Source organism: Verrucosispora sp. SN26_14.1 (assembly GCF_004307965.1).
Classification (GTDB): Bacteria; Actinomycetota; Actinomycetes; order Mycobacteriales; family Micromonosporaceae; genus Micromonospora.
Map to the genome: position 1 here is coordinate 1 of NZ_SISL01000012.1, position 44,877 is coordinate 44,877.

The 44,877-nt window shown below is 71.0% G+C and carries 37 protein-coding genes, 1 tRNA gene and 1 pseudogene; 17 read left to right on the forward strand and 22 right to left on the reverse strand.

From position 1 onward, the window contains the following. From EYA84_RS02585 to EYA84_RS02595, 3 genes are all read left to right on the forward strand, one after another. Positions 1 to 954: class E sortase (locus EYA84_RS02585; RefSeq protein ID WP_236145566.1), on the forward strand; the 954-nt coding region annotated here is incomplete at its 5' end. A 2-nt stretch (positions 955 to 956) separates the two neighbouring features. Beyond that, a complete protein-coding gene (locus EYA84_RS02590) occupies positions 957 to 1,256 on the forward strand; it encodes a hypothetical protein (RefSeq protein ID WP_131051373.1) in 300 nt (99 codons plus the stop codon). A gap of 5 nt (positions 1,257 to 1,261) precedes the next feature. Then, positions 1,262 to 1,912 carry an aminodeoxychorismate/anthranilate synthase component II gene (locus tag EYA84_RS02595; RefSeq protein ID WP_131051374.1) on the forward strand — a complete coding sequence of 217 codons (651 nt, stop codon included), beginning with the start codon at positions 1,262 to 1,264 and terminating at the stop codon, positions 1,910 to 1,912. Between the two features lie 135 nt (positions 1,913 to 2,047). Here EYA84_RS02595 and EYA84_RS02600 read toward each other — a convergent pair whose 3' ends face one another. Genes EYA84_RS02600 through EYA84_RS02635 form a run of 8 tightly spaced genes read right to left on the reverse strand, consistent with a single transcriptional unit; the run spans position 2,048 to position 11,779 of the window. Next, positions 2,048 to 2,740 carry a vancomycin high temperature exclusion protein gene (locus EYA84_RS02600; RefSeq protein WP_131051375.1) on the reverse strand — a complete coding sequence of 231 codons (693 nt, stop codon included), beginning with the start codon at positions 2,738 to 2,740 and terminating at the stop codon, positions 2,048 to 2,050. Beyond that, the gene (gene pknB, locus EYA84_RS02605) at positions 2,737 to 4,593 is read right to left on the reverse strand and encodes a Stk1 family PASTA domain-containing Ser/Thr kinase (RefSeq protein WP_131051376.1); all 1,857 of its coding nucleotides are present in this window, start codon (positions 4,591 to 4,593) and stop codon (positions 2,737 to 2,739) included. Before pknB ends, EYA84_RS02600 begins: the two co-directional genes overlap by 4 nt. Beyond that, entirely contained in the window at positions 4,590 to 6,005 is a 1,416-nt protein-coding gene (locus EYA84_RS02610) for a serine/threonine-protein kinase (protein ID WP_131051377.1), read from the reverse strand. The genes pknB and EYA84_RS02610 overlap by 4 nt, the downstream gene beginning before the upstream one ends. Position 6,006: 1 nt before the next feature. Then, positions 6,007 to 7,512 carry a penicillin-binding protein 2 gene (locus EYA84_RS02615; RefSeq protein ID WP_131051378.1) on the reverse strand — a complete coding sequence of 502 codons (1,506 nt, stop codon included), beginning with the start codon at positions 7,510 to 7,512 and terminating at the stop codon, positions 6,007 to 6,009. Further along, positions 7,509 to 8,999, reverse strand: a complete 1,491-nt coding sequence (locus tag EYA84_RS02620; RefSeq protein WP_131051379.1) for an FtsW/RodA/SpoVE family cell cycle protein — start codon at positions 8,997 to 8,999, stop codon at positions 7,509 to 7,511. The genes EYA84_RS02615 and EYA84_RS02620 overlap by 4 nt, the downstream gene beginning before the upstream one ends. A 27-nt stretch (positions 9,000 to 9,026) precedes the next feature. Then, positions 9,027 to 10,493, reverse strand: a complete 1,467-nt coding sequence (locus EYA84_RS02625; protein ID WP_131051380.1) for a PP2C family serine/threonine-protein phosphatase — start codon at positions 10,491 to 10,493, stop codon at positions 9,027 to 9,029. Continuing rightward, positions 10,490 to 10,978 (reverse strand): FHA domain-containing protein, encoded by a 489-nt coding sequence (locus EYA84_RS02630; protein WP_111242783.1) that lies wholly within the window; start codon positions 10,976 to 10,978, stop codon positions 10,490 to 10,492. The genes EYA84_RS02625 and EYA84_RS02630 overlap by 4 nt, the downstream gene beginning before the upstream one ends. A 6-nt stretch (positions 10,979 to 10,984) precedes the next feature. After that, complete coding sequence (locus EYA84_RS02635; protein WP_131051381.1) at positions 10,985 to 11,779, reverse strand: DUF3662 and FHA domain-containing protein; 795 nt, start codon at positions 11,777 to 11,779, stop codon at positions 10,985 to 10,987. Between the two features lie 227 nt (positions 11,780 to 12,006). Between EYA84_RS02635 and EYA84_RS02640 the strand changes: the two genes are divergently transcribed. The 3 genes from EYA84_RS02640 (at position 12,007) to EYA84_RS02650 (ending at position 14,067) form a co-directional block, all read left to right on the forward strand. Next, positions 12,007 to 12,092, forward strand: a tRNA-Leu gene (locus EYA84_RS02640). A 65-nt stretch (positions 12,093 to 12,157) separates the two neighbouring features. Further along, positions 12,158 to 13,273 carry an NAD-dependent epimerase/dehydratase family protein gene (locus tag EYA84_RS02645; RefSeq protein WP_176092219.1) on the forward strand — a complete coding sequence of 372 codons (1,116 nt, stop codon included), beginning with the start codon at positions 12,158 to 12,160 and terminating at the stop codon, positions 13,271 to 13,273. Further along, positions 13,270 to 14,067: a WecB/TagA/CpsF family glycosyltransferase gene (locus EYA84_RS02650; protein ID WP_131051383.1), complete on the forward strand. Its 798-nt coding sequence runs from the start codon at positions 13,270 to 13,272 to the stop codon at positions 14,065 to 14,067. Before EYA84_RS02645 ends, EYA84_RS02650 begins: the two co-directional genes overlap by 4 nt. Before the next feature lie 64 nt (positions 14,068 to 14,131). Here EYA84_RS02650 and EYA84_RS02655 read toward each other — a convergent pair whose 3' ends face one another. Continuing rightward, complete coding sequence (locus tag EYA84_RS02655) at positions 14,132 to 16,006, reverse strand: S8 family serine peptidase (RefSeq protein WP_131051384.1); 1,875 nt, start codon at positions 16,004 to 16,006, stop codon at positions 14,132 to 14,134. Between the two features lie 220 nt (positions 16,007 to 16,226). On the opposite strand from EYA84_RS02655, the gene EYA84_RS02660 reads away from it, so the two are divergent. Further along, positions 16,227 to 16,829, forward strand: a complete 603-nt coding sequence (locus EYA84_RS02660; protein WP_131051385.1) for a hypothetical protein — start codon at positions 16,227 to 16,229, stop codon at positions 16,827 to 16,829. Here EYA84_RS02660 and EYA84_RS02665 read toward each other — a convergent pair. From EYA84_RS02665 to EYA84_RS02675, 3 genes are all read right to left on the reverse strand, one after another. Beyond that, positions 16,797 to 17,195, reverse strand: coding sequence for a hypothetical protein (locus tag EYA84_RS02665; protein WP_131051386.1), 399 nt, complete (start codon positions 17,193 to 17,195; stop codon positions 16,797 to 16,799). The two genes, EYA84_RS02660 and EYA84_RS02665, sit on opposite strands and share 33 nt — an antisense overlap. Before the next feature lie 191 nt (positions 17,196 to 17,386). Further along, positions 17,387 to 17,608: a DUF397 domain-containing protein gene (locus EYA84_RS02670; protein ID WP_131051387.1), complete on the reverse strand. Its 222-nt coding sequence runs from the start codon at positions 17,606 to 17,608 to the stop codon at positions 17,387 to 17,389. Next, positions 17,578 to 18,459, reverse strand: a complete 882-nt coding sequence (locus EYA84_RS02675; protein ID WP_131051388.1) for a helix-turn-helix transcriptional regulator — start codon at positions 18,457 to 18,459, stop codon at positions 17,578 to 17,580. Before EYA84_RS02675 ends, EYA84_RS02670 begins: the two co-directional genes overlap by 31 nt. A 566-nt stretch (positions 18,460 to 19,025) precedes the next feature. On the opposite strand from EYA84_RS02675, the gene EYA84_RS02680 reads away from it, so the two are divergent. Continuing rightward, positions 19,026 to 19,316, forward strand: coding sequence for a hypothetical protein (locus EYA84_RS02680; RefSeq protein ID WP_131051389.1), 291 nt, complete (start codon positions 19,026 to 19,028; stop codon positions 19,314 to 19,316). Between the two features lie 101 nt (positions 19,317 to 19,417). Beyond that, positions 19,418 to 19,858: a hypothetical protein gene (locus EYA84_RS02685; RefSeq protein ID WP_131051390.1), complete on the forward strand. Its 441-nt coding sequence runs from the start codon at positions 19,418 to 19,420 to the stop codon at positions 19,856 to 19,858. A gap of 7 nt (positions 19,859 to 19,865) precedes the next feature. Here the strand turns inward: EYA84_RS02685 and EYA84_RS02690 are convergent, their stop codons facing one another. Together EYA84_RS02690 and EYA84_RS02695 are read right to left on the reverse strand one after the other, a co-directional pair. Then, a complete protein-coding gene (locus EYA84_RS02690) occupies positions 19,866 to 20,657 on the reverse strand; it encodes a PASTA domain-containing protein (RefSeq protein WP_131051391.1) in 792 nt (263 codons plus the stop codon). 105 nt (positions 20,658 to 20,762) lie between these two features. Beyond that, entirely contained in the window at positions 20,763 to 21,437 is a 675-nt protein-coding gene (locus EYA84_RS02695; RefSeq protein ID WP_131051392.1) for a PASTA domain-containing protein, read from the reverse strand. Between the two features lie 121 nt (positions 21,438 to 21,558). Here EYA84_RS02695 and EYA84_RS02700 point away from each other — a divergent pair, with 121 nt between their 5' ends. After that, positions 21,559 to 23,034, forward strand: a complete 1,476-nt coding sequence (locus tag EYA84_RS02700) for a hypothetical protein (protein WP_131051393.1) — start codon at positions 21,559 to 21,561, stop codon at positions 23,032 to 23,034. Between the two features lie 42 nt (positions 23,035 to 23,076). Here EYA84_RS02700 and EYA84_RS02705 read toward each other — a convergent pair whose 3' ends face one another. Together EYA84_RS02705 and EYA84_RS02710 are read right to left on the reverse strand one after the other, a co-directional pair. Continuing rightward, positions 23,077 to 24,555, reverse strand: coding sequence for a glutamate--cysteine ligase (locus EYA84_RS02705; RefSeq protein WP_131051394.1), 1,479 nt, complete (start codon positions 24,553 to 24,555; stop codon positions 23,077 to 23,079). A 306-nt stretch (positions 24,556 to 24,861) separates the two neighbouring features. Beyond that, entirely contained in the window at positions 24,862 to 25,443 is a 582-nt protein-coding gene (locus EYA84_RS02710) for a YceI family protein (RefSeq protein ID WP_131051395.1), read from the reverse strand. Positions 25,444 to 25,546: 103 nt separating this feature from the next. On the opposite strand from EYA84_RS02710, the gene EYA84_RS02715 reads away from it, so the two are divergent. Then, entirely contained in the window at positions 25,547 to 26,071 is a 525-nt protein-coding gene (locus tag EYA84_RS02715; protein ID WP_131051396.1) for a MarR family winged helix-turn-helix transcriptional regulator, read from the forward strand. 336 nt (positions 26,072 to 26,407) lie between these two features. Here the strand turns inward: EYA84_RS02715 and EYA84_RS02720 are convergent. Continuing rightward, positions 26,408 to 28,867: pseudogene (locus EYA84_RS02720) on the reverse strand (ATP-binding protein); the annotation flags it as partial. A gap of 153 nt (positions 28,868 to 29,020) precedes the next feature. Between EYA84_RS02720 and EYA84_RS02725 the strand changes: the two are divergent. Further along, the gene (locus EYA84_RS02725; protein ID WP_131051398.1) at positions 29,021 to 30,307 is read left to right on the forward strand and encodes a hypothetical protein; all 1,287 of its coding nucleotides are present in this window, start codon (positions 29,021 to 29,023) and stop codon (positions 30,305 to 30,307) included. A gap of 8 nt (positions 30,308 to 30,315) precedes the next feature. On the opposite strand, the gene EYA84_RS02730 is transcribed toward EYA84_RS02725, so the two are convergent. From EYA84_RS02730 to EYA84_RS02750, 5 genes are all read right to left on the reverse strand, one after another. Beyond that, positions 30,316 to 31,470, reverse strand: a complete 1,155-nt coding sequence (locus tag EYA84_RS02730; RefSeq protein ID WP_131051399.1) for an acyl-CoA dehydrogenase family protein — start codon at positions 31,468 to 31,470, stop codon at positions 30,316 to 30,318. An 83-nt stretch (positions 31,471 to 31,553) separates the two neighbouring features. Beyond that, positions 31,554 to 33,086 (reverse strand): acyl-CoA carboxylase subunit beta, encoded by a 1,533-nt coding sequence (locus EYA84_RS02735; RefSeq protein ID WP_131051400.1) that lies wholly within the window; start codon positions 33,084 to 33,086, stop codon positions 31,554 to 31,556. 125 nt (positions 33,087 to 33,211) lie between these two features. Continuing rightward, the gene (locus EYA84_RS02740; protein ID WP_131051401.1) at positions 33,212 to 34,033 is read right to left on the reverse strand and encodes an amino acid ABC transporter ATP-binding protein; all 822 of its coding nucleotides are present in this window, start codon (positions 34,031 to 34,033) and stop codon (positions 33,212 to 33,214) included. Between the two features lie 5 nt (positions 34,034 to 34,038). Then, positions 34,039 to 34,833: an amino acid ABC transporter permease gene (locus EYA84_RS02745; protein ID WP_131051402.1), complete on the reverse strand. Its 795-nt coding sequence runs from the start codon at positions 34,831 to 34,833 to the stop codon at positions 34,039 to 34,041. Continuing rightward, the gene (locus EYA84_RS02750; RefSeq protein ID WP_236145567.1) at positions 34,830 to 35,582 is read right to left on the reverse strand and encodes a basic amino acid ABC transporter substrate-binding protein; all 753 of its coding nucleotides are present in this window, start codon (positions 35,580 to 35,582) and stop codon (positions 34,830 to 34,832) included. The genes EYA84_RS02745 and EYA84_RS02750 overlap by 4 nt, the downstream gene beginning before the upstream one ends. A 511-nt stretch (positions 35,583 to 36,093) precedes the next feature. Here EYA84_RS02750 and EYA84_RS02755 point away from each other — a divergent pair. The 5 genes from EYA84_RS02755 to EYA84_RS02775 form a co-directional block, all read left to right on the forward strand. Beyond that, positions 36,094 to 39,054 (forward strand): amino acid adenylation domain-containing protein, encoded by a 2,961-nt coding sequence (locus EYA84_RS02755; RefSeq protein WP_161594889.1) that lies wholly within the window; start codon positions 36,094 to 36,096, stop codon positions 39,052 to 39,054. Positions 39,055 to 39,082: 28 nt separating this feature from the next. After that, complete coding sequence (locus tag EYA84_RS02760) at positions 39,083 to 40,636, forward strand: B12-binding domain-containing radical SAM protein (RefSeq protein ID WP_131051405.1); 1,554 nt, start codon at positions 39,083 to 39,085, stop codon at positions 40,634 to 40,636. Positions 40,637 to 40,650: 14 nt separating this feature from the next. Then, positions 40,651 to 42,249: a B12-binding domain-containing radical SAM protein gene (locus EYA84_RS02765; protein ID WP_131051406.1), complete on the forward strand. Its 1,599-nt coding sequence runs from the start codon at positions 40,651 to 40,653 to the stop codon at positions 42,247 to 42,249. Continuing rightward, complete coding sequence (locus EYA84_RS02770) at positions 42,236 to 43,489, forward strand: MFS transporter (RefSeq protein WP_131051407.1); 1,254 nt, start codon at positions 42,236 to 42,238, stop codon at positions 43,487 to 43,489. Before EYA84_RS02765 ends, EYA84_RS02770 begins: the two co-directional genes overlap by 14 nt. Before the next feature lie 66 nt (positions 43,490 to 43,555). Continuing rightward, positions 43,556 to 44,877: GNAT family N-acetyltransferase (locus EYA84_RS02775; protein WP_131051408.1), on the forward strand; the 1,322-nt coding region annotated here is incomplete at its 3' end.

The following is a 44,877-nucleotide window of genomic DNA, read 5'->3' on the forward strand; positions in this document are numbered from 1 at the left end:
CGCCCGGACGGCGGGCGACCGGCCGACCCGGGCGCCACCGCCCTCATCCCGGCGATCACCGGCACCCGGCCGAGCACCCCGCCCGCGATGGACTCCACCGCCCTGATGGGAGCCGTACCCCGGCCGCCGAAGACCGACGACCCGGCTGACGGTGCCGACAAGGGGGCCGAGGCACCCAAGCCGCGACGCGGCGACCGGGTGGTGCAGCTCCGGCCGCACCAGACCGACGAGGGCTACAAGAGCGTCTACTCCGAGCTGACCCGGCCGTCCGCGTGGTCCCGGGTCCGCACCAGTCTGCGCTTCAGCGGCGAACTGCTGATCACGTTCGGCCTGGTGGTGCTCCTCTTCGCCGGATACGAGATCTGGGGCAAGTCGGCGATCGTCGACGCGCACCAGGGCGAGCTGAGCCAGCAGCTCGCGCAGGCGTGGGGGCCCGAGGGCGACCCGACGGTGGCTCCCTCGGCCAGCGCCTCGGCGTCCGCGTCCCCGAAACCGCCGGTCAACGGCAAGCCGATCGCCGGGCTCTACATTCCGAAGTTCGAGAAGGAGTGGATCGTCGTCGAGGGTGTCCGCCAGGAGGACATCCGGTACGCGCCGGGCCACTACCCGGACAGCGCCCTGCCCGGTCAGGTCGGCAACTTCTCCGTGGCCGGGCACCGCAACCGGGCCACCTTCTGGCGACTGGACGAGCTGCGCGACGGTGACGCCATCGTGGTCGAGGGCCGCGACGACTGGTACGTCTACCAGGTCACCGAGAACCACATCGTGAAGCCGTCCCAGGTGGAGGTGGTCGCGCCCGTGCCGGGGCGGCCGGGGGTCCGGCCGTCCAAACGGATGCTGACGCTGACCACCTGCAACCCCAAGTTCGACAACTACGAGCGGTTGATCGTCCACGCCGAGTTGACCCGTACGCAGCCGAAGGCCGAGGGGCGCCCGGCGGAGCTGGGAGCCTGACCATGTACGCCTGGATCTGGCGCAAGCTGCCCTTCGGGGTGCCCGGCAAACTCGTCGGCAGTCTGCTGCTCGCCACCACCGCGGTGGCGCTGCTCTGGTACGTGGTGTTCCCCTGGGCCGGGCCACACCTCCCGTTCACCGGAGAGGACGTCCAGGTGACCCAGCAGGACGACGGTCCCGGGGTACCCGGCGGTGACGTGGTGCCCGGTGGGGACCCCTCCGACGCCCCGCCGGGCGACGAGCACGACCTGCCGTACGACACCGACCGGAACAACACCCCGCCGCCGGACGAAGACGAGTGAGGCCGATGCGCGTCCTGGTGATCGACAACTACGACTCGTTCGTCTTCAACCTGGTGCAGTATCTCGGCCAGCTCGGCGTCGAGTGCGAGGTACGGCGCAACGACGAGATGGACGTGGCGGAGGTGGGACGGGTCGGTGCCGACGGCATCCTGCTCTCACCGGGACCGGGCAGCCCCGACCGGGCCGGCATCTGCCTCGCCGTGATCCGCCGGTACGCGGGCGAGATTCCGATCTTCGGCGTCTGCCTCGGTCACCAGGCGATCGGCGAGGCGTACGGCGCCACCGTCGCCCGCGCACCCGAACTGCTGCACGGCAAGACCTCGGAGGTACGCCACGACTCGGTCGGCGTACTCGCCGGTCTGCCCGACCCGTTCACGGCGACCCGCTACCACTCGCTCGCCGTCCTGCCCGAGACGCTGCCGGAGGAGCTGGAGGTCACCGGCCGGACGGAGTCCGGCGTGGTGATGGCGATGCGGCACCGGACGCTGCCCGTCGAGGGTGTGCAGTTCCACCCGGAGTCGGTGCTCACCGAGGGCGGCCACCTGATGCTGGCGAACTGGCTGGCCGGCTGCGGCTACCGGGAGGCGCTGGACCGTGCCCCCGCGCTGGCCGCCGAGGTCGACACCCGCCGCCGCGCCGCCTTCGCCACCACCTGACGCCGAGCCGCCGCCTGACGCCGGTCCGTCACCGGTACAGCGAAGCGGTCACCGACCGGCGGCCTCCGCCGTGCCGGGTGGCCCAGCGCCCGGATCGGCCGAAGCGGCCACCCGCCCGTCGGATCACCGGAGCGGTCATCGACGCAGCGCGTCCGTGACGCTCGGGTCGGCGGGCGAGCTGACCGCAGGCGGTCGGTGGCGAACCGCGTCCAGGACCGCCTTGCCGCTGGCCAGGTAGTCACGGGCCGCCTTCTGCGCCAGCAGGCTCGATCCGCAGCCGGTGCAGCGGGCGGTGACCCCGTCGGTGTCGATGCCGAGATGTCGGCAGAGCGTCACGGCCCGGTCCAGGTGGTAGGACTGCGTGACGATCAGGGCCCGCTCGATTCCGTAGACGTCCCGTGCCCGCAGGCAGGTGTCGTACGTGTCCAGGCCGTGCGGATCCGTGACGACGCGCTGCGGGTCGACACCGAGCGGCCCGGTCAGGTGCGCGGCCATCGCCGCCGGCTCGTCCCCGGACGTCCCGCCACCGTCACCCGACACCAGCACCACCCGGGCCCGCCCGCTGTGTACCAGCTCGGCGGCGGTCTCCAGGCGTCCGGCGAGCCGGATGCCGGGTCGCTGCCCGTTCTCGGTCACCGCCGTGCCCAGGACGATCACCACGTCGACGCTCGGCGCGTCGGCCTCGGTGTGGACGTGTCCGCGCGCGGACGCCGTCGTCCAGAACCACGGCACGCTCACCAGCAGCAGCGCGACCGCGAGGAGCACGGCGACCCGGATCACGCGGCGTCGCCACCGCACCGGGACACCGGCCGGGGCCGGGTCGGTCACTCGCCGGGGAACCGGAACGGCGGGAAGCCCGGACTCGGCATGACCTGACCGCCACCACCGCTGCCGCCACCGTTACCGCTGCCGCCACCACCGTCGTCCTCGTCGGGGGGCGGGGTGCTCGGAGACCCGGTCGGCGGCGTCGGCGTCGGCGGGTCCGGGTCCTCCACCTCCTCCTCGACGGAGATCGTGATCGTCACCCTGCTGCCCTTGGTGCGCTGGGTGTTGGCGTTCGGGTTCTGGTCGAGCACCCGTCCGGCCTGGTCCGCAGGCACCTCACGACCGAGCTCGACCCGGACCTCGAAGCCCGCGTCCCGCAGCCTCTTGCGCGCCTCGTCCTCGGTGAGGTTCGCGACGTCCGGCACCCGGACCACGTTGCCCTTGGAGACGGTGAGAGTGACCTTGCTCCCCTCCTCCACCCGCTCGCCCACGCCCGGATCGATCGCCAACACCTGGCCCTCGGGCGCGGCGTTGTTGTCCTCCTTGACGTCCACGTCGAGCTTCAGTTCCTTGAGCTGCTGCTCGGCGAACTCCTGGGTGCCACCGACCACGGCCGGGATGGTCACCACGGGCTTCCCGTCGCAGATCTGCACGGTCACCGTGCTGTTCGGCTGCACTCGCTCGCCGGCGGCCGGGGTCTGGCTGACCACGGCGCCCTTCTTGCAGTCCGAGGAGAGGACGGGGTCGCCGAGCGCCGCGGTGAGGCCGTTCTGCTCGATCTGGGCGAATGCGTCCTGCTGCGTGAGTCCGGTGAGGGTGGGCACCGGAGTGTCCTCGTCATCACGCTGGTTCAGCAGCAGCGCGGCGACCAGCGCGATCACCGCGAGCACGCCGAGCGCGGCGAACATGGCGATCAGCCAGGACGAGGCGCGCCGCTGGCGCGGATCGCCGACCCGGGCGGGGATCTGCCGCGTCTGGGTGGCACCACCTGCCCCACCCGACGAGTAGCCCGAGGACGGGGCCATGGCGACGGTCTCGTCCTCGCGCATCACCGGCGTCGCCATCACGGGACGACCGGCCGCCGCCCGAAGCATGTCGGCACGCATCTCGCCGGCGCTCTGGTAACGGTTGAGCGGGTTCTTGGAGAGCGCCTTGAGCACGATCGCGTCGACCGCCGGGTTGACGTCCGGGTTCAGGTCGCTCGGCGTCGGCGGGGTCTCCCGGACGTGTTGGTACGCGACGCTGACCGGACTGTCGCCGACGAACGGCGGGTGGCCGCAGACCAGCTCGAAGAGGACGCAGCCGGCCGCGTACACGTCGGAGCGGGCGTCCACGGCCTCGCCGCGCGCCTGCTCCGGGGAGAGGTACTGCGCGGTGCCGATGACCGCGCTGGTCTGCGTCATCGTGGTGGCACCGCTGGCCAGAGCCCGGGCGATGCCGAAGTCCATCACCTTGACCTGGCCGGTCTGGGTGAGCATCACGTTGCCGGGCTTGATGTCGCGGTGGATGATGCCGTGCCGGTGGCTGAAGTCCAGCGCCGCACAGATGTCGGCGGAGATCTCCAGCGCCCGCCGGGGCTGTAGCCGGCCCTCGGCGCCGAGCACCTCCTTGAGGGTGCGCCCGTTGACGAACTCCATCACGATGAACGGAAGGGTCTCGCCGGTCGGCGCCTGTTCCTCACCCGTGTCGTAGACCGCGACGATGGCCGGGTGGTTGAGCGAGGCGGCGTTCTGCGCCTCCCGACGGAACCGCATCTGGAAGGTGGCGTCCCGGGCCAGGTCGGTCCGGAGCATCTTGATCGCCACGTCCCGGCCGAGCCTCAGGTCGCGACCACGATGCACCTCGGCCATGCCGCCATAACCGAGCAGCTCGCCGACCTGGTACCTGCCACCGAGCAGGCGGGCCTGCGCTGTCATCGCGTCCGTCGTCCTTCGCTCGTCGTCGTCTCGTGGCTGCCTCCACGGGGCTGATCCAGTCGACGGTACGCCGTACCGGCCGGATCGTCTCGCCCGTCGAACCCACGCACGACGGACGACACCGTTTGCACAGAGACCCCGACCGGCAGGTCGGCGCTGTTCTTCAGTCGCACCTTGTAGGAAATCACGCCGGAACAGAGCAGGACCAGCACGCCCAGCATCACCGCCAGGAACAGCACTCCGGAACGCGACCGTCCGGGCGCCTGCTGTGGTGGAGCGGGTCGGAGCTGGTAGCCGGGCGGCGGGGTGGCGGCGGCACGCTGATAGTTGTTGGGTGGTGGCATCGGTCGGCCAGCCGGCATCGCCGGGACGGCCGGAGCGACGGTCGTGGGACGGAGCGGTTGCGCCGCCGGGGGACGGGCCGCCATCGGCGGCCGGTGGTTCACAGCCGGTGGGCGGCCGGGAGGTGTCGAGTGCGGTGCCGCCGGAGGACGCGGCGGCTGCGGCGTCGGCACCTGGGCGCGCCCCGGAGCCGGTGAGGCGGGAGCGGCCGAGATCGGGTTTGCCTTCTGCCCACCCGCCCGCGCCTGCTGGGACAGTGCCGTCTTGAGCTGCCGGGCCACCCCGGCCAGCGCGGCGGCGCTCTGCCAGCGGTCCTTCGGGTCCTTCGCCATGGCCCGCTCCACCAGGGCGCAGACCTGCGGCGGGATGTCGGACGGCAACTGTCGCGGGGTCTCCCGCACGTGTCGCATGGCGATGTCGAGCGGGTTGTCGCCCTCGAAGGGACGGCGTCCGGCGAGACACTGGTAGGCGACGACGCCGAGGGCGTACACGTCCGAGGCGGGGGTGGCGACCTGACCGGTGGCCTGCTCGGGCGAGATGTACGAGGCGGTGCCGAGCACCGAACCGGCGGCGGTGAGCTGGCCGACGAGTTCCGAGCGGGCGATGCCGAAGTCGGTCAGCACCAGCGTGCCGTTCGGCCGGACCAGCAGGTTGCCGGGCTTCACGTCCCGGTGCACGATCCCCTTGAGGTGGGCCGCGTGCAGCGCGTCGGCGGCCTGCGCCACCAACGCCATCGTCCGGGCCGGGGTGAGTCGACCGACCCGGCTCAGCGTGGCGGAGAGCGGGTCGCCCTCCACGTACTCCATGACCAGGAAGGCGATCTGCTGGTCGTTGCCGAAGTCGTAGACGTCGACCACACCCGGATGGTTGATCGTCGCCATGGTGCGAGCCTCGCCACGGAACCGCTCGGCGAAACCGGGCTCGTCCATCAACGCCGGGAGCAGGCTCTTCACTGCGACCGTACGGCCGAGCACCTGGTCCAGGCCGCGCCAGACGTCGCCCATGCCGCCGCTGGCGATGCGCTCGTCGAGACGGTAACGGTTACCGAGCTGAACTCCCGGACTGAGCATGTCAACGCCCCCCACGGTCGGCGATGACGGCGCGCATGATCTGCCCGGAGATCCGGGCCGCCTCTGCGCTGCCGCCGCTGCCGGCCTCTTCGAGCAGCACGCAGACCGCCGAGACCGGTTCCCCGTTGGAGTCGATGGCGAAACCGATGAACCAGCCGTGGTCGGGCCGGTCCGGCGCCGACTGGGCGGTGCCCGTCTTGCCGCCCACGGTGTAGCCGTTGATCTGTGCCGAGCGGGCGGTGCCGTTCTCGACCACGCTGACCATCATGTCCCGCAGGTCGGCGGCGACCTCACGGCTGACCGGCCGGCGCAGTTCACGCGGCTGGGCGGGGTCGTAGACGGTGGTGCGGTCCGGCCCGAGGAGCTGGCGTACCAGGTAGGGCCGCATCTGGCTGCCCTGGTTGGCGACCGCCGCGGCGATCAACGCCCCCTCCAGGGGGCTCATCCGCACGTCGCGCTGCCCGATGGAGGACTGGGCCAGCGCCGCCGGGTCGGCCCCGCCGTCGGGGTTCAGCATGTCGCCGGTACGGCTGGCCGCCACCGACTGGCCGCCCTCGCCGAGCCGGCCGACGGTCAGGTCCTCCTGCTCGAAGCCGAACTGCCGGGCCTTCTCCTTGATCACGTCCGGGCCGAGCTGCACACCGAGCTTGGCGAAGCCGGTGTTGCAGGAGTCGGTGACCGCCTTCATCAGCGTGACCTGCGACTGCGGGCAGATCGACGGCACCGCGTTGGTGATCGCCTCGCCGGAGGTGGGCGGGGTGTAGCTGGGGCCGGCCGGGATGTTCGTGTCCTTGCCGATCCCGTTCTCCAGCGCGGCGGCGGCCACCACCATCTTGAACGTGGAGCCCGGCGGCAGCACCTCGGCCAGCGCGCGGTTGCGCAGCGGACGCTGCGGGTCCTGCTCCAGCTCGTTGTACGCCTTGGTCGCCTCGCTGGTGTTGTGGCTGGCCAGCGGGTTCGGGTCGAAGCTGGGCATGGAGACCAGTGCCTGCACCGCCCCGGTCTTCGGGTCGATGGCGATCGCCGCGCCCTTCTTCACCCCCCGGTTGTTGTTGCGCAACTGGTCGTACGCGACGTCCTGGGCCCCCTTGGAGAGGGTGAGCAGCACGTTTCCGCCGGCGGTGCGGTCGCCGGTGAACATGTCCTTGATCCGGTTGGCAATGAGCTGGTCGCTGGTGCCGGCGAGGAAGTCGTTCTCGGAGCGCTCGATCCCGGTGTCGCCGAGGTTGACCGGCTTGTAGCCGAGCACGTGGGCGTACTTCGCCCCGCCCGGATAGGTCCGCAGGAACCTCAGCTCGCCCTCGGTCTCCTTGCTGACCGCCAGTGCGGTGCCGCCCGCCTCGATGTTGCCGCGACGGCGCTCGTACTCGGCGACCTGGACCCGGCCGTTGTAGTCGCTGGTGCGGTACTCGTCGGCCTTGTACGCCTGGATCCAGTTCAGGTTCGCGAAGAGCAGGGCGAACAGGACGATGACGACGACGCCGACCCGGCGCAGGGGTGCGTTCACGGCTTGATCACCTCCGTGGGGGCACCGTGCAGTTGCTCGGGCGGCCCGCCGGACGGACGGTTCACCTTGCCACCGACCCCGGTCACCGGGCGCCGCCCGGCGTCGGAGACCCGCAGCAGCACCGCGACGAGCAGCCAGTTCGCCATCAGCGAGGAGCCACCGGCGGAGAGGAAGGGAGTGGTCTGACCGGTGAGCGGGATCAGCCCGCTGATACCGCCGACGATCACGAAGACCTGGAGCGCGAGGGTGAAGGCCAGGCCACCGGCGAGCAGCTTGCCGAAGGAGTCACGGACCGCGATGGCGGCCCGCAGGCCGCGCTCCACGATCAGCAGATAGATCACCAGCAGCGCGGAGAGACCGAACAGGCCGATCTCCTCGCCGAGGCCGGCGAAGATGAAGTCGTTCTGCACCTCCGGCAGCAGCAGCGGCTGGCCGCCGCCCGGTCCGGCGCCGAACATCCCGCCGGTGCCGAGCGCGAGCAGCCCCTGCACCAACTGGTAGCCGGAGTCGTACGGCTCGGCGAACGGGTCGAGCCAGATCTCGGCCCGGACGTAGAAGTTCGCGAACGGTCCACCGACCAGTTCCCCGAGCACGTACGCGAGGTAGGCGCCGCCGAAGAAGAGGACCAGACCGATGAGCAGCCAACTGACCCGTTCGGTGGCGATGTACACCGTCGCCACGAACATGCCGAAGTAGAGCAGCGAGGTGCCCAGATCCTTCTCGAAGATCAGGACGAGCAGGCTGATCACCCAGACCACGAGCACCGGGCCGAGGTCACGGCCGCGCGGGAAGTCGATGCCGAGGAACCGGTGGCTGGCCAGCGAGAGCACCTCGCGCTTGCGGACCAGGTAGTAGGCGAAGAAGACCAGCAGGGCGAGCTTCGCGAACTCGCCGGGCTGGATGGAGAAGCTGCCGACGCGTACCCAGAGCTTGGCACCGTTGATCTCGGAGATGCTGGCCGGCAGCACGGCCGGCAGCATGACCAGCACGATGCCGGCCAGGCCCAGCGTGTACGCGTACCGGGAGATCGAACGGTGGTCGCGCATCAGGGCCAGCAGCCCGGCGGCGAGGATCACCGAGACCAGCGTCCAGGCCAACTGCCGCCCGCCGGTGCCGGCGAAGGTGGCCATGTCGACCCGGTCCTCGGGAGCCGACCGGGCCAGGTCCAGCCGGTGCAGGAAGCCGACCCCGAGCCCGTTGAGCAGGGCCACCGCCGGCAGCAGGGCCGGGTCGGCGAAGGGCGCCAGGAACCGGATCACCAGGTGCAGGCCGAGGAACACCGCCGTGAGCGCGGCGGCCGGCACCCAGAAGGTCGGGGTGACCGTGTCGAGCACGTTCGCCTCGACCATCGCCCCGTACGCCGCGACCAGGGCCATCGCCAGCAACAGCAGCGACAGCTCGGCGTTGCGTCGGGACCGGGCCTGGCGTACGCCGGAACGCTCGCCCGCGTTGGCGGGCGAGGTTGCCGGAGTGGCCGCTGCGGTCACGATCGTCCTCGGTTCGGGTGCCGGTGCCTACTCGGGCGACCGGCAGGCCGCCGGGTCGACGGTGGGCGAGAAGGTGTCGGGCGTGGCGTCGGGCGTACCGGTGGGCAGGGCCGCCGCCCCGTTGTCGGACGGCCGCACCGGTGGGGTCGCGGAGCCGCCCGTGGCGGAGACCGACGCGCTGCGGACCGGGCTCGGTGAGCCGCTCGGCGCATCCGGTGCCGTCGAGGGTTCGCCCGCGTCGGGGGTCGGGGGCGGGGGCGTCGCGGGCGGGCAGATCGGCTTGAGGTTGACGTTGGTGGGGCTGTCCACCGTCAACTCGGCCAGTCGGCGTTCCGCGTCCGGCTCGCTCTTGGCCGGGATGCCCTGCTTGACCTGCTCCTGTGCCGCGAGGGTGAGATCGTCGAGCTGGGCGCTGCTCTCGGAGTGGACCGTGGAGAGGTCCATCCCGGCGATCTGGCCCTGGATGCCACGGAACACGGCCACCTGACCGTCCTGCGTGGCGCCGACGTAGTACTGCCGCTGGGTGTAGGTGTACCCGCCGTAGAGACTGCCGGCGAGGATCACCGCCAGGGCGGTCGTCATCGCCAGCGCGCGCAGCGGTCGCCGACGGGGCTCCGGCTCGTCGTCGCCGTTGCCGGCGGGCTCCTCCGGCACGGGCGGGCGGGGGGCGGAGAGCGCCGAGGCCCGGGCGGCCGGGGTGGAGACGTCGGCCGAGGTAGCCATGCCACGGTCGCGGGCGGCAGCGCCGCCGACGATCGGTGCCGCCTCGACGATGTCCCGGTCGGTGGCGTCCGCGATGATCACGGTGATGTTGTCCGGACCGCCGCCGCGCAGGGCGAGCTGAACGAGTCGCTCGACACACTGCTGCGGGTCGGTGTACTCGCGCATGGTCTCGCCGATGGTCTCCGCACTGACCACGCCGGAGAGTCCGTCGGAGCAGATCAGGTAGCGGTCACCGGTGAGCACCTGGCGCACGGAGTACTCGGGGTCGATGTCCCGGCCGTCCAGGGCCCGGGTGAGCAGCGAGCGCTGGGGGTGGCTGCTCGCCTCCTCCGGGCTGATCCGGCCTTCGTCGACGAGCATCTGGACGTAGGTGTCGTCCTTGGTGATCTGCGCGAACTCGCCGTCACGAAGGAGATAGGCCCGCGAGTCACCGATGTGGACCATGCCCAGCTTGCTGCCGGAGAAGAGGGTCGCGGTGAGCGTGGTGCCCATCCCCTCCAGCTGTGGGTTGGCTTCCACGGTGTCGCGGAGCTGCTGGTTGGCGGTGCCCACGGCGGAACGCAACGCGTCGACCAGGGCGTCACCGGGGACGTCCTCGTCGAGCGGCGCCATGGCACCGATGACGATGTTGCTGGCGACGTCACCGGCGGCCATGCCGCCCATGCCGTCGGCGACGGCGAGTAGCCGCGGTCCGGCGTAGACGGAATCCTGGTTACCGTCACGGATCAGACCGCGGTCGCTGTGGGCCGCATAGCGCAGGGTCAGAGTCATGGCCGTAATTCGAGAGAGGTGCGGCCGATCCGGATCGGCACGCCGAGGGGGACGGGGGTCGGTCCGGTGACCTTAGCGCGATCGAGGTACGTCCCGTTAGTCGAGCCGAGATCCTCGACGAACCACTGCCCGTCACGCGGTACGAGCCGGGCGTGTCGCGCGGAGGCGTAGTCGTCGGTGATGACGAGGGTGGAGTCCTCGGCCCGACCGATGGTTATCTGTGCCTCGCCCAACGTGATCCGGGTGCCGGCCAGTTGCCCCGCGGTCACCACCAGTTGGTGTGCCGCCCGTCCCCGCTTGACCTTCGCCGGCTTCGCCGTCGCCTGACCGGTCGACGCGCCGACCGCTCGGGGTGCGGCCACGAGCCGACCTGAGCGGGCCCCCGCGAACAGGTCCCGACGGATGACGCCGACCACCGTGAACACGAAGATCCACAGCAGGACGAGGAATCCGAACCGGGCGACGGTGATGACGAGTTCCGGCAAGGCGGGTCAGCCGTCCACGCGGAAGGTCAGGGTGGTCGTACCGAGCTGGATCATGTCGCCGGGGTTCAGCGCCACGGCGGAGACCCGCTGGCCGTTGACCATCGTGCCGTTGGTCGAGCCGAGATCGGTCAGCACGACCTGGCCGCCGTCGAAGTCCAGCCGGGCGTGTCGCCGGGAGATGCCGACGTCGGGCAGACGCAGGTTGGCCTGGTCGCCCCGACCGATCACGGTCGAGCCCATCTGGAGCGGGTAGGTGCGGCCGTCACCGGAGACCAGCCGGACGTTGCGGCCACCACCGTGCCCCTGCGGGGGTCCGTAGCCGCCACCCTGGTCGTACGAGGGGTAGCCGGGCGGACCGGCGTCGTACCCGCCGCCGGGCGCCGAGACCGGGGCGACCTCGCCACCGGTGTAGACCTCGGCGGTGACCCGGAACATGCCGGTGTCCAGCCCTTCACCGCGCTCGATCTCGACGATCACGTCGCCGTAGACCGTCCAGGCCTGCTCGCCGATGAACTCCGCCTGCGACTGGGCCAACTCCTGGGCCAGCGCGGCGGCGTACGGCGCCAGCCGACTGTGGTCGTACGGCGAGAGATCGATCACGTAGCGGTTCGGCACCAAGGTGCGCCCACCGGCCAGGATGGCCTTGTGCGCCTCGGCCTCCCGCTGCATGGCGTTGAGGATCTCCACGGGGTGCACGACCCCCTTGAAGACCTTGGCGAAGGCCCCCTCTACCAGGCCTTCCAGACGCTTCTCGAAGCGTTGCAGCACGCTCACCGGCTCCTCCTCGGGTCCCGAGGACATGATGGTATCCGTCCAGAGCGCACGCAGCTCACACGCCGCTCGGCCAGCAGGCCACGGCCCGTTCGGACGGCCTCGAATCGTCGTGCTACTCTTTCGTCCGCCACGAACGGTAACCGCTGGAAGCAGCGAATGCCATTCGCGGTCACGACCGAGGGTCACGTAGCATTGCCGAGGTCCGCCGGAGACGGTGGAGCTGGCACGGGCTACGCTGCCCGAAGTCATGCCACGGGGAAGTGGCGGAATGGCAGACGCGCACGGTTCAGGTCCGTGTGCCCGAAAGGGCGTGGGGGTTCAACTCCCCCCTTCCCCACCACAGACGAGGGCTCCGCGGCGACGCGGGGCCCTCGCTCCGTATCGAGGCGTACGAAACGTCACGCTATGCTCCGATGGTTTCTGCCTCCGACGCACCAGGAGTGGCATGTGAGTGTCGCATTCGTGACCGGTTCGGGCGGGCTGATCGGCTCCGAGGCGGTCCGGCACTTCGCCGGCCTCGGTCTCGACGTCGTCGGCATCGACAACGACATGCGGCAGGAGTTCTTCGGCGAGGAGGCGTCCACCGCCTGGAACGTCCGCCGGCTGACCGACGAGCTGGGTGAGCGGTATTCGCACCACAGCATCGACATCCGCGACCGCAGCGCGCTCGGCGCGCTGTTCAAGCGGTACGGCCGGGACGTCGCCGTGGTGATCCACACGGCCGCGCAGCCCTCGCACGACTGGGCCGTGCGCGACCCGTTCACCGACTTCGACGTGAACGCCGCCGGCACCCTGAACGTCCTGCAGAGCGTCCGCGAGCACTGCGTGGAGGCACCGGTCATCCACTGCTCCACGAACAAGGTCTACGGCGACCGGCCGAACAGCCTGCCGCTGGTCGAGCAGGAGACCCGCTGGGAGATCGAGCCGGGCCACCCGTACGAGCAGGGCATCCGCGAGGACATGTCGATCGACGCCTGCCTGCACTCCATCTTCGGCGCCTCCAAGGTCGCCGCGGACGTGATGGTGCAGGAGTACGGCCGCTACTTCGACATGCGGACCGCCTGCTTCCGGGGCGGGACGCTGACCGGCCCGGCCCACTCGGCGACCGAGCTGCACGGCTTCCTGGCGTACGTGATGCGCTGCAACCTGGAGCGCCGGACGTACAAGATCTACGGCTACCAGGGCAAGCAGGTGCGGGACGCGATCCACAGCTCGGACGTGGTCTCCGCGTTCGAGGCGTTCTTCCGCGACCCGCGCTCGGCGGCGGTGTACAACCTCGGCGGCGGCCGGCACTCGAACACCTCCATGCGGGAGGCGTTCACCGAGGCCGAGCGGATCACCGGGCAAGAGATGATCTCGGAGTACGTCGAGGCCAACCGGGTCGGCGACCACAAGTGGTGGATCGGCTCCAACGAGGCGTTCCAGGCCGACTACCCGGACTGGAAGCAGGTCTACGACGTACCCATGATCATGCGTGAGATCTACGAGGCCAACGTGGACAAGTGGGTGCCCGGAGCATGACCAAGAAGAACGTCCTCGGCGTCCTCGTCGACGCCACGACCTACGCCGAGGCGACCGAGCGGGTGGTGGCCGCCGCGCAGGAACGCCGCCCGATGGCGTTGACCGCGCTGGCCGTGCACGGCGTGATGACCGGCGTACTGGACCCGCCGCACAACGCGCGACTCAACTCGTTCGACGTGGTGACCCCGGACGGCCAGCCGGTGCGCTGGGCGCTCAACCTGCTGCACGGCGCCGGCCTCACCGACCGGGTGTACGGGCCACTGCTGACCCTGCACGTGCTCTCCCGCTTCGCCGACGAGGGCCTGCCGGTCTACCTGTACGGCTCGACCGACGAGACGCTGGCCCGGCTGATCCCGGAGCTGGAGCGGATGTTCCCGGCGTTGAAGATCGCCGGGGTGGAGGCGTCGAAGTTCCGCCCCGTGCAGCCGGGCGAGGACGTCGAGATCGCCGACCGGATCCGGGCCAGCGGCGCCCGGCTCGTCCTGGTCGGCCTCGGCTGCCCCCGCCAGGAGGTCTTCACGTACGCGATGCGTCCGCTGCTGGACATGCCGATGATGGCGGTCGGCGCGGCCTTCGACTATCACGCCGGGCTGCTGCGTCAGCCGCCGCCGTGGATGCAGCGGGCCGGGCTGGAGTGGTTCTGGCGGCTCTGGCTGGAGCCGAAGCGGCTCTGGCGTCGCTACGTGATACTCAACCCGGCCTACCTCGGCCGGCTGTTCGCGCAGAAGACCGGGTTGTGGAAGGCCCGGCCGCCGGCTCCGGCCACCGAGCGTCCGCGCACGTTCGCGGTCTGACCACGGCGTCGAACGACCACCGGGCCCCTGGCCTGATGCCGGGGGCCCGATGCCGTCGCGGACGTCAGAGGGTCAGCGTCCAGGTGTTCACGTAGCCGGTGTCTCCGCTGTAGACGTCCCGCACCTGGAGTCGCCAGGTGCCGTTCGCCGCCTCGCTGGAGAGGTTCACCGTGTAGGTGGCGATCACGTTGTCCGCGCCGTCGAGGATGCTGCTGTTCTTCAGGCGGTAGGACGAGCCGTCCGGGGCGAGCAGGTCGACGACCAGGTCACCACGGTAGGTGTGCACGATGTTCACCGCGACGGTCGAGTTCGACGCGGCGTTCCGGTTGCAGCCCGCGATCGTGATCGAGCTGGTCACCGCCGATCCGGCGTCCGGGATCGCCACGTCGGTCCCGTTGCTGCCCGTGCAGCCGCCGCTGCCGCTGCCGGTCACCGTCAGCGAGAACGTCGCGGTCCTGCTGCCGGAGGCGGCGCTGCCGGTCACCGTCACCGGGTACGTGCCGGCGGGAGTACCGGCCGAGGTGGTGACGGTCAGCGTCGACGACCCGCCGGAGGTGACGGTGGCCGGGCTGAACGAGGCGGTCGCCCCGGACGGCAGACCGCTCGCCGAGAGGCTGACCGACTGCGCGGACCCGTTGGTGGTGGCGGTGGACACACTCGTGGTCACCGAGCCACCGGGCGCGGTGGAGCCGGCGGTCGGCGACACCGAGACCGAGAAGTCGTTGGTCGGCGGCGGGGTGCCGCCGTTGACCACGTAGAGCAGCTGGTTCGGGGTGCCGGTGCCCACGTTCGTGATCACGTTCGGGGTGGAGTTGGCCACCAGGTAGTCCCGGACCTGTTGCGGGGTCCACGACGGGTTGGCCGACAGCACGAGCGCGGCGACGCCGGCCACGTGCGGGGACGCCATCGACGTACCGCTGATCGAGTTGGTCGCGGTGTCGCCGGTGTGCCAGGCCGACGTGATGCTCACGCCCGGCGCGAGGATGTCCACGCAGGTGCCGAAGTTGGAGAAGCTCGCGGCGGCGTCGTTGTTCTGGGTGGCGCCGACGGTGATCGCCGGAGCGGCCCGGGCCGGCGAGTAGTTGCAGGCGTTCTGCCGCTGGCCGAGCGCGTTGCCGTTACCGGCGGCCACCGCGTAGGTGATGCCGGCGTTGATCGAGTTGATCACCGCGTTGTCGACCGAGGTGTTCGCCCCGCCGCCCAGGCTCATGTTGGCGACGGCCGGCTTGACCGCGTTCGCGGTGACCCAGTCGATGCCGGCGATGACTCCGGCGTTGGTGCCGCTGCCCTGGCAGTTCAGCACCTTGACGGCCACCAGTCGGGTGGCCTTGGCGACGCCGTACGCGGTGCCGCCGACCGTACCGGCGACGTGGGTGCCGTGGCCGTTGCAGTCGGTGTTGTTGGTGTCGACGGTGTTCGTGCCCCAGGTCGCCCGGCCGCCGAAGTCGGAGTGGGTCGTCCGGATGCCGGTGTCGATGACGTACGAGGTGACGTTCGAGGCGGTGTTCGGGTAGGTGTAGGAGCTGTTCAGCGGCAGGTTCCGCTGGTCGATCCGGTCCAGGCCCCAGGACGGGGGGTTCGTCTGGGTGCCGCTGATCGTGACGGTGTGGTTCTGCTCGACGTACGCCACCGCCGGGTCGGCGGCGATCCGCGCCGCAGCCTTGGCGCTGACCCGGAGTTCCGCGCCGCGTACCGCTGCGGTCCAGGTGCGGGCCGTGCTGCCGCCGTGGCGGCGCACCAGCCGGTCCACCGACGAACCGACGGCGTTGCGGCCCACCTCGGCGTCCTTGAACACGACGATGTAGCTGCCCTCGACGGCGGTGGCACCGCCGGCACTCCTGATCGTGCCGACCGGCTCGGCCGCCATGGCCGGCGTGGCAGTGGCGACCATGGCCAGCGCGGCCAGGCCGACGAGTACGGACCTGTGTGGAAGAGCCATCTTCCTACCTCCCTCCGACCGGCCCTGATCGTCTACCCGCTCGTGGCAGGTTGATCGATGAATGCCGATCGAGGTGAGAGTAGTGGTGTGCCCGGAGGCAGATAAACATGCCGGATCTCCCATCACGTCGGTGCGATGGCCCCCTACGGGGACCAGGTACGGGACGAACGGGGGGCGGGCCCGGATTCGCGAGAGCGGAAATCGGGCAAGTCTGATGGGCATGCAGAGCCATCTCGCCCTCCTGCTCCCGGTCGCCACCGTCTGGTGGGTCGCCGGATACCTCGCGGACGGGCTGCCCCGGATGACCCACGCCCGCGGCCTGCGCCGACACACCGGCTGGCTGCTCGGCCTGACCGGGGTCGGACTCGCCCTGACGGTGGCGCTGCCGATCGCCGGGCTGAGCACTCCCGGGGCCACCCTGGCCGATCGGGCCGCGAGCGGACTCACGCTGGCCGCCGTACCCGCCGCCGTGGTGGCGATCTGCACGGTCCGCCGGGTCCGCCGCCTGTTGGCCGGAGCCAGCACGCTCGCCACCGCCCCCCGGACCCCGGCCCCGCACGGGTTGCGGGCCGCCGCCGCCCATCCGCTGATCGGCCTGCCGTTGCAGGTGACCGGGCTGGCTCTGCTGCCGGCTCTGATCGCGGCCAGCGGCGCCGGTCAGCTCTTCGGGCCCGGTGCGGCCGGACCGGCGGTCACCGTGGGCGCGCTGGGCGTGGCGGCCATCGGCGTACGCCATGCGCTGCGGCACAACCGGCTCGCCGAGTTGGCCATGCCGGAGCGGGCGGCGACCTCAGCGCAGCCGGCCCGAGCCCTGCACGTATAGCAGTTCCAGGATCGCCCGGGTCGCCTCGAACCAGCGGTCCAGCCAGCCGGGCGGCGGGACGCTGCCGCGCGGCGGCAGCTCCATCATCAGCCCGTGCATCAGTGGGTGGTCCACCAGGGAGGGATTCTCCGCCATCGGCCATCCCGGCGGCGGGAACGATGCCTCGGTGAGCGGGTTCGGATCCAGTGACGGCGCGTGCTGCGACTGTACCGACTCGGCCACGCCTCTGACGTCCCGCCCGCCGCGATCACCGTCGGGCGGCACCTCGGTCAGCATGCTGTCCCTGCGGGCGCCGCGGTACTGCCCGCCGAAGCGCTCCGCCTTGGCCGGGCCGTTGCTGATGTTCTCTGATCCGATGTTCGTCATTCCGTCTCGCCTGCCTCGCTCGGTTACCCGCCCTGCCGGGGGGATGTCGACCAGCGCGTACCGAGTAGTACAACGAGACACGGTCGATGTGGCGACGGCAGCCGTCCCGGCCGACCGGCGGGCCCGTGCCGCAACGCACGGTCCCCGTCCGGCCAGGCCGGACGGGGACCGTCTACACCGCTTACCGCCAGTCAGCTACGGCCGAACGCGCCGTCCCTGGTGCCAGCGACGAAGGCGTGCCAGTGTCCCGGTGCGAAGACGAGGGCCGGACCGGCCTTGTCCTTCGAATCCCGGACGCCGACCGCCCCGGTCACGTACGCCACCTCCACGCAGTTGTCACAGTTCGGGCCGCTCTTCGAGCTCTTGAACCATGTCGCCTGCGTCAGGTCCACGGAGAATCCTTGCGTCGCCACTTCCACAACGGCTCCTCTGCCAGTCTCGCGATGTACTCGACGGACTCCTCCGGACGTCGGGCCGCTGCTCGAATGTGATCGAAGATGAAGCTGTACTTCTGTAGCTCGTCGCTCTTCTCCAGGAAAAGCCCACCCGTGGCGTTCTCCGCGTACACGACATCCGGATCACCGGGTTCGGGGAAGCTGAGGATCGTGAAGGTGCCGTCCATGCCGGCGTGCGCCCCTACCTCGAACGGCAGGACCTGGAGCGTCACGTTCGGCAGTTGGGCCACCTCCGCCAATCGTTTGAGCTGGCCACGCATGACCGTGTCCCCGCCAACCGGACGGCTCAGCACCGCCTCATCGAGCACCACCCACAGATCGACCGGATCATCCTGGGTCAACAACGACTGACGGCCGAGTCGGACACGCACTCTTTGTTGCACCTGTTCGGGGGTGAAGTCCGGACGGGCGGCCTTGATCATCGCGCTGGCGTACTCCTCGGTCTCCAACAGTCCGGGAATCACCTGCTGCTCGTACGCACGGATCGAGCTGGCCGCCGCCTCCAGGCCGACGAACGCACCGACCAACACCGTGCTGTACGGGTGCCACCAGCCCTTCTGTCGCGCCTCGCGGGCGATCTGGACCAGCTCGTCACTCTCGGCGCCGACCACACCGTAGATCCGGAGCATGTCCCGCACGTCGCGGGGCGTGGCGGAGGTGTGGCCGGTCTCGATGCGGGAGATCTTCGACGCCGAGCACTCCAACTGCTCGGCGACGGCTTCTATGGTGATGCCGGCGGCCTCGCGTTGGCGGCGCAACTCCGCGCCGAGCCGGCGCCGCCGGATGGTCGGACTGCGGCGCTCGCTCACCCGTTGTCACCTCTCGCCTCGACGCGCCGCTGGTTCGACACCCGCCTCGGGCGCGACCGTCGGGGCTGGCGAGCGTACGCGGCATTGGGGTGGTGCCGGTCGTCGGCCGGCCGCGGCGGCGAAACCGTTCCTCAGTGTGCCGCTCGGGTGGTGGCGCGTTCAAGCGCCGTTTCGTGCGAGCCGCTCACTTATCGGCAAAAGTCTACGTGCAACTTGCATGCAGCACGCCTCTGATGCACTCTGTCCGTATGACCTGGGTTACGCACCGTCTCCGCGCCGTCTCCCCCCGTGATCTCCACGGCGGAGCCGCGGACGGGGCGTACACCCGACCGTCGGTCACGGGCCCGGATCTCCCGCAGGGGAACCCGCCGCCCACCCCCGACGGCGGCTCCGGCGACACCACCTGAGCCCGCACCGGTCGAGCGGCGCGCCACCAGCGTTCCCGGCACCGACCAACGCCCGCGCCACGAACCGGCGCACGAGACACGACCTCGTCGCCGGAGCCGCATCTCCCCCCGATCGCCCCCGCCGGCCTTCCCCGCCGGCCAACCCTCTCAGGAGCCCATGTGCATCCCCGCTCCGGTGACGTACTGCACGTGACTCGCGCGGCGAGTGTCCAGTTCCGCAGCAAGCCCATCCAGTTCCGGGTGATCCGGGTACTCGACCGACCCACCTACGACGGTTGGCTCTGGCTCGAAGGCTACGAGTTGAACGCGGCGGGGGACGCGGTCAACCGGCGTTCGATCTTCGTCCAGCGAGCGGGTCTGGAGCAGATCCAGGCCGCTCCGCAGCCTCGTCCGCACACCGTCCGCTCGGCCCGTCGGCCGGTCACCCGAACACCGGTCCGGGTGGGCTGAGCATCACGAACAGCCGCCGTGGGGGCATGCCGACGCCATAGAATCGGTATGCCCACCCCGGCAAAGTCTCCATCCCGCGCGTCCCGGGCCCTGAACCTGGGATGGCCATGGTCAATCTGCCCACGCGACAGCCCCGACGATCCCGCATCACCTACGCCTTCGGAGTCCTGGCGCTGCTCGGCGCCGCCACCACCATGCTGGTGCTGGTCCGGGACCCCGCCCTCTCGTCCACCCGGCTGGCCGAGCCGGTGCCGGCACCAGAGATCACCGTGGTGCAGACCGAACCGACCGGCCCGTACGGCGTGACCGGCGGCTGGGACCGGTTCGGCACGAGCGACCAGCCGGGCGTCGACCCGGCCACCGCGTACGGCGGTGCCGTGTCGGTGGACGACCAGGACCGGGAGACGGCCCCGACGGCCCATGCCACCCGTGCGGATCCTCGCCAGGATCTCAGCCGCTCGCTCTTCTGGTCCGGCGTGTTCGGGTTGGCCATCTCACTGGCCGGGTTGGGCCTGGTCGGCACCAGACGCCGGATGTGGTGACCGGCCCTCAGACGGTCGGGGTCGCCGTGCCGGTCGGCTCGGCTGTCGGCGCACCGGTCGTCGGCGACGGGCTCGGGCTCGCGGCGGCCACCACCAGTCTGATCTCGTCACCCGCCTCGACCAATACACCCGCACCCGGCTCGGTGGCGATCACCGTGCCCGACGGCTGGTCCGACGGCCGGTACTCCACCTCGTAGCCGAGATCGAGCGGGTCCAGCAGCGCCCGCGCCGCCGCCTCGGAGAGCCCGGTCAACGGCGGCACCGGAAGCTGGGCCGGGGCGGCGCTGGTGGTCGGCGGTGAAGACGGTGACGGGGTGGTCGGCGACGGTGCGGCGGTGGTCGGCGGTGCCTGTGTCGTCGGCTGTGGGGACGGTGGCGTCGATCCGTCCTCGTCCAGCGCCTGCCGGACCAACCACAGGCCCAGACCGAGCAGGCCGAGCAGGAGCAGCAGGACGACACCCCAGAGAATCGGCAGCCACCAGCGTCGGCTCGCCTGGTCGTCGGGGTACCAGTCACCACCGGCCGGCTCGCCGTCGAAACCCGGCCGCACCGACGGCACCTCCGCGCGGCCCGACCACGCCGCCGACCCGGACCGCTGCGTCGGGGGCAACGGCGCGGTGGCGTCCGCCGGTGCGGGCTCTCCGGGCGTACGGTCCATCGGCGCGGTCGCGTCGGGTGCGGTGTCACCGGGCGTACGGTCCAGCGGAGCGGTCTCGTCGGGGCGTCCGGTGACCGGCGGGATCCGGCGGGTCCGGTCGTCCGACGCGTCCTCGGGCGGCTCCTGGCGGTCGTCGCTCATCGCACGTCCTTTCCGCCGGTCCGGCGGGCGGCATGGCCCTCGACGGTCAACCTAACGGTTCGTCGGGCCATCGGCCGGCATCAGCGTGTCGGAAGCGCGTCACTGCTACTGGTCGCTGGCCTCCGGGCTCGGGGTCGTGCCGCACCAGATCTGGACCGCGTCGTTCCACTTCCCGACGGCGCCGCCGGTCGGGTCCTGGGCGGTGACCGTGCCGGACCTCCCGGTGGGGTAACGCGGTGAGAAGCCGTCGTCGACGAGTTCGTCCTGTGCCTCGCCGCACGAGTCGCCGACCACGTCCGGGACCGAAGTCTCCGGTGCCGCACCCGCCACGATGATCTTGACGGTGACGCCGCGCTTCACCGGTGCACCGGCGGCCGGCTCGGTGCTGCGCACGCTGGAACTGTCGCCGCTGCTGCCGAACACGAAATGCCAGCCCAGCCCACGGTCCCGCAGTTCCTCCCGGGCCTCCTCGAAGTCCATCCCGACGAGTTCCGGCACGGTCAGGCCGGAACGGCTCGGCGCGGGCCGGGCAGGCTGGCTGGTCGCCGTCGTCGGCTTCTCGCGCGGCGTCGGCGAGCCCTCGGACGTCGGAGCCCGACTGCCGCTCGCGTCGAGGGTCGTGTCGCGTGGCGACTCCTGATCGCCGGCCAGCATCCATCCGCCGGCCGCCCCGATGACGGCGAGGAGCACCGCCGCGAGCCCGCCGCCGATCACCACCCTCGTGCGGTCCGGGCCGGCACCGGAGCGCACCTCACCCCGATCCGTGGATTCGTCCGTCATCTCCGCCACCGCCCTATCACCGGCGACCGTAGTCGCCGACGCCAAGCACTGTCCGTCACTGTTGCCGCCTGGTACTGCGCACGACTCGCCGCACCGACCACAGGACGTTACGCTGCCCGGCATGGCCAGACAGGGCTGGGGAGGATCGATCGCCACCGCGGCCGGCGTGGCAGCCGGTGCCGGGGCCGCCCAACTGGGCTTCGGATACGGCCTGGGCATTCTCAACTGGGCACCGACCGAGGCGACCGCCGGCACCGCGGCCTGGGTGGCGAGCCTGATCTGGGCCACCTGGATCGCCGCCACCTCGACGATCTTCGGCGCGGTCTGTGCGCAACGACTACGCGACCGCCGCAACGGCCCGCACCCGGTTTCCGGTCCGGCCGTCGCACCCCCCGACGCCGACCCGCCGTCGGTCGACACCGCCCCGCAGAGCGACACCGCCGGGGCCGACACCGTCCGGTCCGACAACGACGTTCGGTCGCCCGCCGCCGGGTCGACCGACGCACGTCGGGAGGTCGGTGACGGCGGTGGCCTCTGGTGGATCGCGCTGGCCGGTGCCGCCGGCCTGGGCGCACTGATCACCGTGCTGCTGGTCGCCGTACCGGCGCGGGTGGCGGAGGTGCCGGACACCCCGTCGCCACGGAACATGGCCGCCGGCTACGCCGCGATCGGCGTACTGGTCGGAGTGCTGGTGGCGGTCTGGGCACTGCGCTGCCGGGCGGCCGCCACCAACGTCATCGCCACCGCCGGTTGGCTCTGGCTGCTCGCCGTGGTGGCCGTGGTCGACTCGGTGCTCGCCGGTCGTGGACTCACCACGGCCCAGCTCGGCATCTGGCAACTCAGCTCGGACAACCCCCAGTTCTGGATCCGCGACTATTTCTACTGGCCCGGCGCCGTCCTCTCGCTCGCCTCGGCGCTGCTGATCGGCGCGCTGGCCGCCCGTCACGGCGTACGCCCGGCGGATCGACGGGTCGGCGCCACCGCCTCCGGTGCCGCCGGACCGCTGTTGGTGGCCGTCGCCTACTTCCTGGCCGTGCCGAGGCTGACCGCGATCAGCCCGGAGCAGGTGTCGGCCCACCTGATCGCCCCGTACGCGGTGATCGTCGGTATCGGCGGGTCGGTCCTGGTCGCGGCACTCGCGCAGCGGGCCGCCCGGCGCAGGCAGGACCTGCCGCCCACCGGCGAGGTACCCCGGGTACCCCGGCAACGCGTGGCGGCCGACGACGCCCACACCGCACCAGCAGCCGACAAGGGCGCTGCGCGCACCCGGACGGCGTCCGACTCGACCACCGCCGACTCGACCACCGCCGACCCGGCCACGCCTGACCCGGCCGGATCCGGATCGACGCTCGACGGACCGGCGGCGGACAGTGCGAAGGAGTCCGTGCGCGCCGCGCCCCGGAGCACCAGCACGGCCCGACGGCGACTCGGCGGCAGGAGTGGGACGGTCGGCGACGACGCACCCGTCACCCCGGGCGGCTCGCCGACCTCCGACGGGCCGTCGACGCCATCCACCCCGGCCACCACGCCGTCGGACGGCGACACGTCCGACAGCGCCCCCGAGGGCACCGGCCGACGGAACCGCCGCAGCCGCTGACCCGGCGGTGCGCGCCGAGGCGCTCGACGTCGGCGCGGCGGGTCAGTCGACGGGCCAGGTGTGCACCGGCTCGTTGGTGCGCTGCAACTCGGCGTAGCGCTGGAGCATGTGGTGCAGGGCGGCGGTCCGGTCCAGGCCGTGCTGCCGCTCGGCGGTCCACACCGCCGCGGTCTGCCAGGCCGCTCCGTTGCGTCCGGTACGGCAGCGTTGCTCGATGATGCCGAGTAGGCGGTCCCGTTCCGCCGGGGACACCCCGAACCCGTCGAGCCCGGCGGCGGCGATCGGCAGCAGCACGTCCAGCACCAGCGTGGTGACCGGCACCTCACCCAGGCGCGGCCAGTGCAGCACGGCGTCCATGCCCCGTCGGGCGGCGGCGTGGAAGTTCTCCTCGGCGGAGCTGAAGGTGAGCTGGCTCCAGATCGGCCGGTCGGCCTCGGCCAGGCCACGGGCCATCCCGAAGTAGAAGGCCGCGTTGGCCAGCATGTCGACCACGGTCGGCCCGGCGGGCAGCACCCGGTTCTCCACCCGCAGGTGCGGTCGGCCGTCCATGATGTCGTACACCGGCCGGTTCCAGCGGTAGACGGTGCCGTTGTGCAGCCGCAGCTCGGCAAGCTCCGGTACGCCGCCCGCGTGCAGCACCTCCACCGGATCCTCCGTCTCGCAGATCGGCAGCAGCGGCGGGAAGTAGCGGACGTTCTCCTCGAAAAGGTCGAAGATGGACGTGATCCAGCGTTCCCCGAACCAGACCCGGGGGCGTACGCCCTGTGCCTTCAGCTCATCCGGCCGAGTGTCGGTGGCCTGCTCGAACAGGGCGATCCGGGTCTCCGACCAGAGTTGGCGGCCGTACAGGAAGGGCGAGTTCGCGCCCACCGCCACCTGCACCCCGGCGATGGCCTGGGAGGCGTTCCAGTAGTCGGCGAAGCTGTCCGGCGCGACCTGGAGGTGGAACTGGAGGCTGGTGCAGGCGGCCTCCGGCGCGATCGAGTCGGTGTGCGTACGCAGGCGCTCGACGCCCCGGATGTCGAGTTCGATGTCCTCGCCCCGGGCTCCGACGATCTGGTCGTTGAGCACCCGGTACCGCTCGTTGGTGGAGAGGTTGTCCGCGACCAGGTGGCGCTCGGTCAGCGTGGGCAGGATGCCGACCAGGACTATCCGGGTGTCCGAGCGGGCCGCCCGCTCGTTCGCCCGGTCCAGACTGCCGCGCAGGTCACGCTCGTAGTCGGCGAACCCGCCGTTGGAGATCAATCGCGGGTTGGCGTTCAGCTCCAGGTTGAACTGGCCCAGCTCGGTCTGGAACAACGGATCGGCGATGGCGGCGAGGATCTCCTCGTTGCGCATCGCCGGCTCGGCGAGCGGGTCCACCAGGTTGAGCTCGATCTCCAGCCCGGTCATCGGCCGGTCGGCGTCGAACCCGAAGTCGTCCAGCATCAACGCGAAGACGTCCAGGCAACGGCGTACCTTCTGGCGGTACCGGATTCGATCCTCACGGGAGAAGGCGGCTCGGTCGACGTCCCTGCCCATGTTTCCTCCCGGCGCGCGACGCGACGGAACGGTGCCGTTCCGCAGCGCAGTGTGAACCATACTCGGTGAAAGCGCCGAACCGGATGGCCCGAAGATCGGTCCATTGCCGCAGTCCACCCGCCTTGCGGGTGGGTCGGACCCATCGACGGGGCGGGTGAGCCGCTCCCGCCGGGATTCCTACCCGGGCGGGTCCGTCGCGCCACCCGCGACCCTGCTAACAACCTGTGACAAACCGCACCGCGATCGTGACCGGACCGGACAGCGAAGGGGCCCGCGCGGTCGGCGCGGGCCCTTTCGCGTGCGGGATCAGGACTGGCGGATGCCCTCGCCCTCGATCTCGATCTTGACCTTCTTGCCGACCAGCACGCCGCCGGACTCCAGGGCCACGTTCCAGGTCAGACCGAAGTCCTCCCGGTCGATCTCGGTGCTCGCCGAGAAGCCGAAGATGTCCTGGCCGAACGGGCTGCGGCCGACGCCCTCGAACTCGACCTTCAGCTCCACCGGACGCGTCACGCCCTTGATGGTCAGCTCACCGTCGAGCACGAACTCGCTGCCCTCGTGCGACTTCACGCCGGTGCTGCGGTACTCCAGGGTGGGGAACTGCTCGGCGTCGAGGAACTCCGGGCTGCGCAGGTGCGCGTCCCGGTCGGCCTGCGCGGTGTTGATGCTGGCGGCCTGGATGGTGGCGCTGACCGTGGACCCCAGGGGCTCCTCGGCGATGGTGATGGTGGCGGAGGCGTCGGCGAACTCACCGCGCACCTTGCTTACCATCATGTGCCGGGCGACGAAGCCCACGCGCTTGTGCGCCGCGTCCAGCAGGTAGGTGCCGGCCGCCGGGATGGTGAGGCCGTTCCACTCGCGGGTAACCGACTCGGTGCTGCTGGTCATGAGAGACTGCCCTCCGGAAGAGATTGTTTAGTAGCCCAACGACTGCGTTAGCAACTATAGTCGTAGCAATATTCCGTGTGTCAAGTACTGATAGGATGGGCCGGTGAACCCGAACGTGTTCGACGACCCTCGGATCACCGCTGTCGGCCTCCTCTTCGAGGTGCACGCGGGCCTCTCCGCCCGCTTCGCCACGCAACTCGACGAGCACGGCCTGTCAGCAGTCGAGTTCGAGGTGCTGACCCGGCTCACCCGCTCACCCGGCAACCAACTACGGATGACCGACCTCGCCGCGCAGACGTCGCTCTCCACCAGCGGCGTCACCCGGGTCGTGGACCGGATGGAACGCGACGGCCTGATCACCCGGCGCGCCTGCCCCTCCGACCGACGCAGCTCGTACGCGGTGGTGACCCCCTCCGGCCTGCGGCGGCTCGACGAGAGCCTGCCCGGCCACCTCCAACTCATCGAGGACTGGTTCACCGGTCAACTCGACCCGGCGGCGCTGCACGCACTGCTGGACGGTCTGCGGCAGATTCGCGACGCCGTCCATCCCTGCGCGACCGCCGGCAGCAGCGACACGGCCCCGGAGGGGGAAACGGTTCTGAGAACGCCCGACTCGTCCCCCTGCTGAGCGGCTCCGCGCCGCCACCGCGCACACCCGTCCGACCTTCGGTGCCGGTCTGCACACCCGAGCGTGACCGCACCGGCAGAAGGACCGGCAGAACCAGGCGAGCAACCGGCGATAACTCCTAAACCGGACAGACGTCGCAGTGGTCGCTCGCTAATCTCGCTGCAGCGGGGGCGCATTGGGGGGAATCGGCGCGGGCGATGAGCGAGGGGTGGTATCAGGGGGCTTCCTCGCCCGCGCCACCCCAGTTTCCGCCGCCGGTCGGCCGGGCCAGGAGCCCGGCCCGCCGTGCTTCCGGGCACCGTCCGCCCCGGTCACCGCCGACATCCGACGGCCGACCGACAACGCGTACAGCAGCTCCTGCTCCTGCGCCAGCAGCCGGACACCGCCCGCACGGCAGGCGAGATCCAGTCGATCGAGTACCTCCGGGTCCGCCGTGCTCGCGGCGAGGCCGACCAGCGCCTCCACCACCCGACGCCGGTCCCGGTCCTCCCCGTTCATCTCGGCCGCGGCGGTGAACCACTCGACCGCGACCTCCCGATCCCCCCGATGCCGGGCCAGGTGTCCCTCGATCAGCGCGCCGGTCCCGTCCAACGGCCGCAGTTCGGCGAGCACCTCGGCGGCCTCGGCCGAACGACCGTCCTGGGCGAGCGCCAGACCCAGCGTGCCCAGCACCCGCCGACGGTGCCGGGGCACCCCCAGGTCGGCCAGGGCCACGAGGACCCGCCGCGCCTCGTCGACCGCGTCGACGTACCGGCCCTCCAGGCGGAGCACCTCCGCGACCGTGCCCCGCACCAGCACCCGCAACCGCTGCTCACCGCACTGCCCACCGAGACGGTCCACGGTGGCCAGACGACGTCGGGCGGCAGCGAGGTCGGCCACCCGCATCTCGTGCCAGGCCAGGTGGTGCTGCGCGATCGCCATCTGCCGGAGCAGACCGGCCTCGGTCGCCACCGCCAGCACCGCTTCCGCCTGCTCCCGGGCCTGTCCCGGCCGGCCCGTCGCGGACAGCAGCGCACCCAGCACGTTCCGCGCCTCCAACTCACCCGGCACGTCACCGAGACGCCGGAAGGCCGCCAGCGCGGCCCGCGCCGTCGGCAACTCCTCGCCCGCCGCGCCGTGCTCACCGGCGAGCATCGCGACGCCGAGCGACGCCCACGCCCGCAACGCCGGATCGGCATCGGCGGTACGCGGATCGGCGAGCAACCGCAGCAACCACTGCCGCCCCAGGACGTCCCGTCCCCGCAGCCGCCACCAGCGGGACAGCGCCGCCGCCAGGCGCAGTGCAGTCAGCGGGTCGTCCACCGCCGCGTACGCCAGTGCCGAGCTGACGTCGCCCGTCACCTCGTCCAACCGGTGTGCCGCGACGGTCGCACCGGCACCACTCAGCGCCGGGACGGTGCGCTCCACCAACCGGGTCACCACCCGGGCGTGCCGGCGTCGGATCGTGGTCGACTCACCGGCACCGGACGCCTGCTCCACCGCATAGTCCCGCACCGCGTCGACCAGTCGGAACCGGAACGGCCCGGTGCCGCGTACGCTCAGCAGCCCCAGGTCGAGGAAGCGGTTCAGCATCGGCACCGGATCGGCGGTGGTGCCCGTACCGGCGAGCATCTCCTCGGCCATCTCGACCGACCAGCGGTTGCCGAACGCGGCCAGCCGGCGCAACGCGGCCCGCTCCTCGTCGGCGAGCAACCGGTAGCTGGTGGCCACCGCGTCGCGGAGCGTCTCCGCCACGGCCGTCCGCGCGTCGTCACCCCGGCTCGGCCCCGCCTCCCACCCACCGCGTGCCGCGCCCGAGGTGTCCAGGTCCAGCACCCGGTCGCCGTACCGGTCGAGCAGTTCGGTGAGATCGAGCAGTCGCCCGCGCGCGGCCATCAGCTCGATGGCCAGCGGCAGGCCGCCCAACCGCCGGACCAGCGACGCCAGCGCCGGCAGCTCGGCGTCGGACGGTGGCTCCGGGCGCACCTGGGCCAGCCGCGCGGTGAACAACACGACCGCCGGAGAGGTGGCCAGCGTCGCGGGGTCGGTGCCGCCCGGCGGCGGTACGTCCAGCGGCGACACGGGACGGACCCGCTCCCCCGGCAGCCCGACCGGATGCCGGCCGGTGACGAGTACCCGCAGCGACGGCACTCCGCCGACGAGCCGGTGCAGGGTGGCCGCCACCGGGCCCGGCGCGCGTTCCGCCGCGTCCACCAGCAGTACGGCCCGCCGGTCACCGAGCCGGGCGGCCAGTTCGGTGATCCGGGCGGCGCCGAACACCGTCACCGAGGCGGCCAGCACGTCGGTGACGTCCGACCCGGCGCCGATCAGCACCCCGGCGACACCACCCGGATGGGCCGGTGCGACGGCGTGCACCACCGCCAACGCCAGCGCCGTCTTGCCGACCCCGGCCAGCCCGACCAGGCTCACCACCCGGGGGCCACGCGGATCGGTCAACATCGCGGTCAACTCGGCCACGTCCTGTTCCCGGCCGATCAGGTCCGGCGCGGGCGGCAGGCCCAGCGCCGGACCCGGATGGGGTGACGCGCCCGCGGCGCCCGTCCCCCGGGCCGCGGTCAGGAACGCGGCGCGGGCGTCACCGGTGAGGTCGAGGGCTCCGGCGAGCAGTTCGACGGTGGTGCGTTGCGGGCGTACGGACCGTCCCCGTTCCAGGTCCCGCACCGTCCGGATACCGACGCCCGCGCGCACCGCCAGCTCGGCCTGGGTGAGGCCGGCGGTCAGGCGGTGTGACCGCAACAGTTCCGGGAGACCGGCGTGCGTGACCGGCCCGACCCGACGATCATGACCCGGAGGCATGGCCACGGACACTACGGGCCACACCCGACACGGGACACGGGATCGTCGGCCACCCGACCCCACCGCGAAGAAACCCGACAGCGGCCGACCGGACGACAGCACTGGACGATCAGCCATTGATCGAGTTCACCGGCAGCGGTCACAATGCGGCCCATGTCCAGCAATCGGTTGCCGGGCGACCTCGACATCCGGCAGGCCCGCTGGATGCTGACCCGGCACGCCGGCCTACTCGGTCGTCAGCCTCACCCGGGCCATCTCAGTGGCGTACCGGTGACCCGGCGAACCCGACCGGAACTCTTCGACACGGTGGCGGAGACCGCCGGTCGGCTGGGTACCGCCATGCCCGACCGGGTGCTGCTCACCGGCACGCCGACAGTGGACCTGGCCGTCGCACACCGGCGTCGACACCTGCTGATCGGTCTGCCGTTACTGGACTGCCTCAGCGCGACCGAACTGCGGGCGCTCGTCGGCCACCGGCTCGCCCTGCTCCGCCACCGCCACTGCGCTCTGGTCGTCGGCCTGCTCCACCTCTGGACCGAGGCGGTGCGCGCCGAGACGTACGAGCAGGGCCGGGACCTGCGTCGGGTCACCGAGTTCCGACGTACGCTGGCCGGCTTCGCCGCCGAGGTGCAGCACGACGCCGACGAGGCGGCGGTGCTCGCGGCCGGCGCCGATGCGGCGGCACGGGCGTTCGCGCTGGCGGACGCCGTCGCGGAGGGGTACGCCGACTTCCTCGACGGCACGGCGCTGCCCGAACACCGGTGGTGGCGGCCGGTCGAGGTGGGGATCAGCGACGTGTCCGACGGGTGGCGGCACCTGCTGCGACACGGGACGCTCGACGTCGAGTGGGGCGAGGACGAGGCGCAGGTGCTCGCCACCCTGCATCCCCGGCTCGCCGACGCGCTACGGGCCCTCGGCAGGACACCACCGCCGGTGGTGCCGACCGCCCGCCCCGTGCCGGTCGCCCCGCTGTCCGGGCGGGAACGCCGCCGGTTGGTCCGACGGCTGTTGAACATCCCCTACCCGCGCTACATCCGGTGGTACACGTTCGCCGACTCCCCGCCGCGCTGGTGGCTGCGGCGGGCCGCCCAGGAAGCCGGCTCGGTCCGGGCCGACGTGGCCGCGGTGCTGGGCCGACCGCCCGTCGACGACGTCGAGGCCATCGAGGTGATCCGGACCCGCCCCCGGGAGGTGCTGGCCGCCGCCATGCATGTGCCGGTGAGCGAACTGTCGGACGATCCGGGCGACTGCGAGTGGGACGAACCGCCCGCCGCGACGGTCTGGCTGGTCGAGGAGAACCTGCTGCGCCGTGGCTGGCGGTTGGCGCATCCGGCGGTCCGAGGCGTCCTGATCGGGCCGGCGGGCGAGCGGGTCGACGCCCGTGCCGTGATCGCCGGCGCCGACCAGGCGCACCTGCGACGTCTCCTGACGTCAGGCTGACCGGGCGCTCACATGCCCAGGTCGCGAGCGATGATCATGCGTTGCACCTCGGAGGTGCCCTCGCCGATCTCCAGGATCTTGGAGTCCCGCCAGAAGCGGGCCACCGGGTACTCGTTCATGAAGCCGTAGCCGCCGTGGATCTGGGTCGCCTCCCGGGCGTTGTCCACCGCGACGGTGCTGGCGTGCAGCTTGGCGATCGCGGCCTGCCGCTTGAACGGCTCACCGGCCAGCATCCGGGCCGCCGCGTCGTAGTACGCCAGACGGGCGGTGTACGCCCGCAGTTCCATGTCGGCGATCTTGAACTGGATCGCCTGGTAGTTGCCGATCGGCTGACCGAAGGCGTGCCGCTCGGCGGCGTACTTCACCGACTCGTCGACGCAGCCCTGCGCGAGCCCGACGGCCAGCGCCGCGATCGCGATCCGGCCCTCGTCCAGGATCCGCAGGAACTGGGCGAAGCCCCGGCCGCGCTCACCGAGCAGGTTCTCCGCCGGCACCCGGCAGTCGTCGAAGGTCAGCTCGTGGGTGTCCGAGGCGTTCCACCCCACCTTCGAGTAGCCCGGCGCGACGGTGAAGCCCGGCGTCCCGCTCGGGACGATGATGGTGGAGAGCTCCTTCGCGCCGTCCGGCCGGGTGCCGGTGACGGCGGTGACGGTGACCAGCGCGGTGATGTCGGTGCCGGAGTTCGTGATGAACGCCTTCGAGCCGTTGATCACCCACTCGCCGGTCGCCTCGTCCCGCACCGCCCGGGTCTCGGTGCCACCGGCGTCCGAGCCGAAGCCCGGCTCGGTGAGCCCGAAGCCGGCCAGCGCCTCACCGCTGAGCAGCTTCGGCAGCCACCGCGCCTTCTGCTCGGCGGTGCCGAACCGGTAGATCGGCATCGCGCCCAGGGAGACCGCCGCCTCCAGGGTGATCGCCACACTGGAGTCGACCCGGGCGAGTTCCTCCAGGGCCAGACAGAGCGCGAAGTAGTCGCCGCCCATGCCGCCGTACTCCTCGGAGAAGGGCAGGCCGAACAGGCCCATCTTGCCCATCTGCCGGACCACCTCGTACGGGAAGGTGTGCTGCTCGTAGTGCTCGGCGATGACCGGCGCGACCACCTCCCGGGCGAATTCCCGCACGCTCTCGCGCAGCGCCTCGTGTTCCTCGGTGAGCCGGAAGTCCATCGGGTTCCTCCTGTGTGGACGTGCCCGTCGGGCGCTCGTGACGCCGGGACGGTGCCGGTGCTGGCTGGTGCCGGGGTGCGCCGTCAGACGGGGGTGACGCCGTGCCGTCGGCGGGAGAAGTGCCGGTCCTTGGACCGGGCGGCGGTGAACCGGCGGACCAGTTCGGCGCGGAGCTGGTGCGGCTCCACGATGGCGTCGACCACCAGTTCGCTGGCGAGTCGCACGACGTCGATGTCCCGCTCGTACTCCTCGCGCTTCGCGGCGACGAAGGCGGCCCGCTCGGCCTCGTCCTCGATCGCGGCGATCTTGTTGGCGTAGACGGCGTTCACCGCGGCCTCGGCGCCCATCACCGCGATCTTCGCGGTGGGCAGGGCGATGGTGGCGTCCGGCTCGAAGCCCGGCCCGGCCATGGCGTAGAGCCCGGCACCGTACGCCTTGCGGACCACCACACAGATCTTGGGTACGGTCGCCTCGGAGATCGCGGTGATCATCTTTGCGCCGTGCCGGATGATGCCCTGCTTCTCCACCGCGCTGCCGACCATGAAGCCGGGTACGTCGCTCAGGAACAGCAGCGGCACGTTGAACGCGTCGCAGAGCTGCACGAAGCGGGTCGCCTTGTCGGCCGAGTCGACGAAGAGCACGCCGCCCTTGAACATCGAGTTGTTGCCGACCACGCCGACGACCTCGCCGTTCAGCCGGCCGAAGCCGATGGTCAGCTCCCTGGCCCAGAGCGCCTGGATCTCGAAGAAGGAGCCGTCGTCGAGCAGGCCCTTGACGTACCGCCGCATGTCGAACGCCTGGCGTTCGCTCGCCGGCACCAGCGCGGCCAGGTCCGCCTTCGCGGGCGCCTCGGCGGCCTCGGCGGCCGGCGGACGCTGCGTCCAGTTCGCCGGCAGGTAGGACAGGTAGCGCTTGACCACGTCGAGCGCCTCAGCCTCGGACTTGCAGAGGAAGTGCCCCACGCCGGACTCGGCACAGTGCACCTTGGCCCCGCCCATCGCCTCCAGCGTGGTCTTCTCGCCGGTGACCATCTCGACCATCCGGTCGGAGCCGAGATACATGCTGGCGTTGCCGTCCACCATCGCCACCACGTCGCAGAACGCCGGGATGTAGGCACCGCCCGCCGCGCTCGGCCCGAACAGCGCGCAGACCTGCGGGATCGAGCCGGAGGCGCGTACCTGGTTCCAGAAGATCTTGCCCGCGCCACGCCGGCCCGGGAAGAGGTCGACCTGGTCGGTGATCCGGGCGCCGGCCGAGTCGACCAGGTAGACCATCGGCACGCCGGTGTCGTACGCCCGCTCGATGGTCCGGATGATCTTCTCGACGGTCCGCGCGCCCCAACTGCCGGCCTTGACCGTCGAGTCGTTGGCCATCAGGCAGACCTGGCGGCCGTCGATGGTGGCGGTGCCGGTGACCACCCCGTCGGCCGGCAGGCCGTCGGCGAGCGCGTTCGCGTAGAGCCCGTCCTCGACGAACGACCCCTCGTCCACCAGCAGTGCGACCCGTTCCCGGGCGAACAACTTGCCCTTGGCCGCGTTCGCCGCGTGGTACTTCTCCGCGCCACCGGCGCGGACCCGCTTGCGTAGCTGTTCCAGAGCCTCACCGTCGAGCGTCACGCCGCCCCCTCGCCGCCATCCCGACACCGGCACCCCGGCACGGGTCAACCAGCCTGAACGATCGTTAGGCTAACGCATCGGGGGCGGCACCGGCGACCCGCCGGCCACCGGCACGCGGTGAAGCGTCACCGACCGTCGTCACCAGCCGAAGGCGGCTCCGGCGCCCGGTCGGGCCGGTCCAGTTCCGCCACGTGGGTCGGGTCCAGCACCCGGGCGAGGAAGGCCCGGGTCCGTTCGTGCCGGGGAGCACCGAGCACCGCCTGCGGCGGCCCCTGCTCGACGACCACCCCGCCGTCCATGAACACCACCCGGTCGGCGACCTCCCGGGCGAACGCCATCTCGTGGGTCACCACCATCATCGTCATACCGTCCTCGGCCAGCTTCCGCATCACGGTGAGCACGTCACCGACCAGCTCCGGGTCGAGGGCCGAGGTCGGCTCGTCGAAGAGCATCAGCTCCGGATCCATGGACAACGACCGGGCGATCGCCGCCCGCTGCTGCTGTCCACCGGAGAGCTGCGCCGGAAACGCGTCGGCCTTGTCGGTCAGACCGACCCGCGCGAGGTTGCCCCGCGCGATCCGCTCGGCCTCCGCGCGACCGCGCCGCAGCACCCGACGCTGGGCGATGGTGAGGTTGTCCAGCACGGTCAGGTGCGGGAAGAGATTGAACGACTGGAACACCATGCCGATGCCCCGACGGACCCTGTCGATCTCGACGTCCGGGTCGGTCATCTCGACGTCGCCGACCCAGATCCGGCCCGAGGTCGGTTCCTCCAGCAGATTCACGCAGCGGAGCAACGTGGACTTCCCGGAACCGGACGGCCCGATGACACAGACGACCTCACCGTGACCGACCTCGACGTCGATGCCCCGAAGCACCTCCAGCGACCCGAACGACTTGTGCAGATCACTGATTCGTACGGCGGGGCGGACCCGATCATTCGACATCCGGATCACCGGGCTTTCGCGTAACGGAGTTCGAGACGCCGTACGAGCTGGGACAACGGCAACGTGATGATCAGATAGGTGAAGCCGGCAACCAGCAACGGTGTGGCGTTCACCCGATCGTTGAGCGCATCCCGGCCGAATTTCGTGATCTCGATGGTCTGCGCGGTCACGCCGAGCACGTAGGCGAGCGACGAATCCTTGGTGAGCAGGATGAGTTCGTTCGTCAACGGTGGGATGACGATACGGAACGCCTGCGGGATGACGATGGCGCGCATCGCGGTGAAGTGCGACATGCCGAGCGTACGGGCCGCCTCCATCTGCCCCTTCGGAACCGCCTGGATACCGGCGCGAATGGTCTCGGCCATGTACGCCGCCGCCGTCAGTCCGAGACCGATGGCGATCGAGCCGAACACCCCGCCCGGGATCTCCCGCTCGGGGAAGGCGATAGGGATGCCGTACCCGACCAGAAAGAGCACCAGCAGCGCGGGCAGCCCCCGGAACAACTCGATGTAGGCCGTCGCGACCCACCGGTACGGCGCCACCCGGGACAACCGCATCAACGCCAGCAGCGTGCCGAACACGAGACCGAAGGCGAAAGCGCCCAGGGTGTAGAGAATCGTGTTGCGCAACGCGACCGTGATGATCGTCGGGAACATCGACCTGATGATGTCGACCCGGAAGAAGGCGTCGGCGAGCCTGCTCCAGTCCGCGCTGCCGATCACCAGCGCGGCGACCGCCACGAAGGCCAGGTATTGAAGCCAGAGGGACAGTCGCTCGCGCTGACGACGACGCAGTTTCACGGTCGTGGGCCGATCCACTTCTCGTAGACCCGCTCGTAGGTGCCGTCCTGCTTGGCCCGGTCGAGCACCTCGTTGATGGTCTTGAGCAGCTCAGGGTTGTCGTCCTTGCGGACCGAGAAGCCGTACTGCTCACCGGTGTCGAACTCGGCCGCCACCTCGAACCCGCCGGGGTTCTCCTTGATGTACTCGGTCCAGACCGGCAGGTCGTTGATGGCCGCCTCCACCTGCCCGTTGGCGAGGGCCTGCTGCTCGGCGGCCAGGTCCTCGAACTCGACGAGTTCGAGACCCTTCTCCGTCGCGAGGCCCCGCGCGTAGTCGCGACCGGTGGTGGCGGCCTGGACGGCGACCTTCTTGCCCCGCAGGTCGTCCAGTGACTTGTACGGCTTACCGGTCTTGACCAGCATCGCCTGGGTCGCGTCGAAATAGGGCGCGGAGAAGTCCATCACCTTCTGCCGTTCCTCGGTGATCGTCATTCCGGCGGCGGCGACGTCGCACTTTCCGGTGTTCAGGTCCTGGCCGGACTTGATCCCCTCGAAGGGCGTGTCGACGATCCGTTGTTCGACGCCGAGTTCCTGGGCGACCAGGTCGATCATGTCGACGTCGAAGCCGATCACCTCACCGGCGGCGTCCTTGGACTGGAACGGCGGATAGGGCAGGTGCGTGCACACGGTCAGCTTGCCCTTTTCGATGAGCTTGACGCCGCTGGCCTGGACCTCGCTCTTGTCCTCCTTGGCGCATCCCGCTGTCACGACGAGAGCGGCCACCGCCACTACCAGGCAAACCTTCCGGACCGGGCTCTGCACAGTCACGCGGTGTCCCTTCGCTTCGTCCCCGTTGGCCGGAAGCCACGGCCGATGAGAGCGCACGGTACCTGATCCAGATGTCCGCTGACAGACGTCCGGCGATCGGTTTTCCGTCCCCCGGGACGCACCGGACGGAAGGCACATGTCATCGCCATCGGACAATTTCCCCGAAGCCGCTCACCTGCCCTTCCGGCACCTGCCAAGACGCACACCCGTCAATGCGTTGACAGGCGCGCGAGACCGCCGTTAGGGTCCGACCCGGGTCAATGTAGACCTACCACTCGCGCCGTCGGCCGGCACCGCCGGTCGCGCGGAAGCACACCTCGGGGGAGGTGCCCTCGATGGCATCCTCAGCTGCGCATTGACGATTCTCGGAATGGAGCGCGTCCACCGCGATCCCGCTGAGGTCGGCGCTCTCCTCACAGGACCCACCCGGCCACGTCCGCTCCACCGGACCGTGGTCGACCTCGTCGACGACGCCGTACGGCGTCACCCGGACGCCGTCGCGGTCGTCCATCCCACCGGCGCGCTGACCTACCGGGACGTCGACCGGCTGGCCGACGTGGTCGCCGCCGACCTGCTCGCGCACGGCGCACGGCGGGGAGACTTCGTCGCCCTGCTGCTCGACGATCGCGTCGAGCAACTCGTCGCGATGCTCGGCACCATGCGGTCGGGTGCCGCCTTCGTGCCGTTCGACCGGGCCTGGCCGGCCCAGCGGCAGCAGCGGATGCTGCACGACCTCGCCCCCCGGGCGGTCGTCGGCACGCCACCGCCCGCCACCGATCGGCCGGTGATCGGCGTCCGGGCCGGCCCGGACGCGGTCGCCGCACCCGTCGTCGCGGCCCGGACCCGACCCGACGACCCGATCTACGCGTTCTTCACCAGCGGCTCCACCGGACTGCCCAAGTGCGCGGTCAACCTGCACCGGGGCCTGGTGAACCGCTTCCTGTCGATGACCGAGCGGTTCGCCGCCGACGGCGCGGTGGTGCTCCAGAACTCCGCGCACACCTTCGACTCGTCGATCTGGCAACTGCTGTGGCCGCTGACCCGTGGCGCCACCGTCGTCATCCCGGACCGCACCGGCATCCTCGACTTCGACGCCACCTTGACGCAGATCCACCGGCACCGGGTCACCATGACCGACTTCGTGCCGAGCATCTTCGACCTGCTCGTCGAGCGCCTGCGGAGCCGGCCGCAGGACCGGCACCTGCTGGCGTCGATGCGGCAGGTCTTCATCGGTGGCGAGGCCGCCAAACCACCGGCCGTGCAGGCGTTCCGGCGGATGTTCCCGGACGTGCGGGTGACCAACACCTACGGGCCCACCGAAGCCTCGATCGGCTCGGTCTTCCACGCCGTCGGCGACGACGACCGCCAGGTCATCCCGCTCGGCCTGCCGCTGCCCAACACGTCCGTGCTGCTCCTGGACGAACACGGCGCGCCCACACCGCGCGGCGAGGTCGGCCAGATCCACCTCGCAGGCGTGTGTCTCGGCGCGGGCTACCACGGCGACACCGACCGCACCCGCCAGGTCTTCGTGCCGAACCGCTACGCCGGCGTTCCCGGTGACCTGCTCTACCGCACCGGCGACTTCGGCTGGGTGCGCGACGACGGCCTGCTGATGTTCATCGGCCGACGCGACGCCCAGGTCCAGATCGCCGGGGTACGCGTCGACCTCGGCGAGATCGAGTGCACCCTCGTCACGGCACCCGGCCTGCGTCAGGTGACGGTGCTCGTGGACGAGACCGGTGCCACCCCGGCGCTGGTCTGCTTCTACTCGGCCGACGGCGAGGTGGGCGAGGAGACGCTGCGCGAGTACGCCCGCGCCGGTCTCCCCGGTGAGCTGGTGCCGGGCCGCTTCGTCCGCCTCGACAGCCTGCCGCTGCTCGCCAACGGCAAGGTGGACCAGCAGCGTCTGCGGGGGCACCTCACCGACGTTCAGCCGGGCACCGACGGGCCCGGTCCGGCGTACCCGCCGGGGAGCGTGGAGGCGCGGATCGCCCAGATCTGGTCGCGGGTGCTCGGCTTCGGCGCGTACGACGAGGACTTCTACTGCCTCGGCGGGACCTCGCTCGGCGCCGCCCGACTCGCGGTCGACCTGGAACGGACGTTCGGGGTGTGGCTCGCCGCCCGCGACCTGGTCCGGGCCTCCACCATCCCGGCCCAGGCGGACCTGGTCCGCGGCGGCCGGTCCCTGCCGACGTCCACCACCGTGGCACCCGAGTTGACCCGGGACGCGAGGCTCGGTGACCTGGGCACCGCACCGCCACGACCGGCCGAGGACCCTGGCACGGTCCTCCTGCTCGGGGCGACCGGTTTCGTCGGCGCACAGGTGCTCGCGGCGCTGCTGGCCCATGGCGACCGGCCGGTGGTCTGCCTGGTGAGGGCCGCCGACGACGGGGCCGCCTCGCGTCGGGTGGCCGACGTGCTGGCCGCGACCGGTGGCGGGTCGGCAGCGGCACGCCGGTGGACGGCGCTCGCCGGTGACCTGGCCCGACCGCAGCTCGGTCTCTCCGGTGACGACTGGCGGCGGCTGAGTCGGGAGGTCGGCACGATCGTGGACGCGGCGGGCCGGGTGGACACCCTCCGCGACTACCTCGACCTGCGCGACACCAACGTGCACGGGCTGCGGACGCTCGTCGACCTCGCCGGCACGCAGGTCCGCAAACGCCTGGTCACGCTCTCCACCACCACGGTCCGGAGCACACCCGGAACGCCGTTGGCCGAGGCGTTCCTCGCGCTCACGTCGGCACCGCCGGTCGACGGCTACAGCCAGTCCAAGTGGGTCGCCGAGCAACTCGTCCGGGGTGCCGCCGCGCAGGGCGTACCCGCCGCCGTCGTCCGGCTCGGCGAGGTGGCGGCACACTCCCGTACCGGCCACGCCAACCCGCGCTCGACGGTGACCATGATCCTGCGGCTCTGCCTGCGGCTCGGCGTACGCCCGTCGACCCGGCTGCGGGTGGACTGGACGCCGGTCGACGTGGTCGCCCGGATGGTGGCCGCGCTCGCCGACCCGCACCGCCGCACACCCGCCGAGGGTGTGCTGAACGTGGTGGCACCCGCCTCCGTGGCCGTGGCCGACCTGTTGGCCCGGCTACGCGTCGAGGACCGACCACTGCCGGAGATCAGCTACGACGAGTTCCTCGACCGGGCTGCCGACGCGGTCGGCGACGACGAGGTGGCGCGCTGCCTCGCCGTGCTGCGTCCCCGCACCGCCGCGGAGGCCGAGCCACTGGCCGAGGTGGTCCACGACGCTCTGGTCGGCACCGAGACTCCCCGAGCCACCCGGCTGGCCCGGGGACTCGGCCTCGACTGGGGCACCAGCCGGGACAGGGAGATCGACGTGATGATCGACCGTCTCAACCGGACGTACCACGCAGCGGTGGGCCGTCCTCATCTGTCCAGCGGGACAGCTCAGTGAACCGCGACCAACGGGTCCAGGAGACGCCATGAAGGTCAATCTCTACTACGCTCCCTACCCCTCGCAGATCTTCCAGGGCGAGAGCGAGCCGATCAACACCGAGCGACCGTACAACCCGAAGAGCGCACTGACCACGATCGCCGCCGGGCTGCGGGCGTACGCACCGCACTTCGGCTACTCCTGCGACATCGAGATCATCGATCTCCAGCTCGGCGGGCAGCGGGTGAAGTACAAGTCGCTGCCGTACGGCCCCCGGGTCATGGACTGCTACCGGTACGGCACCCCGTTCGAGGAGGCCGACGAGAAGATCCGCGCGGCGGACGTGCACGGCATCACCTGCAACTTCACCAACAGCGCGCAGATCGTGGCCGACCTGGCGTTGCACATCAAGCGGATCAACCCCACGGCGATCGTGGTGGTGGGCGGGGTCGACTGCACCGCCCGTCCGCAGTACTACCTGGCCCGGGGCGCCGACGCGGTGGTGCGCGGGGAGGGCGAGCTGACCTTCGCGCGGCTGGTGGACGCCGTCTACCGCAAGCAGGACCTGAACACGGTGCCGAACATCTCGCTGCCGGGCCGGCTGATCCCCCACAAGGTCGACACCTCCGAGACCGTGCCGATGGACTCGATCGAGCCGATGGCGCTGGACCTCATCCCCGACCTGTCCGTCTACGACGACACCGCCGAGGGTCCGCCGCCTGCCGGTGTGCAGGGCAACTTCATCTGTTGGGAGACCTCCCGGGGATGCGCGTGGCGGTGCTCGTTCTGCACCGCACCGTCGCGGGGCGGCTACCGCTACATGAGCCTGCCGATGATGGAGAAGCACCTCCGGGTCTTCCAGGAGTACGGCATCAAGACGATCGTCTGGCAGGAGGACAATCCGCTCTCCCGGATCCAGCAGAACGGCGCCGGCCGCTACCTGTACGACTCCGGGCGCGAGGACGTCCTCGCCATGTTCCGGATGTTCCGCGAGTACGGCTTCGCCTGGGAGTTCGCCAACGGCATCGAGTTCGGCAAGTTCATGCAGAACGGCAGCTTCGACCACGAACTCGCCGACGCGCTGCTGGGCAGCGAGACCGTCGACGGCCGGTGGGTGGGCTGCTACCGGGTGCAGATCCCGCTGGACAACATGAACGTCAAGAAGCGCCGGTTCCCCAAGCTGCTCGGCTTCGACGAGCAGGTGAACGTCCTGGCCACCATGCTCACCGACCACGGGGTCGGCCACCAGACGTACGACCTGTTCATCGGCTACCCGGAGCACGACCGCGAGGGCATCGACATCTTCACCGACTACTGCATGCGGCTGAAGGAGGAGCTGACCTCGGTCGGCAAGGGCAAGTACAAGCCCTACTTCAACGTGTTCAACCTTTCGCTGCTGCCGGGCGCCCGCGACTGGGTGACGCTGCGCTCGCTGCTCCAGTTCGACATCGACGAGAACCCCGAGGTGATCGGGATCTTCCTGTCGGCCATCAACACCGACCACTTCACCTACTGGGACATCTATCAGAAGCGTCTCGAAATGACGAACATGCTCAACGACCGCGAGATGCACCGTCTCTACGACGGCATCTACGCGGGTTGACGGGAGGTCCGACCATGCGCGTCACCCTCTTCTACGCCCCGTACCCGGGGCAGTCGTTCCGGGACGAGGGCACCACGATCAGCCCGGTGCGGGTACGCAACCCCAAGAGCGCTCTCGTCACGTTGGCCGCCGGAGCGAGGGCGTACCTGCGGGAGTGGGGTGTCGACGCGGAGTTCCGGATCGTCGACACCCAGGTCGACGCCGGTGAGCCCGAGCACTACGCCTCGTTCGCGTACGGGCCCCGCACCGTCGACTGCATCCGCTACGGCGGCGCCTTCGAGAACTACGCGGACGAGGCGCGGGCCGCCGACGTCATCGGCATCTCGAACAACTTCACCAACTCGGCCCGGGTGGTGACCGACTTCGCCAAGTTCCTCAAGAAGGCCAACCCGGACGCGCTGATCGTGGGCGGCGGGATGGACGTCACCGCCCGGCCCGAGTGGTACCTCGCCAACGGCTTCGACGTGGTGATCCAGCTCGAAGGCGAGCAGACCTTCGCCCGGGTGGTCCAGGCCCGGGCCACCGGCAGACCGATCGAGGAGTCGGTGCTCAGTCGCCGGATCGGCGACGGCATCGTCATCATGGGCGGTCCCCAGCTCAACCTGGCCGAGTTGCCGCCGATGGCACTCGACCTGATCGACGACCTGTCCATCTATGACGACACCGGCGAGGGTCAGCCGCCGAAGACCGTACGGGCACCGTTCACCTGCTTCGAGACCTCGCGCGGTTGTTACCGGACCTGCTCGTTCTGCGCTACCCCGATGCGGGGGCACTACCGCTACATGAAGCCGGACGTGGTGCGCCGGCACTTCGACTACTTCCGGTCGGTCGGCATCTCGAACATCCTCTTCCAGGAGGACAACACGCTCTCCCGGATCCAGCGGTCCGGCCGGGGCACGCTGCTGCACGACTCCGGTCGCGAGGACACCCTGGAGATCTTCCGGATCGCCCGGGAGTACGAGTTCTCCTGGGAGTTCGCCAACGGGCTCGAATTCGGCAAGTTCCTGGACCTCGGTGAGGTGGACCGGGAACTGATGGAGACGTTGTTCTGGAACGACACCAGCGGTGACCGGTGGGTCGGTTGCTATCGGGTCCAGATCCCGTTGGAATACCTCGGGGACGAGCCCACCCAGAAGTTCCGTAAGCTGCGTCCGTTCCAGGAGCAGATGCGGATCATCACGTCCATGCTGGACCTGGGCGTCCGATATCTGACGTTCAACATGCTGATCGGGCACGACGACGATGACCAATCGATGATCGACATGTACCTGGACCGGTGCCTCGAACTCAAGGATCGGCTGGTCGAGGCCAGTCCCGAGGCGACCAACTACTTCAACGTGTTCAACCGGACACTGCTGCCCGGCACTGCGGACTTCCGCAAGAAGGCGGACCGGCTCGCCTTCGACATCGAGCAGACTCCGGAGGTGATCAGCGTCTACCTCTCGCCGATGCCGTCCAAGCACCTGTCGTACTACGAGTTGTTCGAGCAGCGTCTCCGGCTCACCGAGGCGCTGAACGGGTCACTGATCGACCAGTACGACGGGATCTACCGGCCGGGGTCCGGTGCCGACGAGGCCCCGGTGGCCAGGTTGGACGCCCGTGTCGCTGGTTGACGCCGTCGGGCGGTACGTCGAACTCTGGCGTACCCCCGGCGTACCCCGGGTGATGCTGCCCGCGATGCTCGCCCGACTGCCGGTGGCGATCGAGCCACTCGCGATCTTCCTGCACGTCAGTGAGAAGACCGGGTCCTACTCGGCCGGTGCGACCGCGCTCGCCCTCTTCAGCGGCGGCCTGGCGGTCGCCTGGCCGGTGCACGGTCGACTGATCGACCGCCACGGGTTGCGCCGGGTGCTACCGGTGCTGGCGCTGCTGCACGCGGTGGCGCTGGTCGGGTTCGTCGCCGCGAACCAGGGGCCCGGTTGGCTGTTGATCTCGTCCGTGGTGCCGGTGGCGCTCAGCATGGCGCCGGTCGGTTCGACCGTCCGGGCGGCTTGGGCGCTGATCCTGCCGCCCGGACCGAAGCTGAACACCGCCAACGCCCTGGAAGCGGTGCTGATCGAGGTGTTCTTCGTGATCGGGCCGGCGGCGACCGGCCTGTTCACGGGCGTCTTCAGCGCGCTGGCCACCACCCTGCTGGCCGGCGGCATGCTGGTGGTCGGCTCGCTGCTCTACGGCAGCGCCCCGGCCGTCGCCACCATGCGCAAGCCGGACGGGTCGGCGGAGGCCGACGCGACCGGTGACGGTCCGGCGCGTACCCGTCGCCCCTGGCGAGTTCCCGGCGTGGTGGCGATCCTGGTCGCCGCCGGTGCCGCCGCCGCCGCCTTCGCCGTCCTGGAGGTCGCGGTGCCGGCCACCGTCTCGGCACATGGCAGCACGGCCGCGACCGGGGTGGCGCTGCTGTCCCTGCCCCCGGCCGCGAGCGTCCTCGGCGGGCTGGTCTGGGGCGCGCGACAGCACACCCGCCGGGCGGTACACCGCTACCTGGTGCTGCTGGCGGTGGCGCTGGCCTGCATGATCCCGCTGGTCTTCGCCACCTCGATCCCGGTGCTCGCGGTCTGCCTGTTCCTCGCCGGCCTCCCGTTGGCGGCGCTCAGCGCCGAGGAGTTCGGGCTGCTCGGCCGGATGGTGCCCAAGACGGTGATCAACGAGTCGTTCGCTCTGGCCGCGACGATGATGGCGGTCGGCAGTGCGGCGGGCACCCTTCTGGCCGGCGCGGTCCTGGGGTGGTTCGGCCCCGCCGAGGCACGTCTGCTGTCCCCGGCGGCCGCGCTCGTCGCGCTCGCGGCCGTCTTGTGGGTGCGGGATACGCTGAGTCGCGTCGATGCCCCGGCCAGCGTCGGCAGCGCATCGTGACCGGCTGAGCCACCGTTCGCCGGGCACCACCGGGCCGGGATCCGCAGCAGCAGCGAGGGGGGACGCGTGTCCGGTTTCGGGGGGAGCGACTACTACGGCGTCCGCAGGTGGGAGATGTCCACCGAGGACGCGCTCGACCGGGCCTGGGTCGGATTCGACGACGTCGACCTGGTGGTCGTCACCGATCCGGCCCGGGACCGGTGGGCGGATCTGACGGCGTCCGGTTTCCGACTCAAGCCACGCTGGGTGACCTGGGGACGGCGTACGCCGGAGCGGACGGCGGACTTCCTGGCCGCCCTGCCGAAGGCGGAACGGCAGAACGTCCGCCACGCGCTGCGGTACGTCGAGTCGGCGGGGCTCGACGTCGAGGTGCACGACCGGATCGGCCCGGACCTGTTCGGCGAGTTCCTCGCCGTCTACGACGCGCAGATCGCCACCATGCCGTACGGCCTGCCGGCGGCGCACGCGGTCACCGCGACCGAGGCCGGACTCGCCGACTTCGTGCTGGTCACCGCCAGATCCGCCGGTGAGCTGGTCGGCGCGGTGATGTGCCGGGTCACGCCCGAGGCCCTGCGGGTGGCCTTCTCGGCCGCCCGGCCACAGGCGCGACGCGGGATGATCAGCCGCGCGCTCTACGTGGCCGCGTTCGAGGAGAGCGCCCGGCGTGGCCTCCCCTGGATCTCGCTCGGCACCGACCCGACCCTGTACGGCCACATCGCCCAGGCGGGGCTCCTCAGCTTCAAGAGCCGCCTCGGCTTCGTCCCGGTCCCGCTGCACCACCTCGACCCGGACGACGACGGGTGCGACGAGGCCGAGCTGGTGCTGCGTACCGACCGGTTCGCCGACCCGGTGCTGAGCCTCTGCTACGCCCGACCGCCCGAGCGGGCCGCCACCTGGGCGGACCCGCTGCCGATGCGGCTGGACGTGCTGAGCCCCGCCGTCGGGCTGGACCTGCGGCCCTACCGGGCGTCGTTCGTGACCGAGGTGGTCGCGGCGTCACCGCAGAGCCGCCCCGGCCGTCGCCTCGACCCGGTCGCCGCCGACACCGACGAGACCATCGTGATCGTCGACCCGTTCTCCACCGGTGCGCTCCTGGCACCCGCGTTCGCCCGGCACGGTCGGCGCTGCGTCGCCGTCCTCACCGGCACCATCAACGAGCGGTACGCCGCCGGGCTGCGCCGGGAGGAGTTCGTCGACGTGCTGACCGCCGCCGGCGACGGTACGGCGGCGGTCCGACAGCTCGCCGACCAGCTCGCACCGCTGCGCCCGGCTCACGTGATCCCCGGTTGCGAGTGGGGCGTCGACCTGGCCGACGACCTCGCCGCCGAGCTGGGGTTGCCGGGCAACTCCCGCGCCGACGACCGGCCCCGGCGGCAGAAGCCCGGTCT

What these genes read in the sequence shown, in the direction of transcription:
- EYA84_RS02590 (WP_131051373.1), top strand. Translation starts at nt 957, where the DNA reads ATGTACGCCTGGATCTGGCGCAAGCTGCCCTTCGGGGTGCCCGGCAAA.
- EYA84_RS02595 (WP_131051374.1), top strand. Translation starts at nt 1,262, where the DNA reads ATGCGCGTCCTGGTGATCGACAACTACGACTCGTTCGTCTTCAACCTG.
- pknB (WP_131051376.1), bottom strand. Translation starts at nt 4,593, where the DNA reads ATGACAGCGCAGGCCCGCCTGCTCGGTGGCAGGTACCAGGTCGGCGAG.
- EYA84_RS02610 (WP_131051377.1), bottom strand. Translation starts at nt 6,005, where the DNA reads ATGCTCAGTCCGGGAGTTCAGCTCGGTAACCGTTACCGTCTCGACGAG.
- EYA84_RS02625 (WP_131051380.1), bottom strand. Translation starts at nt 10,493, where the DNA reads ATGACTCTGACCCTGCGCTATGCGGCCCACAGCGACCGCGGTCTGATC.
- EYA84_RS02635 (WP_131051381.1), bottom strand. Translation starts at nt 11,779, where the DNA reads ATGTCCTCGGGACCCGAGGAGGAGCCGGTGAGCGTGCTGCAACGCTTC.
- EYA84_RS02645 (WP_176092219.1), top strand. Translation starts at nt 12,158, where the DNA reads ATGCTCCGATGGTTTCTGCCTCCGACGCACCAGGAGTGGCATGTGAGT.
- EYA84_RS02650 (WP_131051383.1), top strand. Translation starts at nt 13,270, where the DNA reads ATGACCAAGAAGAACGTCCTCGGCGTCCTCGTCGACGCCACGACCTAC.
- EYA84_RS02655 (WP_131051384.1), bottom strand. Translation starts at nt 16,006, where the DNA reads ATGGCTCTTCCACACAGGTCCGTACTCGTCGGCCTGGCCGCGCTGGCC.
- EYA84_RS02660 (WP_131051385.1), top strand. Translation starts at nt 16,227, where the DNA reads ATGCAGAGCCATCTCGCCCTCCTGCTCCCGGTCGCCACCGTCTGGTGG.
- EYA84_RS02665 (WP_131051386.1), bottom strand. Translation starts at nt 17,195, where the DNA reads ATGACGAACATCGGATCAGAGAACATCAGCAACGGCCCGGCCAAGGCG.
- EYA84_RS02685 (WP_131051390.1), top strand. Translation starts at nt 19,418, where the DNA reads ATGGCCATGGTCAATCTGCCCACGCGACAGCCCCGACGATCCCGCATC.
- EYA84_RS02690 (WP_131051391.1), bottom strand. Translation starts at nt 20,657, where the DNA reads ATGAGCGACGACCGCCAGGAGCCGCCCGAGGACGCGTCGGACGACCGG.
- EYA84_RS02695 (WP_131051392.1), bottom strand. Translation starts at nt 21,437, where the DNA reads ATGACGGACGAATCCACGGATCGGGGTGAGGTGCGCTCCGGTGCCGGC.
- EYA84_RS02700 (WP_131051393.1), top strand. Translation starts at nt 21,559, where the DNA reads ATGGCCAGACAGGGCTGGGGAGGATCGATCGCCACCGCGGCCGGCGTG.
- EYA84_RS02705 (WP_131051394.1), bottom strand. Translation starts at nt 24,555, where the DNA reads ATGGGCAGGGACGTCGACCGAGCCGCCTTCTCCCGTGAGGATCGAATC.
- EYA84_RS02710 (WP_131051395.1), bottom strand. Translation starts at nt 25,443, where the DNA reads ATGACCAGCAGCACCGAGTCGGTTACCCGCGAGTGGAACGGCCTCACC.
- EYA84_RS02725 (WP_131051398.1), top strand. Translation starts at nt 29,021, where the DNA reads ATGTCCAGCAATCGGTTGCCGGGCGACCTCGACATCCGGCAGGCCCGC.
- EYA84_RS02730 (WP_131051399.1), bottom strand. Translation starts at nt 31,470, where the DNA reads ATGGACTTCCGGCTCACCGAGGAACACGAGGCGCTGCGCGAGAGCGTG.
- EYA84_RS02740 (WP_131051401.1), bottom strand. Translation starts at nt 34,033, where the DNA reads ATGTCGAATGATCGGGTCCGCCCCGCCGTACGAATCAGTGATCTGCAC.
- EYA84_RS02760 (WP_131051405.1), top strand. Translation starts at nt 39,083, where the DNA reads ATGAAGGTCAATCTCTACTACGCTCCCTACCCCTCGCAGATCTTCCAG.
- EYA84_RS02765 (WP_131051406.1), top strand. Translation starts at nt 40,651, where the DNA reads ATGCGCGTCACCCTCTTCTACGCCCCGTACCCGGGGCAGTCGTTCCGG.